Origin of the sequence: Veillonella atypica KON, assembly GCF_002959915.1 — a bacterium.
Classification (GTDB): domain Bacteria; phylum Bacillota; class Negativicutes; order Veillonellales; family Veillonellaceae; genus Veillonella; species Veillonella atypica.
This window is the reverse complement of record NZ_PPDE01000011.1, coordinates 57,672-115,342: the sequence shown is the minus strand read 5'-3', so window position 1 is coordinate 115,342 and position 57,671 is coordinate 57,672. Positions and strand designations below refer to the sequence as shown.

Annotated in this window: 52 protein-coding genes and 1 pseudogene (1 of these 53 only partly in view); 52 read left to right on the top strand and 1 reads right to left on the bottom strand. The window is 39.1% G+C overall.

Annotation, left to right across the window (positions count from 1 at the left end; all coding sequences use genetic code 11):
• The first annotated feature begins 1 nt into the window (after position 1).
• From folB to ftsH, 11 genes and pseudogenes are all read left to right on the top strand, one after another.
• On the top strand, positions 2-364 hold the full coding sequence (gene folB / locus VAHSUH02_RS09500; protein ID WP_005379804.1) for a dihydroneopterin aldolase: 363 nt from the start codon (positions 2-4) through the stop codon (positions 362-364).
• On the top strand, positions 364-834 hold the full coding sequence (gene folK / locus VAHSUH02_RS09495; protein ID WP_005379800.1) for a 2-amino-4-hydroxy-6-hydroxymethyldihydropteridine diphosphokinase: 471 nt from the start codon (positions 364-366) through the stop codon (positions 832-834). The genes folB and folK overlap by 1 nt, the downstream gene beginning before the upstream one ends.
• Before the next feature lie 29 nt (positions 835-863).
• On the top strand, positions 864-1,670 hold the full coding sequence (locus VAHSUH02_RS09490) for a hypothetical protein (RefSeq protein ID WP_005383111.1): 807 nt from the start codon (positions 864-866) through the stop codon (positions 1,668-1,670).
• Positions 1,664-1,762 (top strand): annotated as a pseudogene (locus VAHSUH02_RS09485) (GlsB/YeaQ/YmgE family stress response membrane protein); the annotation flags it as partial. The gene VAHSUH02_RS09490 and the pseudogene VAHSUH02_RS09485, both read left to right, overlap by 7 nt.
• Before the next feature lie 88 nt (positions 1,763-1,850).
• On the top strand, positions 1,851-2,798 hold the full coding sequence (locus tag VAHSUH02_RS09480) for an L-lactate dehydrogenase (RefSeq protein ID WP_038148760.1): 948 nt from the start codon (positions 1,851-1,853) through the stop codon (positions 2,796-2,798).
• A gap of 124 nt (positions 2,799-2,922) precedes the next feature.
• Positions 2,923-3,249: an FtsB family cell division protein gene (locus tag VAHSUH02_RS09475; RefSeq protein ID WP_005379832.1), complete on the top strand. Its 327-nt coding sequence runs from the start codon at positions 2,923-2,925 to the stop codon at positions 3,247-3,249.
• 57 nt (positions 3,250-3,306) lie between these two features.
• A complete protein-coding gene (locus tag VAHSUH02_RS09470; RefSeq protein ID WP_005379830.1) occupies positions 3,307-3,708 on the top strand; it encodes a S1 domain-containing RNA-binding protein in 402 nt (133 codons plus the stop codon).
• A gap of 95 nt (positions 3,709-3,803) precedes the next feature.
• On the top strand, positions 3,804-4,706 hold the full coding sequence (locus tag VAHSUH02_RS09465; protein ID WP_005383109.1) for a Ppx/GppA phosphatase family protein: 903 nt from the start codon (positions 3,804-3,806) through the stop codon (positions 4,704-4,706).
• Complete coding sequence (gene tilS / locus VAHSUH02_RS09460) at positions 4,687-5,703, top strand: tRNA lysidine(34) synthetase TilS (RefSeq protein WP_005383107.1); 1,017 nt, start codon at positions 4,687-4,689, stop codon at positions 5,701-5,703. Before VAHSUH02_RS09465 ends, tilS begins: the two co-directional genes overlap by 20 nt.
• Positions 5,704-5,727: 24 nt before the next feature.
• Complete coding sequence (gene hpt / locus VAHSUH02_RS09455) at positions 5,728-6,270, top strand: hypoxanthine phosphoribosyltransferase (protein ID WP_005383106.1); 543 nt, start codon at positions 5,728-5,730, stop codon at positions 6,268-6,270.
• A gap of 121 nt (positions 6,271-6,391) precedes the next feature.
• Entirely contained in the window at positions 6,392-8,302 is a 1,911-nt protein-coding gene (gene ftsH, locus VAHSUH02_RS09450; protein ID WP_005383102.1) for an ATP-dependent zinc metalloprotease FtsH, read from the top strand.
• Between the two features lie 75 nt (positions 8,303-8,377).
• Here ftsH and VAHSUH02_RS09445 read toward each other — a convergent pair whose 3' ends face one another.
• Positions 8,378-9,721 carry a threonine/serine exporter family protein gene (locus VAHSUH02_RS09445; RefSeq protein WP_005379810.1) on the bottom strand — a complete coding sequence of 448 codons (1,344 nt, stop codon included), beginning with the start codon at positions 9,719-9,721 and terminating at the stop codon, positions 8,378-8,380.
• Positions 9,722-9,936: 215 nt separating this feature from the next.
• On the opposite strand from VAHSUH02_RS09445, the gene VAHSUH02_RS09440 reads away from it, so the two are divergent.
• On the top strand, positions 9,937-10,911 hold the full coding sequence (locus tag VAHSUH02_RS09440) for a biotin--[acetyl-CoA-carboxylase] ligase (RefSeq protein WP_005376606.1): 975 nt from the start codon (positions 9,937-9,939) through the stop codon (positions 10,909-10,911).
• 9 nt (positions 10,912-10,920) lie between these two features.
• On the top strand, positions 10,921-11,688 hold the full coding sequence (locus tag VAHSUH02_RS09435; RefSeq protein ID WP_005376623.1) for a type III pantothenate kinase: 768 nt from the start codon (positions 10,921-10,923) through the stop codon (positions 11,686-11,688).
• 91 nt (positions 11,689-11,779) lie between these two features.
• Positions 11,780-12,772 carry a tRNA dihydrouridine synthase DusB gene (gene dusB / locus VAHSUH02_RS09430; protein WP_005383101.1) on the top strand — a complete coding sequence of 331 codons (993 nt, stop codon included), beginning with the start codon at positions 11,780-11,782 and terminating at the stop codon, positions 12,770-12,772.
• Between the two features lie 111 nt (positions 12,773-12,883).
• Positions 12,884-13,357 carry a transcription elongation factor GreA gene (gene greA / locus VAHSUH02_RS09425; protein WP_005379802.1) on the top strand — a complete coding sequence of 158 codons (474 nt, stop codon included), beginning with the start codon at positions 12,884-12,886 and terminating at the stop codon, positions 13,355-13,357.
• A 29-nt stretch (positions 13,358-13,386) separates the two neighbouring features.
• A complete protein-coding gene (gene lysS, locus VAHSUH02_RS09420) occupies positions 13,387-14,898 on the top strand; it encodes a lysine--tRNA ligase (protein WP_005383100.1) in 1,512 nt (503 codons plus the stop codon).
• A 397-nt stretch (positions 14,899-15,295) separates the two neighbouring features.
• Complete coding sequence (gene speF, locus VAHSUH02_RS09415; RefSeq protein ID WP_005383094.1) at positions 15,296-17,470, top strand: ornithine decarboxylase SpeF; 2,175 nt, start codon at positions 15,296-15,298, stop codon at positions 17,468-17,470.
• 63 nt (positions 17,471-17,533) lie between these two features.
• A complete protein-coding gene (gene potE / locus VAHSUH02_RS09410) occupies positions 17,534-18,853 on the top strand; it encodes a putrescine-ornithine antiporter (RefSeq protein ID WP_005383093.1) in 1,320 nt (439 codons plus the stop codon).
• Between the two features lie 167 nt (positions 18,854-19,020).
• Positions 19,021-19,974, top strand: a complete 954-nt coding sequence (locus VAHSUH02_RS09405; RefSeq protein WP_005379813.1) for a cation diffusion facilitator family transporter — start codon at positions 19,021-19,023, stop codon at positions 19,972-19,974.
• Positions 19,975-20,046: 72 nt separating this feature from the next.
• A complete protein-coding gene (serS, locus tag VAHSUH02_RS09400) occupies positions 20,047-21,327 on the top strand; it encodes a serine--tRNA ligase (protein WP_038148758.1) in 1,281 nt (426 codons plus the stop codon).
• A gap of 9 nt (positions 21,328-21,336) precedes the next feature.
• Positions 21,337-21,981 (top strand): fructose-6-phosphate aldolase, encoded by a 645-nt coding sequence (gene fsa / locus VAHSUH02_RS09395; RefSeq protein ID WP_005383090.1) that lies wholly within the window; start codon positions 21,337-21,339, stop codon positions 21,979-21,981.
• Between the two features lie 33 nt (positions 21,982-22,014).
• Positions 22,015-22,977 carry a class II fructose-bisphosphatase gene (gene glpX / locus VAHSUH02_RS09390; RefSeq protein WP_005376616.1) on the top strand — a complete coding sequence of 321 codons (963 nt, stop codon included), beginning with the start codon at positions 22,015-22,017 and terminating at the stop codon, positions 22,975-22,977.
• Positions 22,978-23,158: 181 nt separating this feature from the next.
• Positions 23,159-24,424: a UDP-N-acetylglucosamine 1-carboxyvinyltransferase gene (murA, locus tag VAHSUH02_RS09385; RefSeq protein ID WP_009661423.1), complete on the top strand. Its 1,266-nt coding sequence runs from the start codon at positions 23,159-23,161 to the stop codon at positions 24,422-24,424.
• Positions 24,425-24,473: 49 nt separating this feature from the next.
• A complete protein-coding gene (gene mreB / locus VAHSUH02_RS09380) occupies positions 24,474-25,703 on the top strand; it encodes a rod shape-determining protein (protein ID WP_038148765.1) in 1,230 nt (409 codons plus the stop codon).
• 200 nt (positions 25,704-25,903) lie between these two features.
• Positions 25,904-27,244 (top strand): phosphodiester glycosidase family protein, encoded by a 1,341-nt coding sequence (locus VAHSUH02_RS09375; protein ID WP_038148757.1) that lies wholly within the window; start codon positions 25,904-25,906, stop codon positions 27,242-27,244.
• An 85-nt stretch (positions 27,245-27,329) separates the two neighbouring features.
• Positions 27,330-27,614: a biotin/lipoyl-containing protein gene (locus tag VAHSUH02_RS09370; RefSeq protein WP_009661435.1), complete on the top strand. Its 285-nt coding sequence runs from the start codon at positions 27,330-27,332 to the stop codon at positions 27,612-27,614.
• Positions 27,615-27,625: 11 nt separating this feature from the next.
• A complete protein-coding gene (locus VAHSUH02_RS09365; protein WP_005383082.1) occupies positions 27,626-29,653 on the top strand; it encodes a SpoIVB peptidase S55 domain-containing protein in 2,028 nt (675 codons plus the stop codon).
• A 36-nt stretch (positions 29,654-29,689) separates the two neighbouring features.
• Positions 29,690-30,451, top strand: coding sequence for an MlaE family ABC transporter permease (locus tag VAHSUH02_RS09360; protein WP_038148755.1), 762 nt, complete (start codon positions 29,690-29,692; stop codon positions 30,449-30,451).
• A 24-nt stretch (positions 30,452-30,475) separates the two neighbouring features.
• Positions 30,476-31,234, top strand: coding sequence for an ABC transporter ATP-binding protein (locus VAHSUH02_RS09355; protein WP_005383080.1), 759 nt, complete (start codon positions 30,476-30,478; stop codon positions 31,232-31,234).
• Positions 31,234-32,493 carry an MlaD family protein gene (locus VAHSUH02_RS09350; protein WP_005383079.1) on the top strand — a complete coding sequence of 420 codons (1,260 nt, stop codon included), beginning with the start codon at positions 31,234-31,236 and terminating at the stop codon, positions 32,491-32,493. The genes VAHSUH02_RS09355 and VAHSUH02_RS09350 overlap by 1 nt, the downstream gene beginning before the upstream one ends.
• 26 nt (positions 32,494-32,519) lie before the next feature.
• Entirely contained in the window at positions 32,520-34,010 is a 1,491-nt protein-coding gene (locus VAHSUH02_RS09345; protein WP_005383078.1) for a TolC family protein, read from the top strand.
• 189 nt (positions 34,011-34,199) lie between these two features.
• Positions 34,200-38,489 (top strand): translocation/assembly module TamB domain-containing protein, encoded by a 4,290-nt coding sequence (locus VAHSUH02_RS09340; protein ID WP_005383077.1) that lies wholly within the window; start codon positions 34,200-34,202, stop codon positions 38,487-38,489.
• A gap of 156 nt (positions 38,490-38,645) precedes the next feature.
• Positions 38,646-40,823 carry a BamA/OMP85 family outer membrane protein gene (locus VAHSUH02_RS09335; RefSeq protein ID WP_005383075.1) on the top strand — a complete coding sequence of 726 codons (2,178 nt, stop codon included), beginning with the start codon at positions 38,646-38,648 and terminating at the stop codon, positions 40,821-40,823.
• Between the two features lie 108 nt (positions 40,824-40,931).
• Positions 40,932-41,414, top strand: coding sequence for an OmpH family outer membrane protein (locus VAHSUH02_RS09330; protein WP_009661451.1), 483 nt, complete (start codon positions 40,932-40,934; stop codon positions 41,412-41,414).
• Positions 41,415-41,450: 36 nt separating this feature from the next.
• On the top strand, positions 41,451-42,419 hold the full coding sequence (locus VAHSUH02_RS09325) for a hypothetical protein (protein WP_005383072.1): 969 nt from the start codon (positions 41,451-41,453) through the stop codon (positions 42,417-42,419).
• A gap of 10 nt (positions 42,420-42,429) precedes the next feature.
• Positions 42,430-42,960 (top strand): OmpH/Skp family outer membrane protein, encoded by a 531-nt coding sequence (locus VAHSUH02_RS09320; protein ID WP_005383070.1) that lies wholly within the window; start codon positions 42,430-42,432, stop codon positions 42,958-42,960.
• A 29-nt stretch (positions 42,961-42,989) separates the two neighbouring features.
• On the top strand, positions 42,990-44,021 hold the full coding sequence (gene lpxD / locus VAHSUH02_RS09315) for a UDP-3-O-(3-hydroxymyristoyl)glucosamine N-acyltransferase (RefSeq protein ID WP_005381785.1): 1,032 nt from the start codon (positions 42,990-42,992) through the stop codon (positions 44,019-44,021).
• A 7-nt stretch (positions 44,022-44,028) separates the two neighbouring features.
• Positions 44,029-44,931 carry a lysophospholipid acyltransferase family protein gene (locus tag VAHSUH02_RS09310; RefSeq protein WP_038148753.1) on the top strand — a complete coding sequence of 301 codons (903 nt, stop codon included), beginning with the start codon at positions 44,029-44,031 and terminating at the stop codon, positions 44,929-44,931.
• A 178-nt stretch (positions 44,932-45,109) separates the two neighbouring features.
• Positions 45,110-45,949, top strand: coding sequence for a UDP-3-O-acyl-N-acetylglucosamine deacetylase (gene lpxC / locus VAHSUH02_RS09305; RefSeq protein ID WP_005383066.1), 840 nt, complete (start codon positions 45,110-45,112; stop codon positions 45,947-45,949).
• Complete coding sequence (fabZ, locus tag VAHSUH02_RS09300) at positions 45,946-46,371, top strand: 3-hydroxyacyl-ACP dehydratase FabZ (protein WP_005376579.1); 426 nt, start codon at positions 45,946-45,948, stop codon at positions 46,369-46,371. The genes lpxC and fabZ overlap by 4 nt, the downstream gene beginning before the upstream one ends.
• 21 nt (positions 46,372-46,392) lie before the next feature.
• Positions 46,393-47,205 (top strand): acyl-ACP--UDP-N-acetylglucosamine O-acyltransferase, encoded by an 813-nt coding sequence (gene lpxA, locus VAHSUH02_RS09295; protein ID WP_005376607.1) that lies wholly within the window; start codon positions 46,393-46,395, stop codon positions 47,203-47,205.
• 258 nt (positions 47,206-47,463) lie between these two features.
• Positions 47,464-48,300, top strand: a complete 837-nt coding sequence (locus VAHSUH02_RS09290) for an LpxI family protein (protein ID WP_038148751.1) — start codon at positions 47,464-47,466, stop codon at positions 48,298-48,300.
• Positions 48,300-49,442, top strand: a complete 1,143-nt coding sequence (lpxB, locus tag VAHSUH02_RS09285) for a lipid-A-disaccharide synthase (protein ID WP_038148749.1) — start codon at positions 48,300-48,302, stop codon at positions 49,440-49,442. Before VAHSUH02_RS09290 ends, lpxB begins: the two co-directional genes overlap by 1 nt.
• On the top strand, positions 49,435-51,165 hold the full coding sequence (locus VAHSUH02_RS09280; protein ID WP_038148747.1) for an ABC transporter ATP-binding protein: 1,731 nt from the start codon (positions 49,435-49,437) through the stop codon (positions 51,163-51,165). The genes lpxB and VAHSUH02_RS09280 overlap by 8 nt, the downstream gene beginning before the upstream one ends.
• Positions 51,166-51,167: 2 nt before the next feature.
• A complete protein-coding gene (locus VAHSUH02_RS09275; RefSeq protein WP_005383045.1) occupies positions 51,168-52,472 on the top strand; it encodes a 3-deoxy-D-manno-octulosonic acid transferase in 1,305 nt (434 codons plus the stop codon).
• A gap of 39 nt (positions 52,473-52,511) precedes the next feature.
• The gene (gene lpxK, locus VAHSUH02_RS09270) at positions 52,512-53,624 is read left to right on the top strand and encodes a tetraacyldisaccharide 4'-kinase (RefSeq protein WP_005383044.1); all 1,113 of its coding nucleotides are present in this window, start codon (positions 52,512-52,514) and stop codon (positions 53,622-53,624) included.
• A 44-nt stretch (positions 53,625-53,668) separates the two neighbouring features.
• A complete protein-coding gene (gene kdsB, locus VAHSUH02_RS09265) occupies positions 53,669-54,400 on the top strand; it encodes a 3-deoxy-manno-octulosonate cytidylyltransferase (RefSeq protein ID WP_005381737.1) in 732 nt (243 codons plus the stop codon).
• Positions 54,401-55,219, top strand: coding sequence for a 3-deoxy-8-phosphooctulonate synthase (kdsA, locus tag VAHSUH02_RS09260; protein WP_005383043.1), 819 nt, complete (start codon positions 54,401-54,403; stop codon positions 55,217-55,219).
• A 12-nt stretch (positions 55,220-55,231) separates the two neighbouring features.
• Complete coding sequence (locus tag VAHSUH02_RS09255; protein ID WP_005383042.1) at positions 55,232-56,203, top strand: KpsF/GutQ family sugar-phosphate isomerase; 972 nt, start codon at positions 55,232-55,234, stop codon at positions 56,201-56,203.
• Positions 56,203-56,724: a KdsC family phosphatase gene (locus tag VAHSUH02_RS09250; RefSeq protein ID WP_005383035.1), complete on the top strand. Its 522-nt coding sequence runs from the start codon at positions 56,203-56,205 to the stop codon at positions 56,722-56,724. The genes VAHSUH02_RS09255 and VAHSUH02_RS09250 overlap by 1 nt, the downstream gene beginning before the upstream one ends.
• Positions 56,725-56,738: 14 nt before the next feature.
• Positions 56,739-57,671, top strand: coding sequence for a lysophospholipid acyltransferase family protein (locus tag VAHSUH02_RS09245; protein WP_005376592.1), 933 nt, complete (start codon positions 56,739-56,741; stop codon positions 57,669-57,671).
• Positions 57,658-57,671 carry the beginning of an LPS export ABC transporter periplasmic protein LptC gene (gene lptC / locus VAHSUH02_RS09240; RefSeq protein ID WP_005376610.1) on the top strand. 523 nt of this gene lie beyond the right edge of the window, so only the first 14 of its 537 coding nucleotides appear in the window; its start codon is at positions 57,658-57,660; its stop codon lies beyond the right edge, outside the window. The genes VAHSUH02_RS09245 and lptC overlap by 14 nt, the downstream gene beginning before the upstream one ends.

Here is a 57,671-nt window from a genome sequence, read left to right as displayed (position 1 = left end):
TATGGATAAAATCATATTAAAGAATATGGCTTTTTATGGGTATCATGGTAATTTAGATTCTGAAAAATCACAAGGTCAACGATTCTACGTAGATGTTGAAATCAAGACTGATTTAACAAAACCAGGTCAAACAGATGTGTTAGAGGATTCTATCAACTATGTTGAGGTTTACGACATGGTAGCTTCCATTATGACTGGTGAAAGTTGTAATCTCTTAGAACATATAGGAGCATTGATTGCCGATACATTGTATCAACACTTTCAAGGTATTATCGGCCTTAGTGTAGCCGTACGAAAACCGTCTGTGCCGATAGCTGGTGTATTAGATTATGTAGAAGTTGTAACGACTCGAGGTCAAATTTAATGTATACATACTATATTAGTGTAGGTTCTAATATAGGAAATCGCCGTCAGTTTATTATGAGCGCATATGATTCGCTTTCAATACATCCTCAAGTTCATGGGATTACTAGTTCTTCTGTTATGGAGACAGAACCTTGGGGCTATACAGAACAAGATGTGTTTTTAAACGCTGTTTGGCGTGTATCTAGCTCCTTAGAACCTCATGATTTACTCGATGTCTTACAGTCATTAGAGTGTGAGGCTCAACGTAAGAGGGATATTCATTGGGGACCAAGAACACTTGATCTAGATATTGTATATGCCCTATCGGATGATGGTGCGTGTATGTATATTAATGATGCTCGATTAGTGATTCCTCATCCCTATTTTTGGGATAGACTATTTGTTTTGGAGCCCTTGCTGGAGCTAGATAAAGAGTTTACATATAATGGGGAATCCATAGGTGATAGGATTCAAACACTAAAGAAATAATATGAGATGTGTATTCATAAGGGGTTAAAATGAATGCAAAACGACTGGGCTTTATCATTGTTGCCATTCTTTTAATGGGGTTGTCCTATTGGGCAATGTCAATGGTTAATGATGATGTAAAGTCTGTGAAAGTTGATCCAGAACAGCATACATTAATGGTTACATCAAATGATGCTATTATATCGAAGCGACTGTTGGCGATGAAGCAAATCGGTGATAATGTATATTTTTTAGGTTATGAAGGTTATGGTATTTATAATGTAAGGGATAATACCATTCGCCTTAATGCAGTTCAATTTAAGGGAACACATATTGATCCAGGGCAACTAAAAAACTATCAAAAGGGCGTGCGCCATGTTGAGAATATAAGTAGTTTTCGGGATTTTACAGCTGAAGAACAGCATAACTTTACCGATATGTTAAATGCTACGGATAAGGGGGCTCATTATATAGAGCCTTATTATCAATCCGGTTATGAATCATCTCTCATCGATTTGGATACATCGTTTTTTATCACGAATAATGTAAAGTCGCTTAAACAAAGAGATGCTAAAATATATATATTGGATGGTTCAGGATTTATCATTATTGATCAATCGAAACAAGAAATTCAGGGATATTTTAATACTCGTATTCTAGGAGAAGGAACAAAAGGGATTCCAGATAGCTTGAAAGGCTATTATGGTTCTCAATTTATACGAATCTATGCATTAAATAAAATAGATCCAGATGATTTGACTATTTTATGGAATATGCGTAAACAATATGTAGAGAAAAATAAAATTGATGTACAAGGGCAGAATTTATTTCCTTTAGAATTATCTGACGTACATTAGCTCAAAGTCTTGCGGGTATGGCCTTAATTCCATCCATTGTAGGTGTAGTTATCGTTATTGCTGTAGTGAGTTTCTTTTTTGGAAGGGACTAACAATATATTTAAAAAAGGACTATTATAGTAAGTGGCTATAATAGTCCTTTCAATTATTTATAAACCAAATGGTATTGAGGAGGCCCTTATGAAATTACGTAAAGTAGGTATTATCGGAACTGGACATGTAGGCTCGCATGTAGCCTTTTCTTTAGCTTTGCAAGGCGAAGTTGATGAGTTATATATGATGGATATTGATGAAAAGAAAGCTAAAGCACAGGCTATGGATGTTAATGATGCGGTTAGTTATATACCTCATCGTGTAACGGCTACATCTGGTCCGATTGAAGACTGTGGTGATTGTGATATTCTTGTTTTTAGTGCAGGTCCACTACCTAATTTATATCAAGATCGCCTAGAAAGCCTTGGTGATACAATCGCAGTACTAAAGGATGTTATTCCTCGCATTAAAGCATCTGGATTTAAGGGCTTTATTATTTCTATATCTAATCCAGCAGATGTAGTGGCTACGTATTTATGTAAACATTTAGATTGGAATCCAAAGCGCATTATTTCGTCAGGTACAGCGCTAGATTCTGCAAGATTGCAAAAAGAGTTAGCTCATATATTCGATATTAGCAATCGAACTATTACTGCTTATTGCATGGGTGAGCATGGCGCAAGTGCTATGGTGCCATGGTCCCATGTGTATGTACAAGGCAAGCCGTTAGTAGAATTGCAAAAAGAATTGCCTCATAGATTTCCAGAACTAGATCATAAACAAGTGTTAGATGATGTTAAAATTGGTGGATATCATGTGTTGGCAGGCAAAGGCTCTACGGAATTTGGTATAGCAAGTGCCACCACAGAGTTAATTCGCTCTGTATTCCATGATGAGAAAAAAGTATTGCCATGTTCTTGTTATTTAGATGGTCAATACGGGGAAACAGGCGTTTTTGCATCCACACCTGCTGTCATTGGCAAGGATGGCATAGAAGATGTTCTTGAATTACAAATGACAGAGGATGAATTGGCTTTATTTAAGAAATCCTGTGCGGTTATTAGAGAATATGCAAAAAAAGCAGAAACTATGTAATGTACCTTAAATATATTTCAAAATAAATCTACTTTTATACAATTTTCTACCTATAATTTCCTAGGGGTTCTGTGGTATAATTTGTTATTATGTATATAGTTAATACTATTTTTGGGGGCGCTGCATGAAACAATCTGAACATCGTGAAAAACCGATAAAGCGTAGACGGGTGCAACGAAATCGACGCGCTGAAGATCGTAAGATTGTCATTATGTGGGTGAAACGCATTGCCGTTGCAGTAATGGTTATGCTTTTACTTGGACAAGCATATCGCTTAGTAGCTATATATCAAGAAAAACAACATATTGAACAACAATTGCAAGAATTGCAACAAAGAAATGATGAATTAGAACAAGAAAAAGCAAAGCTACAAGATCCTAAGAATATTGAAAATGTAGCACGTGAGCAATTAGGCCTCGTTAAACCAGGTGAAGTGCCATATGTAAAATAATCTTGTCATCATTAGTGTAGTTTTAGTTTATATTTTGAGGTTTTATTAGGAGGTTGCATGGCAATCGAAGTTGGTAGCGTTTTAAACGGTACAGTTTCCGGTATTACAAAGTTTGGTGCTTTTATCGATTTAGGTGATAAACAAACAGGTTTAGTTCATATTTCAGAAGTAGCTCATGGCTATGTAGAGGATATTAACGATGTACTAAAAGTACAAGATGCAGTGAAGGTAAAGGTCTTATCTGTAGATGGTAGTAAAATTGGTCTTTCCATTCGTCAAACTCAAGAAAAACCACAAGTAGAGGAACGCCGTCCAGAGCGCCGTGTACAAAGTCGACAAAGTGCAGAGTCTTTTGAGGCAAAGATGAAATCATTCTTGCGTGATAGCAACGAGCGATTACATGATTTAAAACGTAATACAGAAGGTAAACGTGGTGGCCGTGGCGGTCGTCGCGATTAAAATAAAGAGATGGTTTCGGCCATCTCTTTGTGCATATACTTTAAAATTGCAATTATAGTGGGTAATTAATAGAGGGATAATAAGGAGGGGCGACTATGAAAGCTGCTATTATCGATGTAGGTTCTAATTCTATTCGATTATTACTAGGAACTTATATAGATGGTCAATGGCATAACGAACCAAAGCGGTTATGGACAACGCGATTAGGCAAACGAAATGAAGATGGATTGTTAACGACAGAATCGATGGACGCATCTTATAAAGCCTTTTCTGAAATAGCCACTCTAGCGAAAGATTATGGTGTAGACCATTGTCTTGCATTTGCAACGAGTGCCGTTCGAGAAGCATCAAATGGCATTGCGTTTATGGAGCAAGCCATGACATATTGCTCCATGACGTATCGTATCTTAAGTGGTGATGAAGAAGCAGTTTATGGATTTAAAGGCGCTTTACAAGATCGTTTAGCTGACGGATTACATTATGCAACCATTGATATTGGCGGTGGTAGTACTGAGTTGGCACTCGGTTCTAAAGATAGCATCTATTGGAGTCGCTCCTATCCGGTTGGTGCGGTACGCCTTAGACCTCTTTCGGATGAAGGCCCTCAACGAGTATGGGAAGAAACACGGTTTTTATGGGACCCCATGATGATAGAGGGTACGTTCGGTGATTTCATTGGTATCGGAGGCACTATTACAACCTTAGCGGCTATTGATTTAAAAATGACAGAATATGATGGCCATAAAATTCAAGGTCATAAGCTTTCTAGAGAATGTATAGAAGGCATTATCTTACAATTGCGCTATATGAGCCGTGATGAGCGTTTACATGTACCAGGACTACAGCCTGGGCGTGCAGATATTATTGTAAGTGGTGCAGAAATACTAACATCATTTATGGATGCTTATGAGGTGCCTCATATTTTTGTAAGTGAACAAGATGGTATGGAAGCATTACAACAAGAATTGATTACAAGTTATGATGAGACAGCACAGTAAATCGACTCCTAAACAAATCAAACAACTCCATAGAAGGGTTAATAAGACATTAAAGGATTCCAATTTATTTCCTCATGAGGCACGAATCTTAGTTGCTTGTTCAGGGGGCCCAGATTCTATGGTCTTATTAAATGTTTTGCAATATGTAAAGGTACATAGAAAAGCACGATGGACTATTGGCGTTACTACTATGGATCATTCTATTCGCAGAGAAAGCCTAAGTGAATTGCAAATGGTTGCATCCTATTGTAATAAGAACAATTTGCCATTTTGGGGTGTTAAAAAGGATATTCCCACTATGGCCGGGGAGCGAAAGGAGTCGTTAGAGACTGTTGGCCGATGTGAGCGCTATAAGTGGTTCAATGAATTAGCTGACCGTGAACATTATGATTATATTGTCACTGCTCATCATAAGGATGATCAAGGGGAAACCATTTTAGCACACATATTGCGCGGGTCTGGTATCAAAGGTATTACCGGCATGTCTGTGATAAGTCATGATTACGCTGTTCCTATAGTTAGACCGCTATTGTCGGTTACAAAAGATGAAATATTAGAATATGCTCGTTTGCAGGATATTGAATATTGTGTGGATACGTCTAATGAAGATGTGAAATATAATAGAAATCGTATTCGTCATGAGGTAATTCCTACGCTACAAACCATTAATCCTAATGTAGTAGATGCCTTATGTAGATTGGGTGATATTGCTCAAGTTGATGAGGCGTATCTTAATGGTGAAAGCCAGCGCTTGTTTATACAATTAGTACAATCTGTAGATAATGGATTTCAGGTATCAAGGCGTCGTATGCGTGCATTACCGCTCGCTATGCAGCGGCGATTGTGGCAATTGATGATACCCAGTGTTTCACTATCCCTAGCGCATCAAGAACAATTGGCCCATATCATACGTACGGGGGAAGCTAAAACTTTCACCATTCAAAAAGTTACAATTAACGCGCAATGTGATACAATACATGTGTATTGCAAACATTAGATATAGATCCGGGAGGTCTTATATATGCATCAAGATGTAAAAGAAATTTTATACTCTCAAGAACAATTAGCAACTCGCATTCGTGAGTTAGGTGCTGAGATTAGCAAAGATTATGCTAATGAATCTGTTGTATTAGTCGGCGTTTTGAAAGGCGCTATTGTTTTCTATACCGATTTAGCTCGCACCATCGATGATTCAGTAGATGTATCATTCGATTTTATTTCTTGTTCTAGTTACGGTGATGGTACAACAAGTACTGGTGTGGTTCGTATTTTAAAAGACTTAGATCGCTCCGTAGAAGGTAAAAATGTACTCGTTGTAGAAGATATCGTAGATACGGGCACAACTCTTCATTATTTATTGGATAATTTGAAGGCTCGTGGCGCTAAGAGTGTTCGACTTGCTGCCCTTCTTAATAAACCGGAACGCCGTAAAATGGATGTAGATGTCGATTATGTAGGCTTTACAGTTCCAGATTATTTTGTTGTTGGTTATGGCCTTGATTATGCAGAGCAATATCGCCAATTACCATATATTGGTATTTTGAAAGAATCTGTTTACCAATAAGGGTGTAATATATTTATAACTAAATAATGGCGAGTATTTGTTCGCCTTATATGGTATAATATAATAATGCATATCATTATGCATTATTAGGTTATACATTACATGTGAAAGGAGTAATTTTTTGAGTCAATTTAGTAAAAAACTCGTCCTTTACTTACTTATCATTGCAATTGCCGTTTTCGTTATAGATTCCCTTGCAGGGCAGAATACTAATAAAGCCGAAATGAGTTATACCGGTTTTGTTCAACAGGTACAACAAAAAAAGGTTGAATCTGTAACGATTACAAATGACCATGGAATCAAAGGAAAACTAAAAAATGGTACAGATTTTGTGTCCTATGCACCATCTGATGATACGTTGATCAAAACGTTGACAGATAATGGTGTTGAAATTACTGCTGCACCACCTGAACAACCTTCTTGGTGGGTTAGTTTATTAGGCTCCGCGATTCCTATTATTATCCTTGTGGTTGTGTTCTTCTTTATTATGCAACAAACCCAAGGTGGTGGCGGTCGCGTAATGAACTTTGGCAAAAGTCGTGCTAAGATGATGGGCGATGGTAATGTAAAGGTTAAATTTAGTGATGTAGCTGGTGCCGAAGAGGCAAAGCAAGAATTGACAGAGGTTGTTGAATTCTTGAAGGACCCAGGTAAATTTACAAGTATTGGTGCAACCATTCCGAAAGGGGTCTTGTTAGCAGGACCTCCAGGTACAGGCAAAACCCTATTGGCAAAGGCTGTAGCTGGTGAAGCCGGTGTTCCATTCTTTACCATTTCCGGTTCCGATTTCGTAGAAATGTTTGTCGGTGTCGGTGCATCTCGGGTGCGTGATTTATTTGGCCAAGCGAAGAAAAATGCGCCTTGTATCATTTTTATCGATGAAATTGATGCGGTAGGTCGTCAACGTGGTGCTGGTCTTGGTGGCGGTCACGATGAACGTGAACAAACGCTAAACCAATTACTCGTTGAAATGGATGGCTTTGGTGCCAATGAAGGCATCATTACCCTTGCAGCAACTAACCGACCAGATATTTTGGACCCTGCATTATTGCGTCCTGGTCGCTTTGATAGACAAGTTGTTGTTGGACGTCCAGATCTTCATGGTCGTGAAGCAATCCTTAAGGTTCATGCACGTAATAAACCATTAGCAGATGATGTAGACTTAAAAACGATTGCTAAAAAGACACCTGGCTTTACTGGTGCTGATTTGAGCAATTTGTTAAACGAAGCCGCATTGTTAGCTGCGCGCTTAAATAAAAAGGTTATCACCATGGCTGAATTGGAAGAAGCCAGTGAAAAGGTTAGCATGGGCCCTGAACGCCGCAGTCATATTGTGAGCGAAAAGGATCGCAAATTGACCGCTTATCATGAATCTGGCCATGCTATCGTGGCTCATTTATTGCCACATGCAAACCCTGTTCATAAAGTAACGATTATTCCACGCGGTTATGCTGGTGGTTATACAATGATGTTACCTAAAGAGGAACATGATTATAAGACTAAAGCACAACTATTGGCGGACATACGCGTAGCACTTGGTGGTCGTATTGCAGAGGCTCTTGTACTTGGCGATATCAGTACAGGCGCATCTGGCGATTTACAAAGTGTAACGAATACGGCACGTTCTATGGTTACTCGTTGGGGGATGAGTGATACGTTGGGACCAATTGTATTTGGTGAACAACAAGAGCAAGTATTCCTCGGCAAAAATATTGGTCATGAACGCAACTATAGTGAAGAAGTTGCAAGTAAGATCGATGTTGAAATTCATCATATTGTAGATGAAGCATATCGCGATGTAGAACAACTCTTAACAGATAACATGGATTTCTTACACAATATGGCAAAGGCTTTATTAGAAGAAGAAACTATTGATGCTAAGGCTGTTGAAAATCTTCATAAATATGGTACTACTAAGGCTCCTGATGAAACAGAAGCGCCTACAGCAAGTCATATGGATGCGGTGATTTCCATGCCTAATGCTACTGAAGAAACTAAGACAAGCTCTACAGAATCTGATGTACAATCTTAATACATAATTAAAAGGGGCTACCTTTAGGTAGCCCCTTTTACTGTATGTGAAATGTTTCTGTTAGGACAAATCCTTTTATTGTCCATCACAGGCATGTCTCGTAGCCATCAATTCTTGAGTGCGTTGAATCTTACGTTTTTGAAGGTATCGTTGGGCTAGTACATTTGGTACAGCCACACCGACTGCGATACCTACAATAGATAGAATGCCAGTAGTCCCGTTTTGTGCCATATACAATAGACCTGATTCGTTTAGTGAGTTTATGTGTAATATATCAAATAGAAAACGATAGAGCAAAATGCCGGGCATCAGTGCGATAGCTGATGGTACGACTAGTACCGGACCAGATGTTCGTAGCCATGTGGAGAGTTTGACAAAGATGACGCTCATTACGGCTGCACCAATGAATGTAGCACCGGGTAAGGCAAATCCATATTCTAAAAGCATTAGATTACGAATTGCTACGCAAACGACACCGCCTAGCCCGATATAGGGTAATAGTCGAGCTGGTGAATTAAATAGTACAGCAAATGAGGCGGCGGAAACAAAGGAACCAATAATCTGTGCTATAGAAAAAATATGAGGCTTAATATCCACAAAGTTAAATGCCGGCAATGGACTGAAGTAAAGCGCCATCGCCATGCCGAGTGTCATGCTGCCCACGATGAGTAAGGTTCTAATAGCTCGTGTTATGCCGGATAAAATGTGGTTGTTTATAGTATCGATAACCGAATTGATAAGTGGCACACCTGGAATCATGAAGAGTGTACAACAGACGAGGACATATACCAGTGATCCTAACTCGATGAAGGTATAGAAACCATAGGCAATAAACATGGCCGTAAAGGCGCAGATAGCGTTGCCTAAATATTCATTAAATCCAAGGCGCTGAGATACGACCCTCATAAAATAGCCACATAATGAACAGATGAATGTTACTACTAATGCAATAATATCCGCACTGTATAAGTAAGCTAAACCAGCAGAGCCTAATGCGCAAGCAATGCCTTTTGCCCAGACTGGATAGACGGGAATCGTTTGTTGTAGTTTTCCAACTAAACGTTCATAGGTAGTTAAAGAATAATGGCGTTCAAAAGCTCTCCAAGTTAGTTTTGATACGGCATTAATCATAGCCATATTCGGTATATGAATCGGCGTTTTTCGAAACACTGTTATAGAGCGTTCTTCATGAAATATATTAATCATAATCGTTGTATAACTAATGTGGATATTTAAATAATTGTGTGGAATCCCCATAAATGTAGCAGCTTGTTGAATCTCAGATACCATACGTACCGTGTCAGCACCACATTCCATTAGGAGTTTAGCGATATTTAATAATACATCCAATTTTCGATGAATATGGATAAAGGGGGTCTCTAGGACCTCATTTTTTTCTTCTAATGTAAATTGTTTCATTGATACTCCTTAATTTCATCATCCTTTACTCATTATACTATTAATGGCCTGTAATATCATTCATTAATCTATTTGTCTACCTAATGGGGTATAAAAATCTAGATTTTTTGCATTTTTTTGAATGATTATTTATTAAATTGATAAATAACACTTGCTTTTTCAAGGGCCCACTTGTACAATCGAATTGTAAACGAACAGGAGAAAGGGGCCTTATCATGCGTGATGAAGTACTAGAATTCTTAAGACAGAATCAAGGTGACTTTGTTTCAGGTCAAGATATGTCTGAAGCATGTCATGTATCACGAACTGCCATTTGGAAGCATATAAAAGCACTAAGACAAAAGGGCTATAAAATTGAGTCCTATACAAAGCGTGGTTATCGTTTGTTGGAGGAACCGGATTTGTTAAGCCCATTAGCAATGAAACAAATATTGAATACCGATATTTTTGGTAAACGATATGTATATATGGATACAACTGAATCAACGAATTTAGAAGCTCGTAGATTGGCGCAACAAGGCGCTGAGGAAGGTACCGTAGTCGTTACAGAGGAACAGGCTGCTGGTCGTGGCCGCTTGTCTCGTGGTTGGTATTCTCCCTTTGGAAAAGGCTTGTGGTTTAGCCTTATTCTCCGACCTGATTTCCCCCCTGCGGAGGCTCCTAAATGTACGTTGATGGCTGCTGTGGCGCTTACTAAGGCATTTCACAAAATGGGGCTTGCTGATGCAGGTATTAAATGGCCGAATGATATTTTGGTAAATGGTCGTAAGCTTGTTGGTATATTGACTGAAATGTCTGGATCGATGGAGGAAATTTCCTATATCGTTATGGGCATAGGGGTCAATGTTAAGACGAAACAAGAAGAGCTACCGGAAGAAATAAAACAAATCGCCACATCTCTCTTAATGGAAGGCGTTGATATTGAACGGACAGAAGCTTTCAAAATCATCTTAGAAGAATTAGAACACCAATATTACGATGTGCTAGATAGTGGATTTGAGGATACCCTAAATGAATGGCGTAAGTTGAGCGTTACTTTGAATCAAGAAATTGAGGTTAGAGCACCGGGGAATACCTATGAAGGTGTGGCAACTGATATCGATGACGATGGAAATTTATTGGTGAAAACGACTAATGGGGAAGTTAAACGAATTGTTGCAGGCGATGTTTCTATACGTCCGCGAAAATAGGAGGAATGCATGTTATTAGTAATTGATGTGGGAAACACGAATATTGTTCTCGGTGTTTACGATAAGAAAAATTTAGTAGGACACTGGAGAATTTCTACAGATCGTGTGCGTACCACGGACGAATATGGCATGTTGATGATGAATTTGTTTTTTCATGATCGCAAGGTTAACGCAAAGGATATCAAGGCTATCATTATTTCCTCTGTAGTACCGCCATTGATGCCAACATTAGAACGTGTATGCTTGCGTTACTTTAATGTAAATCCTATCATTGTAGGTCCTGGCACAAAAACAGGTATCGCTATTAAATATGATAATCCTCGTGAGGTAGGTGCTGACCGCATCGTCAATGCCGTAGCGGCCAATGCTGTATATAAGGGGCCATTGATTATCATTGATTTTGGCACCGCTACCACTTATTGTGCAGTCCTTGGAAATGGTGATTATATTGGTGGCGTTATTACGCCAGGCGTAACGATTTCAGCAGAGGCTCTGTTCCAACGCGCTGCAAAATTGCCTCGTATTGAGGTAAAGGACCCAGGTCAGGTTATTAATCGTAATACGGTATCATCTATGCAATCCGGTATGTTCTATGGCTATGTAGGACAGGTAGAGGGCCTAGTGACACGTATGAAAGCTGAAATGGGTGGCGATGTAACTGTGGTGGCAACAGGTGGCTTGGCACAGCTCATCAGCAGTGCTACCGATTGTATCGACCATGTAGAGCCAATGCTTACATTGGAAGGTCTCCGTCTTATTTACGAACGAAATAAATAATGGTACTATAATAGAGTTGGTTGTAATTATAGTATGAATGTATAACAACAGGTACGGCTTAGGCTGTACCTGTTTTATTAGGTGAATTATAATGATAGAAACATGGACCATTGGCAATGTACCTATCCAAGGTAAGGCTATTTTAGCTCCTATGGCAGGGGTTAGCGATATAGCATATCGACTGTTGGCCAAAGAACATGGTGCTTCCATGGTTTGTACCGAAATGGTCAGTGCTATGGGGATCAAATATAAAAATGAGCGCACGCATGAGTTATTGCGTATGGAAGCGGTCGAGCATCCTGTATCGATGCAAATTTTTGGTTCTAATCCAGAAGCAATAGCATTGGGCGCGAAGGTGGTAGCAGATGCTGGTGCAGATATTGTAGATATCAACATGGGGTGTCCTGTTAAAAAGGTCGTCTCTAGCGGTGACGGTTCGGCGTTGATGAAAACACCTGACTTGGCGGCTCGCGTAGCAGAAGCCGCAGTAAAAGCTGTTGATGTACCGGTGACGGTAAAAATGCGTATCGGTTGGGATGATGATCATATCAATGTGGTCGACTTTGCCAAACGTATCGAAAGTACTGGTGTTGCAGCTGTTGCTGTTCATGGGCGCACACGGGAACAGATGTATATGGGGCGAGCGGATTGGTCCTATATAAAAGCGGTTAAAGATTCCTTATCAATCCCCGTAATAGGGAATGGTGATGTATGGACTCCTGAAGATGCGCTTCGTATGATGCAAGAAACAGGTTGTGATGCGGTTATGATTGGTCGTGGTGCACAAGGCAATCCATGGATTTTTGAGCGCACTAATCACTATTTAACGACAGGTGAATTAAGACCAGAACCTACCTATTTAGAGCGACTAGATATGTTGCTCAAACATTTTGAACTACTCTGTCGGTATAAAGGGGCGGCTCTAGGAGTAAGAGAAATCCGAACACATGCGGGATGGTATATGAGGGGAATGCCTGAAGCAGCTTATTGGCGTAATCGTGTGAATACAATTCACACTGTTGAAAGCTTTAAAAAAGAGCTTTCAACCTATAGAGATGTATTGGAAAACTGGGGCTCACATTGACAAATACAGGGGTTCTTAGTATAATTGATTAAAAATTAAAGATGAAAGATAAGGTGTCATCGACTATGACACTTTTTCTATTATTTATATGTAGAAAGATTAGGAGAATCCATGGCAGACGTAAAAGAAACATTACTTACAGCCGAAGGTTTGAAAAAACTTGAGGATGAATTAGCATATTATAAATCTGTGCGCCGTATTGAGGTGTCACAACGTATTAAAACAGCTATTGAATACGGCGATATCAGCGAAAACTCTGAATATGATGATGCTAAAAATGAACAGGCTTTCATTGAAGGTTATATTTCTGAGTTAGAAAATAAAATTAATACAGCAAAAATCATTGATGAATCCATTAAGGGGGATGTAGTATCCGTAGGTAGCAAGGTTACCGTATTAGATACAATGTACAATGATGAATTGGAATATGTTATTGTTGGTTCTTCCGAAGCAGATCCTTTCAACAATCGTATTTCCAACGAATCACCTGTAGGTAAAGCTATTTTGGGTAAACGTAAGGGCGATGAAGTAGAGGTATCCACACCAGATGGTCCTGTTACTTTCAAAGTGTTAGCAATTCAATAATTTTTCATTTTAACAAAAGAGGCGATAACATGAGTGAAGAAATTAAAAATTTACAAGAAGAATTAAATGATCAAATGCAAATTCGCCGCGACAAATTGGCTGAATACGAAGCTGATGGTATTTATCCATTCGGCCAACGGTTTGTTGTTAAAGATCATGCAAAAGATATTAAAAATGACTTCTTGAACTACGAAGACCAACCTGTAGTCATCGCAGGTCGTTTGATGACGATGCGTTCCCATGGTAAAACAGCATTTGCCAATATTCGCGATTTGTCTGGTGATATCCAAGTATATTTCCGTAAAGATGTATTGGGCGAAGATAATTACAAATATGTAAAAATGCTTGATATTGGCGATATTGTAGGCCTTGAAGGCCATGTATTTAAAACTCACAGTGGTGAAGTTACGATTAAAGTCGACAAATTGACATTGTTATCCAAAGCATTACGTCCATTACCTGAAAAATGGCATGGTTTAAAGGATACTGAGCTTCGTTATCGTCAACGTTATGTAGATTTAATCGTAAATCCAGAAGTACGCGATACATTTGTTAAACGTTCTAAAATCGTTGCGAAGATTCGCGAATATATGATGAACGATGGCTTCATGGAAGTGGAAACACCTATGATGCATCCAATTCCAGGTGGTGCTGCTGCTCGTCCATTCATTACGCATCACAATGCGCTTGATATTGATATCTATATGCGTATTGCACCTGAATTATACTTAAAACGTTTAATTGTTGGCGGTATGGAACGCGTATTCGAAATGAATCGTTGTTTCCGTAATGAAGGTATCGATAATCGCCATAACCCAGAATTCACAACCATCGAATCCTACCAAGCATATGGTGATGTAGAAGATGCAATTCGTTTAACAGAAAATCTTGTATCTTACTGTGCTCAAGAAGTACTAGGTACACAAGAAATTACATACCAAGGCACTGAAATCAATTTAACTCCACCTTGGAACCGCATCACAATGGCAGAAGGTGTAAAAAAATACACTGGCGAAGACTTTGATGCAGTAACTACTGTAGAAGAAGCGCGTGCTATTGCAGATCGTTTGAATGTAGAATACACAAATAATGATGGTATTGGTAAAATCTTGAATGCTTGCTTCGAAGATTATGTAGAAGAAAACTTGATTCAACCAACTATCGTGTATGGTCATCCAAAAGAAATTTCTCCACTTGCCAAAGCAAGTCGTGAAAACCCATTGGCTACAGAACGTTTTGAAGCGTTCATCTATGGCCGCGAATTGGCAAATGGCTTCTCCGAGTTAAATGACCCAATTGACCAAAAACAACGTTTCTTGGATCAATTGAAAGAACGTGAAGCTGGTGATGATGAAGCTCACCGTATGGATGAAGACTTCGTCAATGCTCTTGAATACGGTTTACCACCAACAGCAGGTTTGGGCGTTGGTATCGATCGTCTTGTTATGTTCTTGACAGACTCTGCATCCATTCGCGATGTATTGTTGTTCCCATTAATGAAACCTGAAACATCTCAAGTTCAAGAAGAAATAACTGAATAATTTTTAAATTAAAGGCTGTAATAGAATGCGGTGAAACTGTGTGCTATTACAGCCTTTTTTGTGTGCCAGTAAGTAGATATGCATGAAGTGCTTGGTATATATTACCTTACATATTAATAATGGTTATCAACATATGAAAAAGTTTATACAACTATATTCTATAATTTAACGTAATATTCATTTTGCATAAAACTCATAATTGCTATGTGTGCATGTGTAATTCGTATTATTAAACGCTATAAATTAAATTGTATAAATGTTAGAATATACATAAAGATAAAGAATACACCTAACTAAATGAGATAGCTATCAATTACTAAAGGGGTATACATCTTATATTTATGTACATAAGTTCCATTAATTTTAATTACAACTCTTACTTTAGGAGGAACGTATTATGAAACACATGAAGGTTGCATTTTCTCATAAGGCACAATATTACTTTGGACCTTTAGACGGCCATGAAAGTGTAGATTTAAGTCAAACCGATTTTACTGATATAGGAGCAATCGTTATTAGTGAAAGTGATACAGCTATCTTAGATAATGAAACTGTAAAATCTTTTGGCATCCCTGTATTCTTAGTTGTTTTTGATAATTCTGTTGATATTGATCAATTCATGGGGAAAGTGGAACGTGTAATTGATGGTTCTAGTACAAACTTCGACTTATATAAACGTCAAATCGAAGCTGCTGCTGACAAATATGAAGAATCTATGTTGCCTCCATTCTTTAGAGCATTGGCTGATTATGTAGAAGAAGGTAACTCTCAATTTGACTGTCCAGGTCACCAAGGTGGTCAATTCTATTGTAAACATCCAGCTGGTCGCGCATTCTATGACTTCTACGGTGAAAACGTATTCCGCTCTGACCTTTGTAATGCGGACGTTGCGTTAGGCGACCTTTTAATCCATGAAGGTCCAGCATGTGCGGCTCAACAACATGCGGCGCAAGTATATAATGCAGATAAAACATATTTCGTATTAAATGGTACGTCTTCATCTAATAAGGTTGTATTGAATGCTCTATTAACACCTGGCGATATCATTCTATATGATCGTAACAACCATAAATCCATTTGCCATGGTGCTCTTGTAATGGCTGGTGCAACTCCTGTATACCTTGAAACTGCACGTAATCCATTTGGTTCTATCGGCGGTATTTTGGAACACTGCTTCGACGAAAAATACATTCGTGAATTGATTGCTGAAAAAGATCCTGAAAAAGCAAAAGCAGAACGTCCTATCCGCTTAGCAGTTATCCAATTAGGTACATACGATGGTACTATCTATAATGCGCGTCAAGTTGTTGATAAAATCGGTCACCTTTGTGATTACATCTTCTTTGACTCCGCATGGGTTGGTTACGAACAATTTATCCCTATGATGAAAGACTGCAGTCCATTGCTCTTAGAATTAGGCCCTAATGACCCAGGAGTATTGGTAACTCAATCTGTTCATAAACAACAAGCTGGTTTCTCTCAAACATCTCAAATCCACAAAAAAGATAAACACGTTAAAGGTCAAGATCGTTATGTAAACCATAAACGTCTTAACAATGCATTTATGATGCATGCGTCTACATCTCCATTCTATCCATTATTTGCAGCACTTGACGTAAATGCTAAGATGCATGAAGGCGAAGCTGGTAAAAAACTTTGGATTGACTGTGTAGAAACAGTTATTGATGCTCGTAAATCTGTATTGAAACATTGTAAATACCTTCGTCCATTAGTACCTCCTGTTGTACATGGTAAAAAATGGGAAGATGGGGATACAAAAGCAATGGCTCAAGATGTGGAATACTTCGCATTCGAACCTAATGCTAAATGGCATTCCTTCAAAGGTTATGGTAAAGGCCAATACTTTATCGATCCTTGCAAATTCCAATTGATTACACCTGGTATCAATGTAGAAACTGGTGAATACGAAGATTTCGGTATTCCTGCCAATATTCTTGCAAACTACTTGCGTGAAAATGGTATCATTCCTGAAAAATGTGACTTGAACACAATTCTATTCTTGATGACACCAGCAGAATCCAAAACTAAGATGGATGATTTGGTTGCACAATTGATTCGTTTTGAAGAATTAATTGAAGCCGATGCGCCTATGCAAGATGTTTTACCATCGATTTACTATGCTAATATCGATAAGTATAAAGGCTATCATATCCGTCAATTATGTCAAGAAATGCATGATTTCTACAAAGATAGACAAGTTAGTACATTACAAGAACGCTTGTTCTTACATGACTACTTCCCAGAATATGTAATGAATCCTCAAGATGCAAACTTTGAATTCCAACGTGGTAAAGGCGAACTTGTACCATTAGATGAAGCTGAAGGCCGTATTGCTCTTGAAGGCGCTCTTCCTTATCCTCCTGGAGTATTGTGTGTACAACCTGGTGAACGTTGGTCCAAGACTGCTTGTGATTACTTCTTAGCATTGCAAGAAGGCATCAACAAGTTACCTGGTTTTGCTCCTGAAATTCAAGGCGTATATATTACACCACAACCAGATGGAACTAAAAAAGCATATGGCTATGTATTGAAAAAAGAATTTGAAAAATAACACTATTGTGTGCCGTCAGAGTTTCTCTGACGGCGCCACAATCAATAAAAAGGTGGTAAAACTATGAGTACAGGCAAAAATAAAATGTCCGTATTGCAGCTGACAATTTTAACAGCTGTAAATATGATGGGCTCCGGTATTATCATGTTGCCAACAAAGTTGGCACAGGTAGGTGCTCTTTCAATCGTATCTTGGTTGATCACAGCCGTAGGCTCCATGTGTTTGGCATACGCATTTGCTAAATGTGGTATGTATGGACGCAAGGGTGGCGGCATGGGTGGTTATGCTGAATATTCCTTCGGTAAAGCGGGGAACTTTATGGCAAACTATACCTATGGTGTATCTCTTTTGATTGCTAATATTGCGATTGCTATTTCCGCTGTAGGTTATGCAGCAACCTTTGCTGATGCAACATTAACACCATTAATGACTGGTATTTATACAATTTTCACATTATGGCTTGCAACAGTATTGAACTTTGGTGGTGCTAGTATTACAGGTCGTGTATCTAGCTTTACCGTATGGGGCGTTATTGCACCAGTACTTGTAATTAGTACTGTAGGCTGGGCATATTTCTCCGCAGATATGTATGTGGCAAACTGGAATGTCAACAACATGCCATTTGGCGAAGCAGCTACAAACTCTATCGCTATGACATTGTGGGCTTTCCTTGGTCTAGAATCTGCATGTGCTAACGCTGATGCTGTAGATAATCCAGAAAAGAATGTACCAAAAGCCGTTCTTGGTGGTACATTAGGCGCTGCTGCGATTTATATCGTTTCCACTAACATGATGTTTGGTATCGTACCAGCTAGCGAACTCGTTAATAGTAATGCACCATTCGGTTTAGCATTTGCTTCCATGTTCAATGGTACAGTTGGTAAGATTGTAATGGGCCTTATGGTTATGTCTTGCTTCGGTTCCTTGCTTGGTTGGCAGTTCACGATTGCGAACGTATTTAAAGGCGCCGCTGACGAAGGTTACTTCCCTAAATTGTTCAGTAAAATTACATCTAAAGATGCTCCAGTAGTTGGTATGGTAACAATTACTATCTTGCAATCTCTAATGAGTTTGATGACAATCAGTCCTTCCTTAAGCGAACAATTCGAAACATTGGTTAACTTGGCCGTTGTAACGAATATTATTCCTTATCTATTATCCATGGGTGCTGTTATCGTATTGATGAAAGCTGCAAAACGTGCTGGTAGTGAACTTAAAGGTACGACATTCATCGCCTTTATCGGTTCCTTATATAGCTTATATGCATTGTATGCATCTGGTTTTGAAGCTATGACATACGGTTCTATTGTAACCTTTGCCGGTTGGACATTATACGGTTTCGTATCTGATCGCTTTGATTTAGAACATAATATTGGAAAATAGTATAATTAAACTATTACTATAAGAGATTTGGTGATACTATCTCCTTTGAATAGCCCTCAGTTATTAGAAGTATAGAATTCTAATAGCTGAGGGCTTTTTCTGTGTGATTTTAAAAATACTCAATATTAGGGTATAATAAAATAATATAGGTATAAAAGGGGGTAATTATGGATATATTAGCTGCAAGGCGTTCCATAGAACAACGATTACTAAAGCAATCCGTTGCATTAATGTCGTTGGTGGCCGTTAGTGGTACTATTATGGGTGTAATTACTGGTTCTAGTGCCGTATTATTAGATGGTATATTTTCATTCATCGATGTAATCATTAAGATTATGATGCTTATGACGGCCAAATTGGTAGCGCGCGAGACAAGTAAACGGTTCCAGTTTGGATATTGGCAATTTGAGCCTCTTGTGCTCGTTGTTGAAGGATTCTTTATTCTATTGATCGTATTATACGCATTGATTAGTGGTATAGGGGATTTACTAAATGGTGGTCGCCATGTTGATTTCGGTATAGCTATTTACTATGCTATTTTCTTTACTATAGCTGATACAGCATATTATTTTTATGTACATCGCATTAATAAAAGCTTACAATCGAATCTAATCAAGTTTGATAATGTAAGTTGGTCTGTTGACGCGTGGCTCGAGGCAGCCATCCTCATCAGCTTTATAGCCGCAATCCTTTTAGAGGATACATCATACAGTTATTGGGCGGTATATATTGACCCTATCGTTTTGATCGTACTAGCATTGCAAATGACACCATCTGTTATTAAGATTATTGTACCTTCTACAAAACAAATCTTGGGGTGGGCGCCTTCATCTTTGCATGATGAGGTACAAGAAATCATGGATCGTTTTATGGAAAAATATTCATTTAAGGATTATGTGACGAGTGTACAGGCTTATGGTAACTCGCGCATCATAGAGATTGATATTCTAGTGCCAAAGAAGTTTCCTTATCAAACAATAGCGGAACTCGATCGTATTCGAAATGAAATCGATGAAGAAATCGGCGGTAATCCTACAGAGAAATGGGTCACCATTTCCTTCACTGCGACCCGTAAATGGATGGCTAAGGATTATCTTCTCGATGAAGAAGATGATGAATAATGCTATATTTTATGGTATACTTAAGTGTATTAAAATACTAAATTGTACGACATAATAGAAGAGGCTGATACTATGTTAGATTTGAAATTTGTCCGAGAAAATCTCGAATTAGTAAAACAAAATTTGGATAATCGTCATACAAAGGGTGATCTTGACACCTTTGTTGCTGCGTATGATGAACGAAAACAATTGATTCAAAAGGTTGAAGAATTAAAGGCATTACGTAATTCTGTAACAGAAGAAATCAGCCAATTAAAACGCAATAAAGAAAATGCAGATGATAAAATTGCAGAAATGAAACGCGTTGGCGACGAAATTTCTGAGTTAGATGGTCGCATTCGCGAAGTAGAAGAATCTTTGCGCAATGCTGCATTGATGTTGCCAAATATGTGTGACGCATCTGTTCCTGTTGGTGCTGATGAAGATGAAAATGTAGAACAACGCAAATGGGGCGAACCACGTCAATTTGATTTTGAACCAAAAGCACATTGGGATATCGGCGAAGACTTAGATATTCTTGATTTTAACCGTGCTGTAAAAATGTCCGGTGCTCGCTTTACCGTATATAAAGGTTTAGGTGCTCGTTTAGAACGTGCTCTTATTAACTTCATGGTTGATCTTCATGTTGATAAGCAAGGCTATACAGAAATGATGACACCATACATGGTAACTCGTGAAACCTTGACAGGTACAGGTCAATTGCCTAAATTTGCTGAAGATATGTACCACGTTGAGGATACAGAATACTTCTTGATTCCTACTGCAGAGGTTACATTGACAAATTATCACAGCGGTGAAATCTTGAGCGAAGACGAATTACCTAAATATTACACTGCGTTTACTGCATGTTTCCGTGCTGAAGCGGGCTCTGCTGGTCGTGATACACGTGGCTTGATTCGTCAACATCAATTTAACAAGGTAGAAATGGTAAAACTTTCAAAACCAGAAGACTCTTGGAATGAATTAGAAAAATTGACAGACAATGCAGAGGAAGTATTGCGCCTATTAGAATTGCCATTCCGTGTTATCACATTGTGTACCGGTGATATCGGCTTTGGTTCTGCTAAAACGTATGATGTAGAAGTATGGATGCCTGCACAAAATAAATATAGAGAAATTTCTTCTTGCTCCAATATGACGGACTTCCAAGCTCGTCGTGCAAATATTAAATTCCGTCGTGGTCCTAAAGGCAAACCTGAATTCGTTCATACATTGAATGGTTCTGGCCTTGCAGTAGGTCGTACCGTAGCGGCAATTTTGGAAAATAATCAACAACAAGATGGTTCCGTTGTGATTCCTAAGGTGTTGGTTCCATACATGGGCGGCGTAGAAAAAATTACGCCTACCAAATAAGGAGGTCCCATGAAATTCTTTATAGATACAGCCGAATTTAGTGAAATTAAAGATGCTTACTCTTATGGCTTTATCGACGGGGTAACGACAAACCCATCCCTAATTGTGAAAGCTAAACGCGATTTAAAACAAGTAATTAAAGAAATCGCGGATCTTGTAGATGGCCCTGTGAGTGCAGAGGTCATTGCTAGTGATGCACCGGGTATGATTGAAGAAGCGCATGAGCTTGTAAAACTGGGATCTAATGTGGTTGTTAAAATTCCAATGACTCCAGAAGGCTTAAAAGCCGTTGCAGTGCTTTCAAAAGAAGGCATTAAGACAAATGTAACATTGATTTTCTCTGCTAATCAAGCATTATTGGCGGCTCGCGCTGGTGCTACATTTGTGAGTCCTTTTGTTGGACGTATTGACGATATTAGCATGGATGGATTGACCTTAATTCAAGACATTGCAGATATCTTCGCTATTCACGGTATTAATACTGAAATTATCGCTGCTAGCGTACGTACACCATTGCATATTTTACAATGTGCGAAAGCTGGTGCCCATATTGCAACAGTGCCATATAAAGTGTTGTTACAAGCTATGAAACATCCATTGACCGATGCAGGTTTAGAAAAATTCATGGCTGATTGGAAACAAGCTAATCAATAAGTAATATAAACATCTTTTTAAGGAGGCCCTAAAATGGATCGTACTTTATCTTTAGAATTTGCTCGTGTAGTCGAAGCAGCTGCACTTCGTAGTGGTCGTTTGTTAGGTCGTGGTCAAAAAGACGAAGCTGATGGCTTAGCTGTTGATGCAATGCGTCAAGCATTTGACTCTGTCCGTATTTCCGGTACCGTTGTTATCGGTGAAGGTGAAATCGACGAAGCTCCAATGTTATATATTGGTGAACATGTTGGTGCTGGCGGTCCAGAAGTAGATATTGCAGTAGATCCGATTGAAGGCACAAATTTGATTGCCAAAGGACAAAATGGTGCTATTGCTGTTATGGCAATTGCTGAAAAGGGTGGCTTGTTACATGCACCTGACATGTACATGGAAAAGATTTGTGTAGGTCCTCGTGGTGCTGGCGCTATTGATATTACAAAATCTTTGACAGAAAATATTCAAAACGTAGCTGCAAAGATGGGCCGTAAGGTTGATGAAATCAACTTGGTAATGCTAGATCGTGAACGCCATTATGGTTTAATGAAGGAAGCTCGTGATTTAGGCGCTCGCATTATGCTTATTTCTGATGGTGATGTTAACCCTGCAATGGAATGCTGTATCGAAGGTTCTGGCGTACATATGGTTGTCGGTACTGGTGGTGCACCAGAAGGCGTATTAGCTGCAGCAGCACTTAAATGTGCAGGTGGCGATATGCAAGCTCGTTTGAAACCAGGAAATGAAGAAGAAATTCGTCGTTGTCATGAAATGGGTGTCAAAGATGTTAACCAAGTATTGACACTTGATGATTTGGTTCGTACTGACGACGTAATCTTTGCTGCTACAGCTATTACACGTGGTAACTTATTGAATCCTATTCAATACTTCCCAGGCGGTGCTCGTACGCATACTATTGTAATGCGTTCTAAAACAGGCACTGTACGATTCCTAGATACTATTCATAGAGATGAAAAATTAACAACATTGAAAGCTCGTTAATTTCTTTGCTTTCAGTAAATAGTCTGTGTAGACCCCTAAGATTAGATTGATAATCTTAGGGGTTTTACTTGATGAGAAAGCCTAAAAAATAGTATAATAATCGTTAGTATATAACAGTGTGGCGAATATGGTTATACATGAACATAACCATTTTGATATAAGAAATGTAGGAGGAATTCTTTTGGAAAAGCTCGTTATTAAAGGCGGTAATCAGCTGAATGGTCGCGTGCGCGTTAGTAGTGCGAAAAATGCGGTGTTGCCTATTATTGCAGCTACTTTATTAGCATCAACACCGAGTAAATTATTGGAAATTCCAAATTTAGAGGATGTTGGTACCATCTCCCAAGTTATTGAGTCTTTGGGCGTTAAGATTACACGAAACGAAGCTGATGATGAAATTATCTTCGATGCATCCATGTTGACGGCTACCGAAGCTCCTTATGAATTGGTACGCAAAATGAGAGCATCCTTCCTTGTGATGGGACCATTATTGGCTCGCAAAGGGGAAGCTAAGATTTCTATGCCTGGTGGTTGTGCTATTGGTGCGCGCCCTATCGATTTACATTTAAAAGCGTTTGAAGCATTGGGTGCAAAAATTGAAATCACAGAAGATTATGTATATGCACATGCTCCAGAGGGCTTACAAGGCACTCAAATTTACTTGGATTTCCCAAGTGTAGGGGCCACTGAAAATGTAATCATGGCTGCTTCTATGGCTAAGGGTAAAACAGTTATTGAAAATGCTGCAGAAGAACCAGAAATCGTTGATTTAGCTACATTCTTGAATGCGATGGGGGCTAACATTCGCGGTGCAGGTACGAATGTGATTCGTATTGAAGGTGTAGAATCCTTGCATGGTGCTATCCATACCGTTATTCCAGATCGTATTGAAGCTGGTACATATTTAATTGCTGCGGCTATGGCTGGCGGTGATGTATTCGTAGAAAATGCATTACCTGAACATTTGAAACCCGTAGTGGCTAAATTGAAAGAAGCAGGCGTTACCGTAGAAGAAGATATTGACGGTATTCGTGTTATTAGCACAGGCAAAGGCTTAAAAGCTGTAGATATTAAAACATTACCATATCCTGGATTCCCTACAGATATGCAAGCTCAATTTATGGCGTTCACTACTATTGCGGAAGGTACAAGCACAGTAACGGAAACCGTATTTGAAAATCGTTTTATGCATGTCGCTGAATTGCGTAAGATGGGTGCTCATATAGATATTGATAATCGACAAGCTATCGTAGAAGGGATGCAATCCTTACATGGCGCTGTTGTGAATGCAACTGATTTACGTGCTGGGGCGGCTTTAGTTTGTGCAGGCTTAGCTGCGGAAGGCACAACAGAAATAGGTCGTTTACATCATATCGATCGCGGTTATGATGATTTAGTGGGTAAATTGAAAAGGTTAGGTGCCGATATTGTTCGGGTTGACGAATAAGAACAAAAGGCCAAAACAGAATACAAAGAAACGAAGCCGGCGTAAACAAGTGCCGGCTTTGCGTCGCAGTCAAGATAATGATGCAAAAGCTAAAAAAGAGTCGGTTGTAGAGCGCACTTCACGAGCTGCTATGGTCAAGGTAACGGAATTACGCCGTAAAGAGCGCCGTCAAAAACGGACGAAACCGATTGCAAAGACCACTCCAGCTATGACATTGAAGCGTATTGTATCCCCTCAGAATGTAGGAGAAACGGTGTTTAAATTTGGTCGTTCCCTTACATTTGATTTGGGTATCGATTTAGGTACGGCCAATGTTTTAATCTATGTCAAGGGCAAAGGACTTGTTCTAGATGAACCTGCTTGTGTGGCGAAAGATACTCGGACTGGCGATGTATTAGCGGTAGGTGAAAGCGCACGTCGCATGATTGGGCGAACTCCAACGGGAATTGAAGTTATACGACCTGTGCAGGCAGGCGTTATTGCTGATTACGATATGACGGAATTCATGCTCAAGTATTTTATTCGTTCTGTTGTTCCTGCATCTCGTCTCATGAAAACACGTATCGTTGTTTGTGTTCCATCGGGGATTACTCCCGTTGGAAAACGTGCTATTCTTGAAGCATTACTACGAACTGGGGCTAAGAAGACGGTTCTTATTGAAGAACCTTTAGCAGCGGCTATGGGCACAAATTTAAATGAAGCGGATAAGGTCGGTGCTATGGTCGTAGATATTGGCGGTGGCACTACGGATATTGCAGTCCTTTGTGATACAGGTGTCGTAGTGAGTGAATCGTTGCGTATTGGCGGAGATTCTTTTAATGAGGCTATTATTCAATATGTACGACGCAAGAAAAAGCTTGTCATTGGTCCTCTAACGGCGGAAGAAATAAAGATATCTGCAGGCACTGTAGACCGGCGTTCTGAAGAGCGAGAGGTAGAAATTCGAGGGCGTGATGTTATTAGCGGTTTGCCTAAGATAGTTACATTACATTCGCTAGAAATACAGCGTGCATTAGAGTCTCAAGTTATGAGTATTCTTGAGGCAATTAAGTCCATATTGGAAAAAACGCCACCTGAATTGGTGGCTGCTATAGGCGATCATGGTATCATTCTCACCGGTGGTGGGGCATTGATTAGCGGGCTTGACCGCGTTATTTCTCGATCTGTTGGCATAGCTGCTTATTTAGTCGAATTACCAAGGTATGCGGTAATTAAAGGGGTAGCAAAAACATTAGATGAAATGTCATCATTGCGAGATACATTAGAAGACTTACAATAGAATTAGAAAAGCTGAGGTGGGAAACTGTCTCAGCTTTTTGTATTATTGCGAGAAATAGTGTATACTACAAGTGAATAGATTGTATAAAATTAATAATGAAGTATAATCTGATTTAAGTTGTTATATCTAGTTCTGATTCATAACAGAATACGTTAACATACAGAATTTATAAACTCTATATATCGTAAAGGAGTTCGATGATGATACGCCTTAAAACAGCCGCTATAATGGCATCTATTATGGTAACAACTACTGTTACTGCTTGTGCCGGTGATTTGACAGCCGTGCGAGTATCCGATTATGATGGCGCAAGCCGTATTGTTTTTGATATGACTGAATTACCTTTATCCTGGACTAAGTCATATAACGCAAACCAAAATACGGTTACCTTGAACTTAGCCAATACAACTAATAAAATTTCCAATGCCGCAGATCGTACAACACATAAGATCGGTGTGTTGAAAGGTATGTCCTTTCAACCTACTAATGATGGTTTACAAGTGAGACTATCTGCCAATCAATCGATTAATTATCATGCTTTCACCCTATCGAATCCCAATCGTGTGGTTGTTGATTTGTTTTCAGATTACAGTCAGAAGACAACGAAAAGTGTAGGTGCATCGATTCAGACTGCTAACATAAAAACAGCAGTTAACGAGGGATTAATTCGCGCTTATGCGATGACAGTTAACAATGATGCACCAATGGTGGTAGCAAGTGTGCCCGGTGGAAAGCCTTTGTCCTCGATTTCACAGCAACACATTGCTGCTGTCGGTTTATCCGTTCCGGGAAAGAGCTTTGATAAACCGTATGCGGTTAGTGCATCTAGTGAGGTGGATTTAAATCGCATTCAATCCGTTGGCGTTCTTCGCTATACACCAAGTAGAGGGTATTTTATAGAAGAGAAGAAACCATTGTTGCAGGCTAAGACACCTAAATCTACGTTGGTGATTACCACTGTAAATGGTCCACGTAGAAATAATGCACTTACGCTATATACATCTAGTTTTGGTGAAAGTACAAATACAAATGAATTCGGTTATGAAGTGACAGTAAGTAATGGGAAGGTTCTTAAGGTGGGAAATGGCAATTCCGCATTAGGGAACAATCAATTTGTATTGTCTGCTCATGGTGAGGCCATAGCTTCATTAAAATCTTTAAAAGTGGGCACGCCTGTTGTATTACAACCACGTCAGGAACTTGCGAAGGTAGAAACTGCTGGTGGCGCTATGGTTGAAGGGGGCACACTGGTTTTACATAATGGTAGTTATGTGGGCCCTAAAGATTCTACGAATCGTAGTCGAAGTTTCATCGGCACAACAAAGGATGAAAAGCTCGTTGTAGCCACTGTAGATAAACATAATGCTTCATCTGTAGGTGTTACACTAGAGGAAGGGGCTAACCTATTGACCTCTTTAGGGGCTATCAATGGATTTGAATTATCCAATCAAGGCAGTGTTGATGTAGAGGTTGATGGCCATTATACTCACAAAGGTAATGAAACGCCTAGTGCTTATGAAAAAATACTTATAATCAAGTAATGAGTTGCATACAATTTTGTTTGAAAAAAAGCTAGAGATTTAGTATAATGTCTTTATGTATTCTATTGTAAAAGGAGGGATCGTTATGAAAAAGACACTTTTAGCCTTAGCTGCTTTAACAGCATTAGGTATTACTTCTGTAATGGCGGCCCCTGTATCATACCAAAGTGTATTAACAGGTAAAGTTGCTTCTACTGTTGCTGTTGGCACTTCTGTTACAGAAGGTCAAACATTGGTGACTGTAGAAACATTGGCAGGCCCTATGGCGGCAGCTAAATCCACGGTGAATGGCACTGTGACTGCAGTTGATGTTACAGTAGGTTCGGATATTTCTCGTGATCAAGTCGTTGTCACTGTAGAAAGCAAATAAAGGAGATAGGAATGAAGTTTTCTCATTCTTGGCGTCGGTATAGAAAAACGATACTGGCGCTTTTCTTCTGTAGTGCTCTATCATCGGCACAGGCAGTTGATTTTATGCCTGTTCAAGATGTACAGACTGGTATGGAAGGTATAGCAAAAACAGTAATAGTAGGGGATACGATATCGAATTTTAATGTTAAGGTATTGGGCGTTATGAAGGATAAAGGCCCATCTGGACATTTAATTCTTGCAAAGTTTTCTGGCCCTGTTATGGAACAGACCGGTGGCATTGCGCATGGTATGAGTGGTAGTCCTGTATATATTAATGGGAAACTTGTAGGTGCCGTAGCATATGGTTGGGGCTTTGCTGATGGCACGATTGGCATGATAACGCCTATCGAAGATATGGTGAAATTATGGAATATACCATATGAAAAGAATTTGACAAATACTTGGTCAGACAAACAATTAATTCCAATGAAAACTCCTTTGATGGCCTATGGATTTGATACTACATCTATGGAGTATTTTAAATCAAAATTACCACAATATAATTACGAAACCTATGATACGGCTAGTTCTAGTAGTGATGATATTGCTAAGCCGTTAGAGGCTGGTGGATCTGTAGCGGCTTTGTTGGTTGATGGTGATTTAAAACTTGGCGCTATTGGTACCGTTACCTATGTTGATGGCAAACAAATGGTGGCCTTTGGTCATCCGTTCTTGAAACATGGTTCTGCTAATTATTTTATGCATAATGCCAATATTTTTACGGTTGTTAAAAGTTATGAATCTGCCTTTAAGCTAGGTTCTATGGGAAGAGAAATCGGTACTGTTACAGAGGATCGTGGCGCAGGCATTGCCGGTGTTTCTGGCACTGTTTCTAGTGGGATTCCAGTTCGCTTTCATTTAAAAGATATCGATATGGGCCGTGACAAGCAGTCTAATGTAAAGGTTATTGAAGATAAGGATATGACACCTACATTGGCGGCTACAGCACTGTATAATATGCTAAATAAGACCCTAGACCGCAGTGGTGCTGGTACTGCTAAAATTACCTATACGATTACACCACGTAATGGTGAACAAAAATCATTAACGCGAACCAATATGTTTTATAGCTCTGAATCCATTAGTGAAAAAACGGTTGATGAATTTTACAATGTTATCGATGTATTGATGAACAATCGCTTTATTAACTATGAAATTGCGGATATCAATGTGGAAACAGAGGTAACACAAGATAAGAAAACGGCAAAACTTGTAGATGCAGCTGCATCATCGACCGTTGTATCTCCTGGTGATACGATTGTAGTTGACGTTACATTGGAACCATATCGTGGGGAAAAAGTTAATAAAGAGGTATTCTTCACAGTACCTAAAGACCAACCTTTAGGTAAATATACCTTAGAGGTTCGTGGTGGTGGCGAAATCCCATTGCCTTATGTATTGGAAAAACAAAAATATAATTTGACTGATGAAGTTCTACGTCGTTTAAAAGTTTACAAAGACTTTAACGATTTGTTTGATGAATTACAAAAGACTGATACGAATAATCAAATTGTTGTAGAAATCTTAGAAGATGGCGTTAGTCTTGTAAATGAAGAGGCTTCTACAAATTCTGTGAAAAAGGCAAAACTTCAAGGTGTAGAAGATAAACCTAGCCCTGGAGATCTTAAAAAGAAAAAAGGTAGTGAAGACCTTAGCGATGGTAAAGATGATGAAAAGAAAAATGAAAAAACTGCTATCGACACAGAGTATATTGTTCAAGGGGACGGTCAATTTACAATCCAAGTTATGAGTGTTAAAGACCGTGACAAAGCATTAGCTAAACGTGCTAAAGAAGCTAAAGAACAGGTTAAGATGGAACATAAATTGGAATTAGAAGATCAAGGTAATAAAAAAGATTCCAAAGCATCTCAAAATAAAAAAGACAAGTCTGTTAATAAACCATCTAAGGAAAAACCATCCAAGGATAAACCAGCAGGTGATGCTCCTTCGAATGAGAAACCATCTAATGATAAACCTTCAAATGATCAAGTAGAGTAAAATTTGAAATATAAGCAAATAGTAAGGGGGACTGTTGTGAATTGGCTTGAGGCGATAGGGCGCAATGTAATGGCCGGCTTATCGAATGTGGGTACTGCCATGCTACTTCTATGGCAGACCATAAAACAATTAAAAATGCTCAATGCATGGCATGTGCTACAACAGATGGCTCATCTTGGCGTAGACTCACTACCGATTATTAGTCTGACACTATTATTTGCAGGTGGTGTAATGACATTACAAATAACAGATGTGTTAATTACCTATGGTGCACAAGGTACGGTAGGTGGACTCATGGCCGTTGCGATGGGCCGTGAATTAGGACCTATTCTTGTAGGCGTTGTATTAGCAGGCCGTGTAGGGGCTGCCATTACGGCCGAAATTGGTACGATGAAGGTTACAGAGCAAATCGATGCATTACGCGTTATGGCTGTAAATCCAATCGGTTATCTCGTTGTACCTCGCGTTGTAGCCTGCATGATTATGGTACCAATCCTCGCATTTTATGGCGTTGTCATTGGTATTGCAGGTGGTTATTTTGTAGCTACTACTATTAAGGGGTTAGCACCAGCCACCTATTTAGATTCGATACAAATGTTTTCAACCATTTCTGATTTTACATTAGGGTTAATTAAATCTAGTGTTTTTGGTGCTGTCATCGCTCTTGTAGGGTGCTATAAGGGAATGCATACCAAGATGGGGGCCGAAGCTGTTGGTTTCTCCACTACTAGTTCTGTAGTAACAAGTATTATCTTAGTATTTGTATTAAATTATTTTTTATCAACTCTACTCTTTTAATCGATTATCTCGAACGAGGGCTTTATGATTGAATTACGTGATGTGGTTGTAGCCTATGACACGCGTGTAATATTAGATTCTGTTAATCTGACCATTAAAGATGGGGAGACGCTTGTTATTTTGGGTGGTAGTGGTAGTGGTAAAAGTACGCTATTACGCTTGATTATAGGTTTACAACGCCCCACATCAGGCCAAATTATTGTTGATGGTGTAGATATTACTACATTATCTGAAGAAGAATTTAATAAGGTACGTCAAAAGATGGGCATGGTATTTCAATACTCCGCATTATTTGACTCTATGTCAGTGGGGGAGAATGTCGCCTTTGGACTAAGGGAACATACCAATCTAAGTGATGATAAAATTCAACATATTGTTGATGAGCGACTCGGTTGGGTTGGGCTAAGCGGATATGAGTCTTACATGCCTAATGAGTTATCTGGGGGGATGAAGAAAAGGGTTAGTCTTGCTCGGGCTATCGCTCTTGATCCGACGCTCATCTTGTATGATGAACCTTCGTCTGGTCTAGACCCCATTACATCGGGAACGATTAGCATGCTCATCCGAGGTATGCAAGAACGGTTGAGCTGTACATCTATCGTAGTAACTCATGATATGCAATCTGCTTTTTATGTGGCTGACAGAATTGCATTACTTGATAAGGGAAAATTTATAGAAGTATCTAAAACAGAGGATTTTAAAAACTCACCTAATCCTAAAGTACAACAATTTATTCATGGTGAGGCGGAGGCTATCGATATCGGAACAAGGAGAGACAGATAATGAAGTGGACGACGGAAGCTAAAGTAGGGGCTTTCACAATTGTAGGTGTTGTGTTGTTCGTGCTGGGCATCATATTTGTGGGGCGTATAGACGTATTTGCAAAACCTCAGATGACGATTACCGGTGATTTTGCTCAAGTTAATGGGTTGAAAAATGGTAATCAGGTTAAATTTTCTGGTGTCGCAATTGGTACGGTTTCTGATATTGAAATTACACCATCTGGTGTTTTGGTGAAGATGAAAGTCGATGATAAAACTCAAATACCAAGCGATTCAACATTTTCCTTAGGATCTGATGGATTCTTAGGGGATAAATTTATTCAAATTTCACCTGGTAAATCAACCGTATATTTACATGATGGTGATTCCGTTAAAGGTGAAGGGGTCGATGCGATGGATAAAGCCATGCAAAGTGCTCAAAAATTAATGGCTGGTACAGAACAAATGTTGCAATCCATTAATAATATTATTGGCGACCCTAAAACACAAGACGCATTAAAACATTCGTTGCAATCTACGGCTGTCATGGCTGACAATGCGGTAGCGGTTACACAAAATATGGCAGATGTGACGGCTCAGCTAAATCAAGCGGCTCAACAATTTAATGCTGATGGTAATGCTGGTAATGACATGCGTGCTATCTTGACGAATATTAAACAAACTACGGATCGTGTTGATCACATGGCGCGTTCCATGGAAGGAACCGTAACGGATCCAAAAGCACAAGAAAATATTAAAGCAACATTGCATAATACGGAGCAAATTTCTGCTCGTGTCAATAAATTGTTAGGTGGCAAACCATATGCATCTGAAACCGTTAATGGTTCCTCGGAGGCTAATGGTTCTGAAAAAAAGTCATCTATTAAAGTAGAACCTTCTGTGGATTTACTTTATAATACAAATCAAGAAGAGGTCCGTATCAATGGTCGTGCTCGCGTTTACACAGATAAAGGCATGGGTGAATTTGGACTTTCTAATATTGGTGATGATACCGATTTTGATTTGAATGGCGGTAAATTTATCGCAAATAAATGGTTAGTACGCGGTGGTATTTTTGAAAGCAAGCTCGGATTTGGCATTGACTATAATCCACGTGGGTCTTTTGGTGTTTCTGCAGCTATGTATGATTTGAATCATCCTAAATATCGACTACGTTCTGATATACGCTTACATAATAATACGTACGGTGTTGTGCAAATGACACGCCCATTTGGCTCTTCAAATGGAGGCACCTACTTTGGTATTAAACAAGTCTTTTAAAACACATATCGTGTGGAGGTATACGTATGAATAAGAAGGCCTTTTCATTAGCCATAATAGTATCGATGGCTACAACAGGTGCATTCGCAAGTGACGTTGTTTCTACATCTGTCAATAATGGTGACAAACTCACAAAACTTCAAAAAGAAGCTATTCAATTAACTCAACAACAATTAGCTCAAAAAGCTTCTCAAGATGCACAACAATATGAAGTCGCATTGAACCTAAATGAAGATAGCACAGTTTCTCTTGCACTGGCTAATAACCGTACTGCGAAACAATCCTTGTGGGATTATCAAGCTGCAAAAGCCACAGTAAGTGCTACAGCAGCAGGAAAAAATCCTAATGTATCCTATGCATGGCAAGGCGCTCGTAATCACGGTGCCAATACTATGACGGGGAGAACTGTTACTAGTAAGACTGGTCAACATAGCTTCACTATTAAGGCCCCTGTATTTAGCCCTGAGTTAGATGCTAATATTGATAAGTCTCGCTTTGCTCGTGAAGGTAGTGGTGCTGCTTATGAAGAAGCTTTACAACAAGCTAAATATGATGCTATCAATGGATACTACACATTGATTATGTATCGTAACAAGGTAGACGTAGCAAACCAAGCTGTTAAGGATTACCAAGGTCATGTAGATAATGTAAAGGCTCAATATAATGTAGGTCTTGTAGCTAATTCTGATGTATTGGCTGCGGATACTAATTTGGCTGACTCTCAAACAAACCTTGTAAAAGCGCAAAATGCAGCGAATTTAGCGGAAGCAAACTTGAATTTGGTGATTGCATACCCAACACAAACGTCTATTACAACAGCAGAACATGATTTGCAATACAAACCATATGCTGTTACATTAGAACAAGCAAAAGCGTATGCTATGCTTCATCGTTCTGCTCTTGTACAATCTGCGATGGCTGTAAAACAAGCTGAAGAGGGTTTAAAAGCTGAGAAAGCTGGCTATTTACCAACAGTAGGTGTCGAAGCTGGCCGTGGCTATGCTGATCCAGATGGCTACTTTGGTACAAGCAGTAAATCTTGGCATATTGGCGCATCCGCTACATGGAGTTTGTGGGATGGGGGCCAAACACAAAATAAAATTAAGATTGCTCAAGATACATTAGAAAAGGCTAAGGAAGCTAATTTAGCAGCTGTTGATAAGGTAAATCTTGCAGTGCAACAAGCATACCTTAACTTGCGTTCTGCAGAACAAACAATTCAAAGTACGCAAACGGCAGTAAATCAAGGTCAAGAAAATTTCCGTATTGCAACACTTCGTTACCGCGCTGGTGTAGGTACAAACCTTGATGTGCTCGATGCAGAAACTAAATTGACTGAATCTCGCAATAATTATGTAGATGCTTTATATAATTACAATGTAAGTATTTCTGCTCTTGAACAAGCAACAGGCATTCCTTTGGATACTCCTGTAGGTCAAGGGGCAAGTATTATTGCTAATAGTGGTGCTGTAGAACAATTAGCAGCTTTAGCGACAGCTACACCTGCAAAAAAATAATCATAGAGATAATATACACTCTATTTAAAATGACGATTGCTTCGGCGGTCGTCATTTTTTTTATCGTTGAATGAACTGTATTACATTTTGATTTCATAAAATTTATACATCATATACTATTGAAATATCATAGAGTATGGTAATATTGATGTATAAATAAGCGTAATTTTTTTAGGTGTGGGGTTTCCTATGACAAGGAAAAAATGGTGCCTAATTGGTGCAGCAGTTTTAGGATTGGGTGTAGCTGGAATAGCTACTTCCATCAATCCAATTGCAGAGCGATATGTGGCGCCCATGGTACAGGAACAACTACATAATACAGTTAGAGGTACAATTCAGTATGATTCTATGCACATCGCTTGGAATGGGGATGTAGTACTACAAAATGTATCATTAAGGGATGAAAATGACCATTTGGTAGCGGCCGTTCCGACTATGAAGGTATCAATGAAATGGACATCTGCTCCATCTATTTTGATGGGGAATTCAAGTGGTGCAGCCATCGTTTCTACCATTACTTTAGAAAAACCGGACGTCCATGTGTGGCAACTAGCTGATGGATCTTGGAATGTAAATTCTTTATTGGAGTCATCCTCAAAAAATGATAAGAAATCATTTGATGGCAATATCGTCATTAATGATGCTACAGGTGCTGTTCGATTTAAAGATGGCAATGTACATAGGCTATCCAATTTAGATGGAAATATAGCGTTAAATGTTGATGGTATGACAAAAGGGGCATTAAATGGACTTTTAGATGACCATTCGATCGCTGTTAATGGCTCTATCGACATGAATAAAATGGATGATTTTGATTTGTTTGTTCGAGCCGAGTCTGTTGATATATCAGGCGTTATGAATATGGTTCCATCCAATAAAAATCTCTCTATAACATCTGGTATATTACATGATGTAAAAGCGCAGATTACGGGGCGTGATGGCAAGTATTCTATGTCTGGTAATTTAGCCTTTGATGGCTTAGGTGGTACCTATAAAAACGGGTCTACTACATACCAAATTGGACAGGGCAATGGTAAGATTTTCTTCCAAAATAATACTGTTTTAATCAGTCATAGTGGCTGGTATGTAAACGATCAAGCCGTTAAGGTGAATGGTTTGGTAACATTAGGGGATGAGGTTGGTTTAAACTTAAATGCGGTTGCTGATTCCGTAGCTTTAGAGGCTTTCACCAAAAATCAAATTACTGGTAACGTAGGTGCCCGTGTTCATATCGGCGGTACTAGTGTTAATCCCTATGTATCTGGTTCTATAAAGAGTAATGCAATCTCTTATGATAGCTATCATATCGATAGTGGAGAGGCTAATTTTAGTTATTTCGATGGTACAGTGGATATTCACGATGCTTCGTTATACATTGGTAATGGTAGCGTAAAAGCCAAAGGACAATACGGCATTGATAGTGGTGAATTTTCCGTTGATGGTACGATTCATAATGCAGAAATAGCTCCATTTACACAAAATTTATCTACACAGGCGTCCGGTATTGTGAATGGAGAATTTTCTGTAAAAGGAAAAAATAGTGATATTACCTCTATAGAAGGTAATATAGTGGGAACGAGTCTATCCGTGCGTGGTATATCTATTGATTCTGCTCGCGTTAGCTTTAATAATGTAGGCGCCTTGACAAATATAGCCGTTACGGGGGCGATAGGAAATGGCCAACTTAGTGGATATGGAACGATTGATAATAATCTATTGAATCTATCCTTGTCGGCGGATTCATTAGATGCATCTAATTTTTCAAGTCTTGTTGGTAATAGTATATCTGGCAATATTACAGGCCATGCTTCTATTACAGGAAATTTAGATAATCCATCTGTGACAGGTAGTGTTACAAGTCCTGAGATTGTCTATAGTGGGGCTCACTTTAATTCCATTAATGCAGGCTTTACCATTAAAAATCATATATTAGAATTAACAGATACATCTATAGGTGATGGAGATGGCGCCATTACTATAGGGGGTACATTTGATTTAAATTCTAATGCACTTAATATGCGGGCGCGCGCCAAAGCTGTCCGGATAGAGAACTTGATTCGGCCGTTTTCTGATGTTCCGCTTACTGGGTGGTTTGAATCTGAAAATGAAATTCGTGGTACTTTAGATAATCCATATGTTCAGGGCCATGTTCATTTATATGATGGTTCTTATAATGGCAAATTGATTAGTGATGCAAAGGCAGATTATACATTAGAAAATAAGACTCTTACACTACCTAAGTTTACTATTCAAGGATATGGTGCTGTCATTCAAGGGTCTGGTACTATGTCAGAAGATGCTCTAAATATCGATTTGGAAGGTAAAGATATAGATATTGGTAGGTTATTAGTCAATACTGATTATGATGTAAAAGGCTATGTACAAGCTAAGGGGCATATTGGAGGCTCTTTATACAATCCTAATTTTAATGGATCTGTTACATCTAACTTCTTAACTATTAATGGCGAAGGCATCACCAATATTTCTGGTACATTATATGCAGATAAAACCGTTGTTAATTTAGAAAAATTTGAATTTGATGAAGAACAAGGTGGCCATTATATGGCCCGTGCAGGTATGTCTACTGTGGGCGATAAGCGACTATTTGGTACATTACAGGTGACAAATGGTCGTGTAAGCAATCTGTTATCCCTACTGGGAAAACCGGTGGATAAATTAGATGGTTCTTTGAGTGGTACAGTTGATTTAGGAGGTACCTATGGCAATCCAAGCATTAATGTGGTGGGTTCAATTAAGGATGTAACTATTGATACTAAGGTAGTAGGCGATGCAAAGATAGATGTCAGTCTAGAAAATCGTAAGTTTAAAATTCGAACATTAAAATTACCTGTTGATGATGGACTTATTGCTGCTGGTGGTACTGTTGATTTAGATGGTGATGCAGATTTACAAATTGCAGTTCGCGATGTTGATATAGAACCATTCTTACCGCTTATTGGTGATAATATTAATGCAACTGGTTCCGTTACCGGTGTTATCAATATGACAGGGGCTACAAAAAATCCTAAGGTTGAATTGTCCGCGAGTCTTGCCAATGGTTCTTATAACGGTATCGATATTGATCAAGGCTTTGTATTGGCAACCATGGAAAATCATGTTATTAACGTTCAACGTATTCAAGGGGTTAAAGAAAACTATAAGCTAAGTGCATATGGCAAGATTCCTCTAGCCGCGTTGTATACGACTGGATATCTCGATGCAAATGATTCTAAAGCGATGGATATGACTATTGACTTTAATGAGGCTGATATGGCTGTTATTCCTTTGATTACTCCTACGGTGAAAGACGCAACTGGGGCATTAAAAGGTGTTGTTCATGTAACAGGAACTATTGATCAACCAGAAGCGTACGGTACAGTATCTGTTCGAAATGGTACCATGAAGATAAAGACTGTAGGGAATGAGCTTAAGAATATTGATGGGGATTTAATTTTCTCAGGTCAACAAGCAGATTTTCAATCTCGCATATCTGCGGGCAAAGGGACCGCTGGTTTAGCAGCGAAGGTTAATTGGACAGGTCATACCATGACTAGTTACCGTGCAGCCATTCAATTGGATGGGTTAGATTTATCTAACGAGTATATTTCAGGTCCATTAAAAGGAGAACTCTATATAGCTGAAAAAGAGGGAATCCCTACACTTATGGGTAATCTAAATCTAGAGAATATGAAGTTCAAAATTCCACTTTCTTTAGAAACTAGTGAAAGCACGCGTGATTTGGGGATTGATGTTAACGTACATGCTGGTAAAAATGTACGACTCTACGATAGAACCTTGTATAATATGCGTATTAGTGGAGATGTTCATTTTGGGGGCTCTGTATTTAATCCTACCTCTAGTGGACAGTTTAACGTGGTGAGTGGTACGTTTAAATATCTAAGCCATACCTTTGATATTACAAAGGGGACTGCAACTTTTACATCTGGAACGTATTTGCCTATGCTTCAACTAGATGCGGAAACAAATGTAGGTACTTATAATATCTATCTCGGCGTGAAAGGTACTGTGGATCATATGGATTTAACGCTTAAATCCGAACCAAGTTTATCGCGTAAGCAAATCATTTCTATGTTGACTTTTGGTCGTGGTGAACCATCGAATAGTAGTACAATTACCAATGAAGATGCGAATGCATTAGCTGTAGCTGGTGCACAAATGTTTGCTTTTGGCTATGTACAAGATGCAGTACAAAATGCATTGGGCTTAGATCGTGTTAATATTACGACAGGTTCCATAGATCCGAATGAACCTACTAGTAGGGAAACATCGGGAAATTATAATATCGAAATCGGTAAATATGTCTTGCCGAGAACGATGATTACCTATACGCAAGGTATCAATAATAAACAAAATAAATATGGTATTGAATACTCGTTACGGCGAAGTGTTAAGTTTAATGCTTGGCATACATCACAAGGTAGTACCTATATTGGTGGACGTTGGACACGAGAGTTCTAGCAATGATGACTATAATGAAGAATCTGAATAAGGAGCTTCATTATAGTCATTTTAATTTCATAAAATTGAATTATAGTAGTACTAATTCCCAGTATTATATGATATAATAATAAAGATTTAATACTCTTTAAAGAGGGATAATTTTAGGAGGATTTTATGTTAACAAGCAAAGCCTATAAACGTATGCTAGCAGCATCTGTGTTGACTGCTGTTATGGGTACTGGCAGTGTGTTTGCTGCAGAAGTACAAACAGGCTATACACCAGATATGAATGCAACTGCTACAGCAGATACTGCGACTACTGATGATACAACGACTAAAGCAGCTGTATACAATGCGGGTACAGAAAAGGGTGCTAATACACAAGATAATACTGATGCGGCAATTTTAGCTGCTCGTGGTGACACTACATTATCCACTGATGGTACTGTTGTACAAGGTTCTGATGGTACAGTTACCGTTAATAACGGGGCTTTAAAAACAGACGATAAACAAGTTAAAATGGTTTCCAAAACTACAGCAGGTACAGACTTGGATAAGGTTGCAGAAAACGGTCAGGCACAAGCTGTAACATCTGTTGAGGCTCAATACGTTACTGCTGTTAGTGCTGATTCTGTTAACCCATTTGTAGGTAAAACAATTACAGGCTTATCTATCTCTGGTATTTCTGCAGATCAAGCGGCGCAATTAATGACATTGTTATCTGAAAAGGTAGGCGATGCTGTTTCCGTTGATGGTGTATTTAAAGATGTACAAAATTTGGGTAACAGTGGCTATTTCTCAGAAGTAAACCCTGTCTTTACATCTGTTCCGGAAGGCGTGAAAATTGACTTTGCTGTTGTGACTAACCCTGTAGTACATGGTGTTGTATTTGAAGGTAACTCTGTATACACATCCGATGTATTAACTAAATATATGGCAATTCCTGAAGGCCAAATCATGAACTCCGTATATGTAGGCCAAAAGGTACAAGGTATCAATGCAGCGTATGCTCGTGATGGTTATATGTTAGCTCATGTAGACGGTATTGCTGTAGATGATAATGGTATGATTCATATCCATATCGTGGAAGGCATTGTAGAAGATATTGTACCAGCTGGTAATAAGAAAACTCGTAACAAAGTTATCACTCGTGAGTTCGTACAAAAAACTGGTAAACCATTCAACAAGTTCTTAGTTCGTCGTTCCGTAGAACGCGTGTACAACTTGGGCTTCTTTGATGATGTAAATGTACGTATGTTACCAGGTGAAAAAAATCCTAACAATGTAATTATCGAAATTGACGTATTGGAACATAAAACAGGTACAATCACATTAGGTGCAGGTTATTCTAAATCCGATGGCTTGATGGGTATCGTTGAATTTGGTGAAGATAACCTTCGCGGTACAGGTGATAAATTTAAAGTTCACTGGGAAATCGGTGGTAAAAAGAAATATAAAAACTACCAAATTTCTTACTTGAAACCTTGGATTGACCACAGAGGTACTTCTCTTGGATTCTCCTTCTTCAACCGTGAAGATGAATACACTGACTATGATAGCGATGGTAGCGAAGTAGCAGAATACAACAAAAAATCCAAAGGCTTTAATATTTCCTTTGGTCGTCAAACAGGCGAATATACACGCGACTACTTAACACTTGAATCCCGCTCTGATAAATACAAATGGGATAATGACGATAGCTCTGGATTCCGTTATGATGCGGGTACTGGTGCAGGCCCTAATAATAGATGGAATAACGGCTCATATGATTTTGCCGGCATGGATTATGTAGGTAAAAACTTTGGTCGCATCAATTCCATTTCATGGCAAAAGGTATATGACTCCCGCGATAACATTTATGAACCAACTCGTGGTCGTCGTATTTCCTACACTGCACAATGGGCTGGTCATGGCTTAGGCGGTGATTTTGATTTCTATAAATTCACAGCTGAAATGCGTGCATACAAAAAAGTGGGTTCCAAAAATGTATTGGCCTTCCGTGCACGTGGTGGTTTCATCCAAGGTGATGCACCATATAGCCAATTGTTCACATTAGGTGGCGCAGATACATTACGTGGTTACGAAGATGATCAATTCCGCGGTAAAAATATGTATAATGCGACATTGGAATTCCGTTTCCCTATCGTGAAAAAGGTAAGTGGCGTATTATTTACAGATATCGGTGATGCTTGGAATGCTCCTAATGTTCCTTGGTATAAAAATACTAAGAGCTTTAACTATGGCGTTGGTGCCGGTGTTCGAATCACTACACCAATCGGTCCTGTTAAACTCGACTATGGTATTGGCAAGGATAAGAAGAAATTCCACTTCAGCTTCGGTACACAATTCTAATATTGACACATATTATGGTGAAAGCACCTTCTATAGAGGGGGCTTTCACCAATATCTCTATTATGGCACTCATAGTGCGTAGATTAACAGAAATGAGGAATGTTCATTATGATGAGAATGATGAATAACAAGAAGAATGTGAAAATATTCTCCATTGTTATTGCCGCAATTTTTATTATCGGTATTGGTGCGTTAGCCTATACTCAAATGGCTACACCTGGTACTAGCGCTGCTAGTAATGTAGGCGTTATCGATATGAGCCGTTTGGATAATCCTGAAAACCCTGTATATGTAAAAGCTGCTAAGGAATTTACTGATTATCGTAGTCAAGTAGCAGCAGATATGCAAACGAAGGTAGATGCCGCTCAAGATGATGCTACTAAAGCTAAAATTAAGCAAGAAGCACAAGCTAATGTAGAAAAGAAAATGGAAGAAATGAATAAACAAATGGCTGACCAAACCATGGAGGCAGCTAAAGCTGTTGGTAATGCTAAGGGTTTATCTGTAGTTCTTCCTAAAGATGCAGTTCTTTATGGTGGTGTAGATATTACGGATCAAGTACTAAAAAAACTAGCATCTGATGCAAAATAATAATGATACAAAGGTAATCAGATAAGGGTGAGCAGTATGAAGCTAAATAAACGGTATATAGGATTATTTCTGTTTTTAGCAGCTGCACTGATTGCGATGTATGGAGCCTATGGATTTATTACTAATCGGCAATCTTCAGAAGGGCCATCTATTGGGGTAGTACAAATTGATGATGTACTAGAGTTTAATCCGTCTTATGAAGATTATAAGAATGCAAAAGCAGAGTTGGAACAGCTTAAAGCTCAATATGCCATAGAACAGGAGGCGTTGAATACCAAGTCTGATTTGCAGAATGAACAACTTAAATCCTTGTCTCTAGACCCGACATTGTCGGATGCGTTAAATATTGAATTACAAACGCGAATCGCTACAAAACAAAATCAACTTAATGCACAGCTAGATGCTAAACGGGCTGAACTGGTACAAAAATACATGAAAGAGCTCAAAGTTGCTAACAAGGGATATGACTTGGAGATTGTAAATCTACAATTACAACTATATGCTTTTGATAGCCGTGTTTATATCGATGATGCGCAGAAAGAAGCGGCTCAGGCACAAAAAGCTGAATTGGAAAGCCGACTTCAAAGCTTGCTGGCTAAACGTAAACCATCCAATTTTGATATGGATGCTATACGGGCTAAAGTAGATGCAGAATTAAAACCTATCCGTGATGCAGGGGAACAAGAACTTAAACAATATGCCGAATCTGTACAAGCTGAACTAGCAAAGAAACGCGATACAATGATGCAAAATCAAGCTAAAGCAATTGTATCGACGAATAATTTGCCAGTTCCTCAAGAGTGGAACGATAGTTGGGCAAAGAAATTATCGGATAAAGAGGCAGAGGTAAATGCACTTCATGAAGCCATTTTAGAAGACGTGCGGATGCGCGTTGCTATTATCGCTCAAGAACGTCATTTAGATCTTGTTTTGATTGATCATGGTGGAAATATCAAAGGGCTAGATATAACAGATGCTGTGAAAGCGTCATATCGAGTTCAGTAAGGAGTATACGATGAATAAGAAAATGAAATCTTTAATTTTAGGTGCAACAATGATTATGGCATTGCCAATTATTGGTGGCTGTGGTAGCAATACTATTGGCTATGTAGATTCCCAAAAAGTTGTGACACAAACTGCGAAATCTATTGAGATTAACAAAGAAATTAATGCAAAAGGTAAAGAACTTCAAGCCAAAATCGATGCTGCTGATGAAGCATCTAAAGCGCAAGTTACGACTGATGCAAAACAAGATTTTAATGCTTTCACAACTGCAAAAAATCAAGAGTTGAAACAATATATCGATCAACAAGTTAATGAATTAGCTAAAGAGAAAAAGCTAGATGTAGTATTGCTTAAAGGTGCTGTTGTTGGTGGCGGCGTAGATGTAACTGATGACTTAATCAATAAAATGGGCAAAGCATCTGATGAAGATATTAAAGCTGCAGAAAATGAAGCGAACCAACAAGAAGCTCAACAAGCGCAACAAGGTGATGCTCAACAAGGTGAAGCCCAACAAGCGCAACCTGCTGGAGCTGCGCAATAGTTTAGTTAACACTTGGGGGGGACTTAATAGTGGAAAAGACCGTACTGGAGCTTGCTCAACTTATTGGTGGTAAGGTGGTTGGTAATGAATCGCTAGTAATCACAGAAACACGTGGCTTTGAACAAGCGGCACCTCAATCGATTACATTTGCTATTGGTGAATATGTGGAACACATTGGCTTATGTAAAGCTGGTGCTGTAATTTTAGAGCAAGAAGCGCCCAATGCACCGATGACACAAATCATTGTAGATAATGCAAAGGTTGCCTTCGCACAAGTATTACAATTATTTCATCCACCTGTTGTAATACCACGTGAAATCCATCCTACTGCAATCATTGGTGAGAACGTTAAGCTAGGCGATAATGTTGCTATTGGTGCCTATTGTGTAATCAATGATAATGCAGTGATTGGTGATAATGTTACAATTCGTCCATATGTTTATATTGGTCATAATACTCGTGTTGGTAATGATTGTGATATATATACTGGCGCTGTTGTTCATGAAAATTGTATATTAGGAAATCGTGTCGTATTACGCGCCAAAGCGGTAATCGGTGGTGAAGGCTTTGGTTTTGCTACTGAAAATGGCGTACATACGCATATTCCACAAGTAGGTAATGTCATTTTAGAGGATGATGTAGAAATTGGATCCTGTACAACCATCGATAATGCAACTATGGGATCTACATTAGTTCGAAAAGGGACAAAAATTGACAACCTAGTTCACTTGGGACATAATGTTGAAATTGGTGAAAACTGTTTCCTCATTGCACAAGTGGGAATTGCAGGTAGTACGAAATGTGGAAATAATGTAATTTTTGCAGGACAAACCGGTTGTACAGGGCATATTACAATAGGTGACAATGCAAAATTTGCTGGTAAAACTGGTATTACTGGTAATGTGCCAGCAGATGCTGTTATGGCTGGTTACCCAATGCGTCCTCATAAGGAATGGTTAAAACTGTCCGCTTATGAACATCGCTTACCAGAAATGGTAAAAACTGTAAAACAATTGCAGAAGGAAATCGATGCTTTAAAAGCGCAGCTTAAGGAGAGCTAATACGTTTATGTATAGGTTTATGAAGTTGTTTAGTGCCTTTATTTGCATGTTGCCCCATAGTTGGCAGTATGCATTAGGTACATTGCTTGGTGAAATTGCTTGGCTTGCTGTGCCTCCTAAACGGAAGCGGTTGGCAATCGGGCAGATTTTGTTTTGTAAAATCACTGATGATCCTGTTGAAGCAAAACGAATTGCTAAGGCGAGTACGACTCGATTTGGTCGTATGATTATCGATGTATTGAGATACCCTGAAATTAAAGACGGCGCCTATAAAGATATGGTCAACTTTACCAATAAGGATATTTTGGATGAAGCCTTAGCTGATGGCAAGGGGGCTATTCTGGCTGCTCTTCATAGCGGTAACTGGGAATTACTTGGAGGTGTACTGGCTTCTGAAGGGTACCCTCTAATTTCTGTAGCGTTAAAACAAAACGGCGATGCAGATAAATTTATCAATGAATATCGTGAGCTTATGCATCAACATGTAATGTATAAGACGAGTGTGCGCGATATGGTGAAAGCTTTAAAAAGCGGTGCTTTTTTAGGGTTGATTATGGACCAGGACCCTGGAGAGAATGGCGTATTGGTACCATTCTTTGGATATGAAACGTTAACAGCAGATGGTCCTGCTGTATTAGGACGTATGCAGGATGTACCTATTATTTTTGTGACCATGCACTATAGTCCGTACACAGGAAAGCATGAACTTGAAGTGCATCCACCATTATATGTAGAAAAATCAGATGATAAAAAACGCGATATAGCGATTACTACGATTAAACTCAATGAATTTATTGAGGATTATATTCGTCGTTATCCAGAAGATTGGTTCTGGCTACATAATCGTTGGAAATGGACTCGTCGTTACTATGGTGACAAGATTGATACGCCACCAGATGTGTTTCATTAAAAAATATAAAAAGTATAATCGGCGTTGCAGATGTCTTAAAATAAAGCTTTGCAATGCCGATTTTTTACATCTAGTCAGTTGATAAATAGTCCTATATTCTTGTAACAGCTATGCAAATAGGGTATAATACAGTATGGTGTATAGTAGACATGGAATTAGATTATGAAAGGACATTCTTATGAGTAAGCCCCAACAAACAATTAAACAGGCTATTTCATATAAGGGAATTGGCCTTCATAGCGGGGAACCTGTAACCATGGTTTTTAAGCCAGCACCTGAAAATACAGGAATTGTGTTTGTGCGCTCAGATATAGAGGGAAACCCCTCCGTTCGAGCACACATTGATAATGTGACGAACACTATGCGCGCTACTACTTTGGAACATGGTGAAGCAAAGGTTTTCACTGTTGAACACGTAATGGCTGCATTCAGTGCTATGAAAATTGATAACTGCTTTGTTGAAATGGACTCTCCTGAGCCACCTGTTGGCGATGGCAGTAGTGCCGTATTTGTTGACTTAATCCTTCAGGCGGGAATTGAAGAACAACAAGCTGAACGACATGTGTATAAGGTGAAACGTAGTCATTCCATTTATGATGGCGATAGATTTATTCTTATTGTACCTTATGATGGATATCGCGTTACATTTACATCGATTAATCCACATCCGCTACTTGGTACGCAACAATGTGATTTTGATGTAACACCTGAGTATTTTCAAGAACATATTGCCCGAGCTAGAACCATTGGATTTGTAAAAGAATTAGAACAATTGCAAGCCATGGGCTTGGCAAAGGGTGGCAGTACAGATAATGCTCTTGTATACGATGATACAACCTGTTTATCTGTCCCACGATTTGAAGACGAATTAGTTCGTCACAAAGCCCTTGATGTGATGGGTGATTTATATTTATTGGGACCTATTGAGGGACATGTAATTGCGTTAAAATCGAGCCATGAACTCAATTCTCGTTTGGCTCATAGTATAATAGAAGAAATAAGGGAGACACAGCAATGATTCTTAACCATGAAGACATTTTAGAAATTTTACCACATCGTTACCCAATGCTATTGGTAGATCGTATTATTGAATTGGAACCAATGAAGCGTGCTGTGGGCATTAAAAATGCTACATTCAATGAATTGTTCTTCCAAGGCCATTTCCCTGGAAATCCAGTTATGCCTGGTGTACTATTAACAGAAGCAATTGCTCAAGTTGGTGGCATTGCTTTGTTGTATCCTGAAGAAAATCGTGGATTAACACCTATGTTTACAGGCATTGATAAAGTACGTTTCCGTCATCCGGTAAAACCTGGTGATGTTGTACGCATGGAAGTGGACATTGTAAAAATTAAGGGCCGTATGGGCAAGGTTGAAGGTCGCGCTTATGTGGGTGATAAACTTTGTGCTAGCGGTGAATACATGTTTGCCCTTGTATAATAGACTTAAGGAGTGATTGTAGTGATAGTTGTAGGCATGGAAAATGCGGAATCCAACATTCATAACACGGCCATAGTGCATCCGAATGCTAAACTGGGCAAAGATGTTGTCATTGGACCTGGTGCTGTCATCGGGGAAAATGTAGAAATAGGGGATGGCACTCAGATTGGTGCCAATGTAGTTATTGGTGGTTGGACAACCATTGGTAAACGTTGTGAAATCTATCCAGGTGCATCCATTGGTTTGGAACCGCAAGATTTAAAATTTAAAGGCGAGAAAAGTTATTGTTACGTAGGTGATGAAACGGTTATCCGTGAATTCGTTACCATTAGCCGCGCTACTGGAGAAGGCGAAGAAACACGTGTTGGCAATAACTGTTTATTACAAGCGTGTACGCATGTGGCTCATAACTGCATTGTGGGGAATAATGTTATTATGAGTAACTGCGCAGGCTTGGCTGGTCATGCTATCGTTGAAGATCGCGTGGTTATAGGTGGCCTCGCTGGTGTTCATCAATTTGTAAAAATTGGCCGTAATGCTATGGTTGGCGGTATGGCTAAGGTGGTACAAGATATTCCGCCTTATGTTATTGCCGATGGTCAACCAGCTCGTGTTATCGGATTGAACTCTGTTGGCCTATCTCGTGCAGGTATTTCGGAAGAGGTACGCCGTAGCTTGAAGCAAGCGTTCCGCATCATTTATCGTTCAGGCTTTAGCTTGTCTAGAGCTATTGAAGAGATGGAAATGCAACTTGATTCTTCCGTTGAAATTGAAAACTTATTACGCTTTTTACGTAATGCTGATCGTGGCATTATGCGTACCCGTCGTGATTAATATGAAACTCTACATTATGTTTATATAATGTAGAGTTTTTTTGTGGTTATTTTATACTCTTTTTAGGTACATCCTTTTTGAGTAAGAGTGTAGGAAAATACAGTGCGTTTATAGCTAGAAAAGCGTTGAAATTATAGTAAAATGGCGTGATTTATAGTACAATATAGTGTATATGAGTATGTCTTAAAATTATACTCAAAACAAATGATTTGACGAAAAATTGTGGACCATATAAGGCTTCACATAGGAGGTATAGTCGTGGCAAAGGTAGGTTTAATTGCAGGTATTGGCGTTTTACCTGTTGAGTTCATGCGGGCTGCTCATATGTTGGGGCATCAAGTTGTAGTCATCGGAGTTGTGCCTGATACGGATCCCATATTAGAGAAAGAAGCGGATGCTTTTTACAACATTAGTGTGGCTAAGTTAGGTAAAATATTTAAAACCTTGAAAAAAGAGGGCGTTACTGAGCTTACTATGCTCGGGAAGGTAACAAAGGAAATTTTATATAAAGGCTTATCCTTCCCTGATTTAAAAACTTTGGGTGTCCTTAAACGATTGAAAAATCGTAAAGATGATACTATTATGCTCGCTATTGTTGATGAAATTGAACGAGAAGGTTTTTCTGTTCTAGATCAAACTGTGTATTTGAAACCGTTCATGCCTAAGGTTGGGGTGTTGACCAAACGACAACCGACAGAAGAACAATGGCAGGATATTTGTTTCGGCTTTGAATTGGCTAAACAGATGGGCAAGCTTGATATTGGTCAAACTGTAGTAGTAAAGCATAAAGCAGCAATGGCTATTGAGGCTATTGAAGGAACTGATAAATGCATATTGCGCGGCGGTGAACTCGGTAGAGGTGAGGCCGTAGTCGTTAAGACTGAAAAACCAAATCAAGATGTTCGCTTTGATGTGCCTGCTGTAGGTATTAAGACATTAATGTCCATGATTGATAGTGGTTGTAATGTTTTGGCTGTAGAGGCTGAAAAGACGATATTTGTACAACAAGAAGATGTACTAGAAATGGCTAATCGCCATAATATTATTATTTGTGCTGTAGATCAAGCATTTGTAGATGCTAGAAAGGAACTATGATGAAAATTATGTTTTCTGCTGGCGAAGCGTCTGGAGACACACATGGCGCTAGCGTGGCCAAAGCGCTTTCACAAATAGATTCCAATATAGAAATGTTCGGTATGGGTGGCACCTTGATGGAACAAGCTGGCGTTCGTATCGTATATGATATCAAAAATCTCGGCGTTATTGGCATCGTAGAAATCATAAAATCATTGCCAAAGTTCTTTAAATTACGCACCTATTTAAAACGAGTTATGTTGAAAGAAAAACCAGACGTACTCGTATGTATCGATTATCCGGGATTCAACATGAAATTGGCTGAAGTAGCTCACCAGTTAGGAATCCCTGTATTGTACTATATAGCGCCTACTATTTGGGCTTGGCATAGCAGCCGTGGCAAGACGATTAAGAAATTTGTTACAAAGGTGGCCTCTATTTTTCCGTTTGAAGCAGAAGCATATCGCAAGTTCAATTGTGATGTAGAATTTGTGGGGCACCCATTAGTAGATATCGTTCATCCATCCATGACTAAGGAGGATGCGATGGACTACTTTGGGGCTAGGCCAGAAGCAAAACGCGTTCTATTGATGCCGGGCAGTCGAAAACAAGAGGTATTATCCCTCTTGGATGTAATGCTTGAAAGTGGGGAACGCTTATTACAGTCTCACGAAGATGTACAGTTCTTTTTACCGCGTGCTCATACGATTGAGCGCAGTGAATTAGAAGCTTTCATCAGTGAACGAAATGTCCCTGTAACGATTACGGAAGACCACACCTATGATTTGATGCAAATCTGTGATGTATGTTTAGCTGCATCGGGCACTGCTACACTAGAAACAGCGATGATGGAGTTGCCAACTGTATTATTATATAAGGTATCGCCTATTACATATGGCATCGGTAAGATGGTCGTAAATCTTACGCATGTAGGGTTGCCTAATATTGTGGCTGGCAAGGAAGTCATTCCTGAATTATTGCAAGATGATGTTTCTGTAGATGCTATAGTGAATACCGTCTTACCTCTACTAGATGATTTGCAAGTTAATCAACATATGCGCTCCGAATTGCGCAACGTCAAAGAAAAACTAGGTGAGTCAGGTGCTGTTAATCGCGTGGCTCAATTGATTTATGACCTAGGTAAGGAGAAAACTAATGAATAGTTACTCACGTTTATTGTATTTTGTGAGACCCTATTATAAACGAATGATATTTGCTGTATTTTGCATGATTGTAGCAGCTGCAGCATATCTCGTAGTACCATGGCTAATCAAAAACGTCGTTGACCAAGTATTACAAGATAAAAATATGTTTATGCTCAATCTCATCGTTGGGGCCATCATTTTGATATTTTTAATTCGTGGCTTTGCCACATATGGGCAAACTTACAATATGTCCTATATCGGTCAACGGGTTATCATCGATGTACGGGAAGCAATTTTTAAGCATTTACAACGCTTGTCCTTATCCTATTTTGATCGCCGTAAAACTGGCGTCATCATGAGTAATCTTACAAATGACGTATCTGCTCTTCAATCAGCAGTAGTGGATAATCTAATATCTCTCATTACAGAGTCCGTTACCTTAATTGGTTCTTTAGTTTCCATGTTACTCATCGATTGGAAGTTAACACTGGTTACATTTATTACGGTACCAATGGTGCTGATTATCATAAATGTATTTGGTAAAAAGTTGCGTTTAGCTGGCCATGATGTACAAGGTCGTATCGCTGATATTACGGCTCTTTTGCAAGAGGTGATTTCCGCTATTCGCGTCGTAAAATCTTTTGCCCGCGAAGGTTTTGAAGTTAAACGCTTTGAAGTAGAAAATCAAAATAACTTTAATGCCGTTATTAAAGCCACTAAATTGACTAGCTTATTAAGTCCTATGGTTGAGTTCTCTGCAGCGATTGCGGTAGCTGTCATCCTATGGTATGGTGGCTATTCTGTAGTTACAGGAACAATTACAGCTGGTTCCTTAATAGCATTCTTGATTTATGCTATTAATTTATCAAATCCTGTTAAGCGTTTGAGCCAAGTCTATGGTAATATACAAAAAGCGTTGGCTGCAGCTGACCGTGTGTTTGATATTTTAGATACAAAAGCCGATGTAGTGGAAAAAGAAAACGCTATAGAATTGCCTGATATCAAAGGTGATGTAGATTTTAATCACGTTAGTTTCTCCTATGATGGAGAAAAAATGGCATTATGTGATTTTAACTTGTCTGTTAAGGCCGGTGAAAGCGTAGCCTTAGTAGGCCCGTCTGGTGCAGGCAAGACAACATTAGCCAATCTATTGCCTCGTTTTTATGATGTTACGAGTGGGTCTATAACAATTGATGGTACAGATATTAAAGCCGTAACCTTTAAATCTTTGCGTAATCAAATTGGGTTAGTACCACAAGAAACAGTTTTATTTAATGCATCCATTAAAGAGAATATTTTATATGGTCGCTTAGATGCGAGTGATGAAGAAATTTACGAAGCAGCTAAGGCGGCGAATGTATTAGAGTTTGTCGATAAGATGCCTGATGGTCTCGATACTATTGTAGGTGAACGAGGTAGTTCCTTATCAGGTGGTCAACGTCAACGCGTTGCAATTGCACGTGCTATCTTGAAGAATCCTAAGATTTTAATTTTGGATGAAGCTACGTCTGCTCTTGATACAGAAAGTGAAAAACTTGTACAAGAAGCGTTAGACCGCTTGATGGAAGGCCGTACAGCCTTTGTTATTGCCCATCGTTTGAGCACTGTACAAAATGCACATCAAATCGTTGTATTAAATCAAGGTAAATTGGTAGAGAAGGGAACTCACCAAGAACTATTAGCCTTGGAAAATGGTTTATATAACCATCTTTATTCCGTTCAGTTCTCTAATAAAGGATAAACATGTACTGGATATATAATGTATTGCTCATATTTTATTGGATTGGCCTAATTCCGGTTATCCTATATCGTCTTGCTTTTGAAGATGGTTTCTATGAGCGTATAAAACAAAGTGCAGGATATATGCCTGCTACATTACTAAAAAAAATAGAAGGACGTCGTGCGATTTGGATTCATGCTGCATCAGTTGGGGAGATTGTTGCAACAAGTCCTCTTGTAAAAGAGATTAAGCGAGAATTTCCAGAAGCAGTAGTTGTTGTATCTGTTGTTACGGCTACAGGTCATGCAATGGCACATCGAATTATTCCGGAAGCTGAAGGCATAATTTTCTTCCCCTTAGATTTACCATACTTAACACGTAAAATTTTGCATATCATTAAACCGATTGCTATTTTATTAGTAGAGACAGAAATTTGGCCAAATTTCTTGCGTATCGCTGAGTCTGAAAAGATTCCAGTTATGATGGTGAATGGTCGTATTTCCGATCGCAGTATGAAACGCTATCGCTACATTAGTGCTTTCACTCGTGAAATGTTGAGCTCTATCGAACGATTCTGTATGCAATCAAATTTTGATGCAGAATATATTGCACAGCTTGGTGCGAACCCTGATGAAATCACTGTTACTGGCAATATGAAGTATGATCAAACCTATGCGACAGTATCCGAAGAAGAAAAGCAAGCCTTGTTAGACGAATTTGGATTTGGTCATAATCACCCTATTATCGTTGCAGGCAGTACACATAAGGGGGAAGATGAAGCCGTATTTGAATCTTTTAAACAGGTTTTAGTAGAGTATCCTAATGCAAGATTACTTATTGCGCCTCGTGAGATTTATAGAGGCCATGATGTACAGGCCTTAGCAAAACATTATGGCTTGGAAGCGATTTGTCGCAGTGATATGACTGAGCCTGTCCATAAGGAAATTCCTGTAGTAGTGCTTGATACAATAGGGGAACTTGGTCGTTTATACAGCTTAGGCGATATCATTTTCGTAGGTGGTTCTCTTGTTAAAACAGGGGGGCACAATATTCTAGAACCAGCTGCTCATGGAAAACCTATTATTGTGGGCCCACATATGTTTAATTTTAAGGAAATTTTTAATCTCTTACATTCTAGACATGCATGTGAGCAAGTTAAAAATCAAAAAGATTTAACCACTATGATTTTACATCTCTGTAAACACCCTGAATTAGCGAAAGAAATGGGGCAGAATTGCTTAGATATTATCCGTGAAAATCGTGGTGCAACGCGTCGCAATACGCAAGAATTACGTCAACTATTTGAATCACATCATATTATTCCTTAAGAAATATTGGTGTAATCGATACGGAAGGAGGTGCCTACTATGAATGGTGAAGATATGTTTAAGAGCATTGTAAGCGGCGAAGATCAATCTATCTTAGGCGATGTAGCCAGGGCTGGGTTATCACTTCTTAGTAAGGGGTATAAAAAAGCTGTTACTATGCGTAACGCAAAGTTTGATGCAAATAAAGGTGTTGTAAAAGTATCGGTACCTGTAATTAGTGTTGGTAATATAACAGCTGGTGGAACTGGTAAAACTCCAATGGTTAGACTTATCTGTGATATTTTAGGACAGAAAGGCTTTCATCCAACTGTATTGAGCCGTGGTTATAGAGCTAAAGATAATAGTCAAAATACAATTATTTCCAAGCATGGATCTATTTTAGTAGAGCCTGAGGAAAGTGGAGATGAAGCTTGGCTATTAGCAAAGGTGTTACCAAAATCTAGTGTGATTATTGGTCGTAATCGTATAGAATCGGCACGTATAGCAATTGAAGAGTTAGGTGCTGATTATCTTGTAATGGATGATGGTTTTCAACATCGTGCGTTGCATCGAGATAAGGATATCGTATTAATCGATGCATCGAATCCTTTTGGCTATGAACATGTATTGCCAAGAGGATTATTACGTGAGCCTATGGAGGGCCTTGCACGAGCTGATATTATTGTGCTTACAAAAGTAGATCAAGTTGATCCAGGATTGGTTGCAGCACTTAGAAAACGATTAGCTCGGATGGCGCCACAAAAGCCTGTTTATGAAACCATTCATAAACCACGTGCAGTCTATACACTTGAGGCATGGGCTAATGGTGATGAAGGACATCCTATTGGTACTGATGTCGATTTACCTATTATGGCCGTAAGTGGTATCGGTAATCCTAAATCCTTTACGAAAACGCTAGAAGGCTGTGGTTACGACGTAGTACATACAATGGGTTTTGGTGATCATCATGATTTTTCGGATGATGATGTAGTAGAAATTTGGAAGCAAGCTTTTGCTCATCAAGCCAAGGCGATTATGATTACTGAAAAGAATGCTGTTAAATTAAGTCAGTTGCATACAATTGAAGACTTGAAAATACCGATTCTAGTGCTATCCATAGGTATTGAGTTCATCTCTGGAAAACAAGAATTCATAGAAAATTTAGAGATTTAGTGTATAATAATAAGATACGCAAATAAAAGAAATGGGGTTTTATTGTGAATATTGGTTGTGTGATTCCAGCTCGATTTGGTTCCACGAGATTGCCAGGAAAACCTTTGGCAGATATCGCGGGTAAACCTATGATTCAACGTGTTTATGAACGTGTTACACAGGCGAAGAGACCACAAGTAGTTATTGTGGCTACTGATGATCAACGCGTATATGATGCGGTTAAATCTTTTGGTGGTACGGTTGTTATGACTGATGCCAATCATCCGACTGGTACTGACCGATTAGCTGAAGTAGCACAACAATATACCGATCTAGATGTTATTATCAATGTACAAGGTGATGAACCTATGATTGATGCGCATTTAATCGATCAGTTAGGAGAACTTTTTGAAGATGATGCACATCTACAAATGGCTACAGTAGCAACTCCTTTATTAAAAGAAGAGTATGATGAACCTTCTGCGGTGAAGGTTATACTTAATAAACGAAATGATGCGATGTATTTTTCTCGCTCCTTAATTCCATATCCACGTCATGATTTTGTTAATGCTCCTTTAAAGCATATTGGTATTTATGCATATCGTCGTCAATTTTTATTAGACTATGCAAAGATGGAGCCAACTGCAGCAGAGCAAACAGAGTCGTTAGAGCAGTTGAGAGCGTTAGAAAATGGATTTTCCATCCGCGTCATTACTACAGATAAACGATTTGTTGGTGTTGATACACCAGAAGACTTAGCTCGTGTAAATGAAATATTCGAGCAAGAGGAGAAATAAATGAAAACAGTAAACGTTGGTAATATGACAATTGGTGGCGGTAAAGGGCTGTTTGTATTAGCAGGCCCATGCGTAATCGAAGATTACGACCGCACATTGGCAATTGGCAAAGAGGCTAAAGCAATTTGTGAACGCCTAGGCATTCCTTATGTATTTAAGGCTTCTTTTGACAAAGCTAATCGCTCTAGCTTCAATTCTTTCCGTGGTCCAGGTCTAGAAGAAGGTCTAAAAATTTTAGCGTCCATCAAAAAAGAACTAAATGTACCAGTTGTTAGCGACATCCATTCTATTGAACAAATTGAACCAACAGCAGAAGTGTTGGATATTCTCCAAATTCCTGCATTCTTATGTCGTCAAACTGATCTAGTTTACGGTGCTGCTAAAACGGGCAAATGCGTAAATGTAAAAAAAGGTCAATTCATGGCTCCAAAAGATATGGAGAATGTTCTTAATAAAATGAAAGAATCGGGCAATGAAAATCTTATGCTTACAGAACGTGGTTTTAGCTTTGGCTATAATAATCTCGTTGTAGATATGAGATCATTCCCTATTATGCGTTCCTTTGATTATCCAGTAATTTTTGATGCTACTCATAGTGTGCAATTACCAGGTGGGGCTGGTACAAAATCTAGTGGCAATCGAGAATTCGTGCCAAATTTGGCACGTGCCGCTGTTGCTAGTGGTGTAGATGGTTTATTCTTTGAAGTACATGATAATCCTGAAGAAGCGCTTTCCGATGGTCCAAACATGGTATATTTAAATCAATTCGAAGACTTATTAAAAGACTTAGTAGCTATTGATAAAATCGTTAAACGATAAGGGGCGATAGTATTGGATATTTTAGAACAGGCCGCTCAAGTGCTTCATGAGGAAGCTCAAGCGATAGAACAGTTAATAACAACATTAGATCAAAGTTTTGTAAATGCTGTTAACATGATTCTTGCATGCAAAGGTCGTGTTGTATGTACTGGCATGGGTAAATCTGGACATATTGGTCGTAAGATTGCTGCTACATTAGCGAGTACAGGTACACCAGCATTATTTATGCACCCAGGGGAAGGTGTTCATGGCGATCTAGGTATGATTACTGAAGATGATGTGGTACTTGCCTTTTCTAATAGTGGGGAAACAGGTGAAATCATTGGTATTTTGCCTTCATTGCGCCGCATAGGTGCTAAATTGATTTGCGTTGTAGGAAAACCTGAATCTACATTGGCTAAAAATTCCGATGTTGTATTATTGGCGCAAGTTGAACGTGAAGCATGTCCGTTAGGATTGGCACCAACTACAAGTACAACAGTAGCATTGGCCTTGGGCGATGCTTTGGCGGTATGTTTACTAGAGCGTCATCATTTTACGCCGGAAAACTTCGCTGTTTTCCATCCAGGTGGCTCACTTGGAAGACGTTTATTGTTGACTGTTGAAAATATTATGCATGGTGGTGAAGATAATCCAGTTGTACACAAAGGGGCAACCGTTCGTGATGCTCTGTTTGTAATGACGGAAAAAGGACTTGGTGCCACTAGCGTTATCGATGAAGATGGTCACTTAATCGGTCTTGTAACTGATGGTGATGTGCGTCGCGGTCTTGATTCTGGTAGCAACTTCTTAGAGTGGCCAGTTGAAGATATGATGACGAATATGCCACGTACTATTACAAAGGATAAATTGGCTGCTGAAGCACTTCATGTAATGGAAAAAAATCAACCTCGTCCTATTACAGTACTACCTGTAGTAGATGAAGACGGCCATGCAATGGGGATTGTTCACATTACAGACTTACTTCGTCGAGGCATTGTGTAATGAATATTAAGTGGATTATCCTCGATGTTGATGGTGTATTAACAGATGGAAAATTAATCTATACATCGAGTGGTGAAGAAATAAAGGCCTTCTCTGCGAGAGACGGATTAGGTCTAGCCGCTGCTCATAAAGCAGGGATTTCACTAGGCATTATAACGGCTCGCACATCGCCTATGGTGGAACGGCGTGCTAAGGAATTAAAATTTGATGCTTTATTGATGGGGCATGCTAATAAAACGGAGGCTCTACGTTCTCTATGTGAAAGCCATCATATTGAGTTGGCGCATATAGCTTATATGGGTGATGATTTAAATGACCTAGGGGCTTTATCTCTCGTAGGCTTGCCGATGGCTCCTCAAGATGCGGCGGCTGAGGTTAAGGAATTGGCTCAATTTGTATCAAATCACAATGGTGGATTTGGTGCCGTGCGAGATGCTGTTGAATATATTTTAAAAGCTCAAAACATGTGGGATTCAGTCGTAAAAGACTATGCTATGGAGGCTCATAACCATGGTCAATAAAGGAGGTGAGCAGAATGAATAATGAATGGCAATACCATGTCGTTAAGGGAATCAGTTGGCTTGTATGTCGACTGCCGTATAAGCTCATTTTGCTCATAGGTGCTAGCTTAGGACCCCTGTATGGAGTTATTGCAAAAAAGCAAAAGCTAAGAGGCATTAAAAATATAAAAATTGGCATGAATATGAATGACGAACAGGCAGAGGCTTTAATTGAAAAGCTATTCAAAAACCTAGGTCGAAGCGTTATGGAAATTCTGTATATGCCGAATTTGACTAAGAAATTTATTAATGAGCATATCGAAATGCGCGGTGTAGAGCATTTGGATAATGCTATTAAAGAAGATAAAGGCGTTATTGTTCTTACTGGGCATGTAGGCAACTGGGAATGGATGGGGGCTGCGTTAGCTGCACATGGTTATCCATCTACAACTATTGTAAAAAAACAACCTAATGCACAATTTACACGCTTTATGAATGAATATCGTGAAATGGTTGGTCTCGATGTGTTTGCCAGCGGTGGTAATGAAATAGTTTCTGCTGCAAAAGCATTGAAAAAGAAGAAATTGTTGGGCTTTTTGGCCGATCAAGATGGATATATTCACGGGTTACCGGTGCCATTTTTAGGGCAACCTTCTTCTGCTGTTGTAGGACCGGCTACATTTGCTAAAAAATTCGGTTCTCCTGTAGTACCAATTTTTACATCTAGAAAGCCTGAAGGCGGACATATTGTTCATATCTTGCCACCATTACATTACAATAATAGTGGCGATGATGATGTAGATATGTATACGTTGACAGAAGAGTGTGTACGCGTAACAGAAGACTTTATTCGTGAACATCCAGATGAGTGGATTTGGTTCCAACATCGGTGGATGACTAAGATGAGCGAAATCGTTGATTATTATAAGAAACTAGAGATTCGGGAGAGAGCACATGAAAAACAATAA

Coding starts and splice junctions, on each gene's coding strand:
- folB (WP_005379804.1), top strand. CDS start 2: ATGGATAAAATCATATTAAAGAATATGGCTTTTTATGGGTATCATGGT.
- folK (WP_005379800.1), top strand. CDS start 364: ATGTATACATACTATATTAGTGTAGGTTCTAATATAGGAAATCGCCGT.
- VAHSUH02_RS09490 (WP_005383111.1), top strand. CDS start 864: ATGAATGCAAAACGACTGGGCTTTATCATTGTTGCCATTCTTTTAATG.
- VAHSUH02_RS09480 (WP_038148760.1), top strand. CDS start 1,851: ATGAAATTACGTAAAGTAGGTATTATCGGAACTGGACATGTAGGCTCG.
- VAHSUH02_RS09475 (WP_005379832.1), top strand. CDS start 2,923: ATGAAACAATCTGAACATCGTGAAAAACCGATAAAGCGTAGACGGGTG.
- VAHSUH02_RS09470 (WP_005379830.1), top strand. CDS start 3,307: ATGGCAATCGAAGTTGGTAGCGTTTTAAACGGTACAGTTTCCGGTATT.
- VAHSUH02_RS09465 (WP_005383109.1), top strand. CDS start 3,804: ATGAAAGCTGCTATTATCGATGTAGGTTCTAATTCTATTCGATTATTA.
- tilS (WP_005383107.1), top strand. CDS start 4,687: ATGATGAGACAGCACAGTAAATCGACTCCTAAACAAATCAAACAACTC.
- hpt (WP_005383106.1), top strand. CDS start 5,728: ATGCATCAAGATGTAAAAGAAATTTTATACTCTCAAGAACAATTAGCA.
- VAHSUH02_RS09445 (WP_005379810.1), bottom strand. CDS start 9,721: ATGAAACAATTTACATTAGAAGAAAAAAATGAGGTCCTAGAGACCCCC.
- VAHSUH02_RS09440 (WP_005376606.1), top strand. CDS start 9,937: ATGCGTGATGAAGTACTAGAATTCTTAAGACAGAATCAAGGTGACTTT.
- VAHSUH02_RS09435 (WP_005376623.1), top strand. CDS start 10,921: ATGTTATTAGTAATTGATGTGGGAAACACGAATATTGTTCTCGGTGTT.
- dusB (WP_005383101.1), top strand. CDS start 11,780: ATGATAGAAACATGGACCATTGGCAATGTACCTATCCAAGGTAAGGCT.
- greA (WP_005379802.1), top strand. CDS start 12,884: ATGGCAGACGTAAAAGAAACATTACTTACAGCCGAAGGTTTGAAAAAA.
- lysS (WP_005383100.1), top strand. CDS start 13,387: ATGAGTGAAGAAATTAAAAATTTACAAGAAGAATTAAATGATCAAATG.
- speF (WP_005383094.1), top strand. CDS start 15,296: ATGAAACACATGAAGGTTGCATTTTCTCATAAGGCACAATATTACTTT.
- potE (WP_005383093.1), top strand. CDS start 17,534: ATGAGTACAGGCAAAAATAAAATGTCCGTATTGCAGCTGACAATTTTA.
- VAHSUH02_RS09405 (WP_005379813.1), top strand. CDS start 19,021: ATGGATATATTAGCTGCAAGGCGTTCCATAGAACAACGATTACTAAAG.
- serS (WP_038148758.1), top strand. CDS start 20,047: ATGTTAGATTTGAAATTTGTCCGAGAAAATCTCGAATTAGTAAAACAA.
- fsa (WP_005383090.1), top strand. CDS start 21,337: ATGAAATTCTTTATAGATACAGCCGAATTTAGTGAAATTAAAGATGCT.
- glpX (WP_005376616.1), top strand. CDS start 22,015: ATGGATCGTACTTTATCTTTAGAATTTGCTCGTGTAGTCGAAGCAGCT.
- VAHSUH02_RS09375 (WP_038148757.1), top strand. CDS start 25,904: ATGATACGCCTTAAAACAGCCGCTATAATGGCATCTATTATGGTAACA.
- VAHSUH02_RS09370 (WP_009661435.1), top strand. CDS start 27,330: ATGAAAAAGACACTTTTAGCCTTAGCTGCTTTAACAGCATTAGGTATT.
- VAHSUH02_RS09365 (WP_005383082.1), top strand. CDS start 27,626: ATGAAGTTTTCTCATTCTTGGCGTCGGTATAGAAAAACGATACTGGCG.
- VAHSUH02_RS09355 (WP_005383080.1), top strand. CDS start 30,476: ATGATTGAATTACGTGATGTGGTTGTAGCCTATGACACGCGTGTAATA.
- VAHSUH02_RS09350 (WP_005383079.1), top strand. CDS start 31,234: ATGAAGTGGACGACGGAAGCTAAAGTAGGGGCTTTCACAATTGTAGGT.
- VAHSUH02_RS09345 (WP_005383078.1), top strand. CDS start 32,520: ATGAATAAGAAGGCCTTTTCATTAGCCATAATAGTATCGATGGCTACA.
- VAHSUH02_RS09340 (WP_005383077.1), top strand. CDS start 34,200: ATGACAAGGAAAAAATGGTGCCTAATTGGTGCAGCAGTTTTAGGATTG.
- VAHSUH02_RS09335 (WP_005383075.1), top strand. CDS start 38,646: ATGTTAACAAGCAAAGCCTATAAACGTATGCTAGCAGCATCTGTGTTG.
- VAHSUH02_RS09330 (WP_009661451.1), top strand. CDS start 40,932: ATGATGAGAATGATGAATAACAAGAAGAATGTGAAAATATTCTCCATT.
- VAHSUH02_RS09325 (WP_005383072.1), top strand. CDS start 41,451: ATGAAGCTAAATAAACGGTATATAGGATTATTTCTGTTTTTAGCAGCT.
- VAHSUH02_RS09320 (WP_005383070.1), top strand. CDS start 42,430: ATGAATAAGAAAATGAAATCTTTAATTTTAGGTGCAACAATGATTATG.
- VAHSUH02_RS09310 (WP_038148753.1), top strand. CDS start 44,029: ATGTATAGGTTTATGAAGTTGTTTAGTGCCTTTATTTGCATGTTGCCC.
- lpxC (WP_005383066.1), top strand. CDS start 45,110: ATGAGTAAGCCCCAACAAACAATTAAACAGGCTATTTCATATAAGGGA.
- fabZ (WP_005376579.1), top strand. CDS start 45,946: ATGATTCTTAACCATGAAGACATTTTAGAAATTTTACCACATCGTTAC.
- lpxB (WP_038148749.1), top strand. CDS start 48,300: ATGAAAATTATGTTTTCTGCTGGCGAAGCGTCTGGAGACACACATGGC.
- VAHSUH02_RS09280 (WP_038148747.1), top strand. CDS start 49,435: ATGAATAGTTACTCACGTTTATTGTATTTTGTGAGACCCTATTATAAA.
- VAHSUH02_RS09275 (WP_005383045.1), top strand. CDS start 51,168: ATGTACTGGATATATAATGTATTGCTCATATTTTATTGGATTGGCCTA.
- lpxK (WP_005383044.1), top strand. CDS start 52,512: ATGAATGGTGAAGATATGTTTAAGAGCATTGTAAGCGGCGAAGATCAA.
- kdsA (WP_005383043.1), top strand. CDS start 54,401: ATGAAAACAGTAAACGTTGGTAATATGACAATTGGTGGCGGTAAAGGG.
- VAHSUH02_RS09250 (WP_005383035.1), top strand. CDS start 56,203: ATGAATATTAAGTGGATTATCCTCGATGTTGATGGTGTATTAACAGAT.
- VAHSUH02_RS09245 (WP_005376592.1), top strand. CDS start 56,739: ATGAATAATGAATGGCAATACCATGTCGTTAAGGGAATCAGTTGGCTT.